The sequence below is a fragment of the Gemmobacter aquaticus genome (assembly GCF_007859075.1).
Classification (GTDB): Bacteria; Pseudomonadota; Alphaproteobacteria; order Rhodobacterales; family Rhodobacteraceae; genus Gemmobacter; species Gemmobacter aquaticus.
This window is the reverse complement of sequence record NZ_VOAK01000020.1, coordinates 280216-337087: the sequence shown is the minus strand read 5'-3', so window position 1 is coordinate 337087 and position 56872 is coordinate 280216. Positions and strand designations below refer to the sequence as shown.

At 64.4% G+C, this 56872-nt stretch carries 53 protein-coding genes (2 of these 53 running past the window's edge); 18 read left to right on the top strand and 35 right to left on the bottom strand.

What is annotated here, in order from left to right; all coding sequences use genetic code 11:
- The 3 genes from gor to FQU74_RS11300 form a co-directional block, all read right to left on the bottom strand.
- Positions 1-871 carry the 5' portion of a glutathione-disulfide reductase gene (gor, locus tag FQU74_RS11310; protein ID WP_146286566.1) on the bottom strand. Its footprint begins 488 nt before the window's first position, so only the first 871 of its 1359 coding nucleotides appear in the window; its start codon is at positions 869-871; the stop codon falls past the left edge of the window.
- Positions 872-906: 35 nt separating this feature from the next.
- On the bottom strand, positions 907-1695 hold the full coding sequence (gene rpiA, locus FQU74_RS11305; protein ID WP_146286565.1) for a ribose-5-phosphate isomerase RpiA: 789 nt from the start codon (positions 1693-1695) through the stop codon (positions 907-909).
- 76 nt (positions 1696-1771) lie between these two features.
- On the bottom strand, positions 1772-2320 hold the full coding sequence (locus FQU74_RS11300; RefSeq protein ID WP_158635579.1) for a CREC-EF hand family protein: 549 nt from the start codon (positions 2318-2320) through the stop codon (positions 1772-1774).
- Positions 2321-2459: 139 nt separating this feature from the next.
- Here FQU74_RS11300 and FQU74_RS11295 point away from each other — a divergent pair, with 139 nt between their 5' ends.
- Both FQU74_RS11295 and FQU74_RS11290 read left to right on the top strand, forming a co-directional pair.
- Positions 2460-3833, top strand: coding sequence for an L-serine ammonia-lyase (locus tag FQU74_RS11295; RefSeq protein WP_146286563.1), 1374 nt, complete (start codon positions 2460-2462; stop codon positions 3831-3833).
- Positions 3834-3908: 75 nt separating this feature from the next.
- Positions 3909-4856: a DMT family transporter gene (locus FQU74_RS11290; RefSeq protein WP_229704363.1), complete on the top strand. Its 948-nt coding sequence runs from the start codon at positions 3909-3911 to the stop codon at positions 4854-4856.
- On the opposite strand, the gene FQU74_RS11285 is transcribed toward FQU74_RS11290, so the two are convergent.
- Positions 4853-5521, bottom strand: coding sequence for a thiamine diphosphokinase (locus FQU74_RS11285; protein ID WP_146286562.1), 669 nt, complete (start codon positions 5519-5521; stop codon positions 4853-4855). The genes FQU74_RS11290 and FQU74_RS11285 overlap by 4 nt on opposite strands.
- 218 nt (positions 5522-5739) lie before the next feature.
- Here FQU74_RS11285 and FQU74_RS11280 point away from each other — a divergent pair, with 218 nt between their 5' ends.
- On the top strand, positions 5740-7665 hold the full coding sequence (locus FQU74_RS11280) for a hypothetical protein (RefSeq protein ID WP_158635578.1): 1926 nt from the start codon (positions 5740-5742) through the stop codon (positions 7663-7665).
- A 52-nt stretch (positions 7666-7717) separates the two neighbouring features.
- Here FQU74_RS11280 and FQU74_RS11275 read toward each other — a convergent pair whose 3' ends face one another.
- From FQU74_RS11275 to pdxR, 3 genes are all read right to left on the bottom strand, one after another.
- Positions 7718-7951: a DUF2842 domain-containing protein gene (locus tag FQU74_RS11275; protein ID WP_146286560.1), complete on the bottom strand. Its 234-nt coding sequence runs from the start codon at positions 7949-7951 to the stop codon at positions 7718-7720.
- A gap of 3 nt (positions 7952-7954) precedes the next feature.
- Entirely contained in the window at positions 7955-9247 is a 1293-nt protein-coding gene (locus FQU74_RS11270; protein ID WP_146286559.1) for an adenylosuccinate synthase, read from the bottom strand.
- A gap of 96 nt (positions 9248-9343) precedes the next feature.
- Positions 9344-10747: a MocR-like pyridoxine biosynthesis transcription factor PdxR gene (pdxR, locus tag FQU74_RS11265; RefSeq protein WP_206665018.1), complete on the bottom strand. Its 1404-nt coding sequence runs from the start codon at positions 10745-10747 to the stop codon at positions 9344-9346.
- Positions 10748-10810: 63 nt separating this feature from the next.
- Between pdxR and FQU74_RS11260 the strand changes: the two genes are divergently transcribed.
- From FQU74_RS11260 to FQU74_RS11250, 3 genes are all read left to right on the top strand, one after another.
- Complete coding sequence (locus FQU74_RS11260) at positions 10811-11521, top strand: pyridoxamine 5'-phosphate oxidase family protein (RefSeq protein WP_146286558.1); 711 nt, start codon at positions 10811-10813, stop codon at positions 11519-11521.
- A gap of 191 nt (positions 11522-11712) precedes the next feature.
- Positions 11713-12150 (top strand): preprotein translocase subunit SecG, encoded by a 438-nt coding sequence (secG, locus tag FQU74_RS11255; RefSeq protein WP_146286557.1) that lies wholly within the window; start codon positions 11713-11715, stop codon positions 12148-12150.
- Positions 12151-12312: 162 nt separating this feature from the next.
- A complete protein-coding gene (locus FQU74_RS11250) occupies positions 12313-13956 on the top strand; it encodes a CTP synthase (protein WP_146286556.1) in 1644 nt (547 codons plus the stop codon).
- Between the two features lie 39 nt (positions 13957-13995).
- Here the strand turns inward: FQU74_RS11250 and chrA are convergent, their stop codons facing one another.
- Complete coding sequence (chrA, locus tag FQU74_RS11245; protein WP_146286555.1) at positions 13996-15363, bottom strand: chromate efflux transporter; 1368 nt, start codon at positions 15361-15363, stop codon at positions 13996-13998.
- Positions 15360-16196 carry a chromate resistance protein ChrB domain-containing protein gene (locus FQU74_RS11240; protein WP_146286554.1) on the bottom strand — a complete coding sequence of 279 codons (837 nt, stop codon included), beginning with the start codon at positions 16194-16196 and terminating at the stop codon, positions 15360-15362. Before FQU74_RS11240 ends, chrA begins: the two co-directional genes overlap by 4 nt.
- 332 nt (positions 16197-16528) lie before the next feature.
- Between FQU74_RS11240 and FQU74_RS11235 the strand changes: the two genes are divergently transcribed.
- The 6 genes from FQU74_RS11235 to phoB are packed head-to-tail and all read left to right on the top strand — an operon-like array spanning position 16529 to position 22700.
- Entirely contained in the window at positions 16529-17584 is a 1056-nt protein-coding gene (locus FQU74_RS11235) for a PstS family phosphate ABC transporter substrate-binding protein (protein ID WP_146286553.1), read from the top strand.
- Positions 17585-17644: 60 nt separating this feature from the next.
- The gene (pstC, locus tag FQU74_RS11230) at positions 17645-19105 is read left to right on the top strand and encodes a phosphate ABC transporter permease subunit PstC (protein WP_146286552.1); all 1461 of its coding nucleotides are present in this window, start codon (positions 17645-17647) and stop codon (positions 19103-19105) included.
- Positions 19102-20454, top strand: a complete 1353-nt coding sequence (gene pstA / locus FQU74_RS11225) for a phosphate ABC transporter permease PstA (protein WP_146286551.1) — start codon at positions 19102-19104, stop codon at positions 20452-20454. Before pstC ends, pstA begins: the two co-directional genes overlap by 4 nt.
- A 19-nt stretch (positions 20455-20473) precedes the next feature.
- A complete protein-coding gene (pstB, locus tag FQU74_RS11220; RefSeq protein WP_373289016.1) occupies positions 20474-21262 on the top strand; it encodes a phosphate ABC transporter ATP-binding protein PstB in 789 nt (262 codons plus the stop codon).
- Positions 21263-21274: 12 nt separating this feature from the next.
- Entirely contained in the window at positions 21275-22000 is a 726-nt protein-coding gene (gene phoU / locus FQU74_RS11215; RefSeq protein WP_146286549.1) for a phosphate signaling complex protein PhoU, read from the top strand.
- A gap of 4 nt (positions 22001-22004) precedes the next feature.
- Complete coding sequence (gene phoB, locus FQU74_RS11210; RefSeq protein WP_146286548.1) at positions 22005-22700, top strand: phosphate regulon transcriptional regulator PhoB; 696 nt, start codon at positions 22005-22007, stop codon at positions 22698-22700.
- Between the two features lie 174 nt (positions 22701-22874).
- Here the strand turns inward: phoB and FQU74_RS11205 are convergent, their stop codons facing one another.
- From FQU74_RS11205 to FQU74_RS11195, 3 genes are read right to left on the bottom strand one after another with little or no spacing between them, the layout of a single operon-like run.
- On the bottom strand, positions 22875-24077 hold the full coding sequence (locus tag FQU74_RS11205; RefSeq protein ID WP_146286547.1) for an ABC transporter permease: 1203 nt from the start codon (positions 24075-24077) through the stop codon (positions 22875-22877).
- On the bottom strand, positions 24077-24781 hold the full coding sequence (locus tag FQU74_RS11200; protein ID WP_146286656.1) for an ABC transporter ATP-binding protein: 705 nt from the start codon (positions 24779-24781) through the stop codon (positions 24077-24079). The genes FQU74_RS11205 and FQU74_RS11200 overlap by 1 nt, the downstream gene beginning before the upstream one ends.
- Positions 24782-24802: 21 nt before the next feature.
- Positions 24803-26059, bottom strand: a complete 1257-nt coding sequence (locus FQU74_RS11195) for an efflux RND transporter periplasmic adaptor subunit (RefSeq protein ID WP_146286546.1) — start codon at positions 26057-26059, stop codon at positions 24803-24805.
- Between the two features lie 96 nt (positions 26060-26155).
- Between FQU74_RS11195 and FQU74_RS11190 the strand changes: the two genes are divergently transcribed.
- On the top strand, positions 26156-26941 hold the full coding sequence (locus FQU74_RS11190) for an alpha/beta hydrolase (protein ID WP_146286545.1): 786 nt from the start codon (positions 26156-26158) through the stop codon (positions 26939-26941).
- Positions 26942-27033: 92 nt separating this feature from the next.
- A complete protein-coding gene (locus FQU74_RS11185; protein ID WP_146286544.1) occupies positions 27034-28803 on the top strand; it encodes a M10 family metallopeptidase C-terminal domain-containing protein in 1770 nt (589 codons plus the stop codon).
- A gap of 8 nt (positions 28804-28811) precedes the next feature.
- Here the strand turns inward: FQU74_RS11185 and FQU74_RS11180 are convergent, their stop codons facing one another.
- The 3 genes from FQU74_RS11180 to FQU74_RS11170 all read right to left on the bottom strand — a co-directional run bounded on the left by FQU74_RS11180 (position 28812) and on the right by FQU74_RS11170 (position 33391).
- Positions 28812-32234, bottom strand: coding sequence for a calcium-binding protein (locus FQU74_RS11180; protein WP_146286543.1), 3423 nt, complete (start codon positions 32232-32234; stop codon positions 28812-28814).
- A gap of 142 nt (positions 32235-32376) precedes the next feature.
- Positions 32377-32988 (bottom strand): LysE/ArgO family amino acid transporter, encoded by a 612-nt coding sequence (locus FQU74_RS11175; RefSeq protein WP_146286542.1) that lies wholly within the window; start codon positions 32986-32988, stop codon positions 32377-32379.
- Complete coding sequence (locus FQU74_RS11170) at positions 32981-33391, bottom strand: ACT domain-containing protein (RefSeq protein WP_229704364.1); 411 nt, start codon at positions 33389-33391, stop codon at positions 32981-32983. Before FQU74_RS11170 ends, FQU74_RS11175 begins: the two co-directional genes overlap by 8 nt.
- 78 nt (positions 33392-33469) lie before the next feature.
- On the opposite strand from FQU74_RS11170, the gene FQU74_RS11165 reads away from it, so the two are divergent.
- The gene (locus tag FQU74_RS11165; RefSeq protein WP_146286541.1) at positions 33470-34369 is read left to right on the top strand and encodes a LysR family transcriptional regulator ArgP; all 900 of its coding nucleotides are present in this window, start codon (positions 33470-33472) and stop codon (positions 34367-34369) included.
- Between the two features lie 21 nt (positions 34370-34390).
- Here the strand turns inward: FQU74_RS11165 and FQU74_RS11160 are convergent, their stop codons facing one another.
- The 4 genes from FQU74_RS11160 to FQU74_RS11145 all read right to left on the bottom strand — a co-directional run bounded on the left by FQU74_RS11160 (position 34391) and on the right by FQU74_RS11145 (position 38370).
- Positions 34391-35134, bottom strand: coding sequence for a YebC/PmpR family DNA-binding transcriptional regulator (locus FQU74_RS11160; RefSeq protein WP_146286540.1), 744 nt, complete (start codon positions 35132-35134; stop codon positions 34391-34393).
- A gap of 93 nt (positions 35135-35227) precedes the next feature.
- Positions 35228-35602 carry a hypothetical protein gene (locus FQU74_RS11155; protein WP_146286539.1) on the bottom strand — a complete coding sequence of 125 codons (375 nt, stop codon included), beginning with the start codon at positions 35600-35602 and terminating at the stop codon, positions 35228-35230.
- Positions 35603-35619: 17 nt separating this feature from the next.
- Positions 35620-37404 carry an SLC13 family permease gene (locus tag FQU74_RS11150; RefSeq protein ID WP_146286538.1) on the bottom strand — a complete coding sequence of 595 codons (1785 nt, stop codon included), beginning with the start codon at positions 37402-37404 and terminating at the stop codon, positions 35620-35622.
- Positions 37405-37557: 153 nt separating this feature from the next.
- On the bottom strand, positions 37558-38370 hold the full coding sequence (locus tag FQU74_RS11145) for a TIGR00282 family metallophosphoesterase (protein WP_146286537.1): 813 nt from the start codon (positions 38368-38370) through the stop codon (positions 37558-37560).
- Positions 38371-38571: 201 nt separating this feature from the next.
- Between FQU74_RS11145 and FQU74_RS11140 the strand changes: the two genes are divergently transcribed.
- Complete coding sequence (locus FQU74_RS11140) at positions 38572-40989, top strand: ligase-associated DNA damage response DEXH box helicase (RefSeq protein ID WP_146286654.1); 2418 nt, start codon at positions 38572-38574, stop codon at positions 40987-40989.
- A 44-nt stretch (positions 40990-41033) separates the two neighbouring features.
- Positions 41034-41714, top strand: a complete 681-nt coding sequence (pdeM, locus tag FQU74_RS11135) for a ligase-associated DNA damage response endonuclease PdeM (protein ID WP_146286536.1) — start codon at positions 41034-41036, stop codon at positions 41712-41714.
- On the opposite strand, the gene folD is transcribed toward pdeM, so the two are convergent.
- The 14 genes from folD to FQU74_RS11065 all read right to left on the bottom strand — a co-directional run bounded on the left by folD (position 41715) and on the right by FQU74_RS11065 (position 55402).
- The gene (gene folD, locus FQU74_RS11130; protein WP_146286535.1) at positions 41715-42605 is read right to left on the bottom strand and encodes a bifunctional methylenetetrahydrofolate dehydrogenase/methenyltetrahydrofolate cyclohydrolase FolD; all 891 of its coding nucleotides are present in this window, start codon (positions 42603-42605) and stop codon (positions 41715-41717) included.
- A 66-nt stretch (positions 42606-42671) separates the two neighbouring features.
- On the bottom strand, positions 42672-42965 hold the full coding sequence (locus tag FQU74_RS11125; RefSeq protein WP_146286534.1) for a chorismate mutase: 294 nt from the start codon (positions 42963-42965) through the stop codon (positions 42672-42674).
- Between the two features lie 60 nt (positions 42966-43025).
- Positions 43026-44702 (bottom strand): formate--tetrahydrofolate ligase, encoded by a 1677-nt coding sequence (locus FQU74_RS11120; RefSeq protein WP_146286533.1) that lies wholly within the window; start codon positions 44700-44702, stop codon positions 43026-43028.
- Between the two features lie 187 nt (positions 44703-44889).
- On the bottom strand, positions 44890-45669 hold the full coding sequence (locus tag FQU74_RS11115) for a methyltransferase domain-containing protein (protein WP_146286532.1): 780 nt from the start codon (positions 45667-45669) through the stop codon (positions 44890-44892).
- The gene (gene ftsH / locus FQU74_RS11110) at positions 45666-47573 is read right to left on the bottom strand and encodes an ATP-dependent zinc metalloprotease FtsH (protein ID WP_146286531.1); all 1908 of its coding nucleotides are present in this window, start codon (positions 47571-47573) and stop codon (positions 45666-45668) included. The genes FQU74_RS11115 and ftsH overlap by 4 nt, the downstream gene beginning before the upstream one ends.
- A 78-nt stretch (positions 47574-47651) precedes the next feature.
- Positions 47652-48920, bottom strand: coding sequence for a tRNA lysidine(34) synthetase TilS (tilS, locus tag FQU74_RS11105; protein WP_146286530.1), 1269 nt, complete (start codon positions 48918-48920; stop codon positions 47652-47654).
- Positions 48917-49744 carry a tol-pal system protein YbgF gene (gene ybgF, locus FQU74_RS11100; RefSeq protein WP_146286529.1) on the bottom strand — a complete coding sequence of 276 codons (828 nt, stop codon included), beginning with the start codon at positions 49742-49744 and terminating at the stop codon, positions 48917-48919. Before ybgF ends, tilS begins: the two co-directional genes overlap by 4 nt.
- 4 nt (positions 49745-49748) lie before the next feature.
- The gene (gene pal / locus FQU74_RS11095; RefSeq protein ID WP_146286528.1) at positions 49749-50273 is read right to left on the bottom strand and encodes a peptidoglycan-associated lipoprotein Pal; all 525 of its coding nucleotides are present in this window, start codon (positions 50271-50273) and stop codon (positions 49749-49751) included.
- Positions 50274-50378: 105 nt separating this feature from the next.
- Positions 50379-51707: a Tol-Pal system beta propeller repeat protein TolB gene (gene tolB, locus FQU74_RS11090; protein WP_146286527.1), complete on the bottom strand. Its 1329-nt coding sequence runs from the start codon at positions 51705-51707 to the stop codon at positions 50379-50381.
- A 127-nt stretch (positions 51708-51834) separates the two neighbouring features.
- Entirely contained in the window at positions 51835-53025 is a 1191-nt protein-coding gene (locus tag FQU74_RS11085; RefSeq protein ID WP_308423075.1) for a cell envelope biogenesis protein TolA, read from the bottom strand.
- A gap of 9 nt (positions 53026-53034) precedes the next feature.
- Positions 53035-53535, bottom strand: coding sequence for a protein TolR (tolR, locus tag FQU74_RS11080; RefSeq protein ID WP_146286526.1), 501 nt, complete (start codon positions 53533-53535; stop codon positions 53035-53037).
- A gap of 3 nt (positions 53536-53538) precedes the next feature.
- Entirely contained in the window at positions 53539-54234 is a 696-nt protein-coding gene (gene tolQ, locus FQU74_RS11075; protein WP_146286525.1) for a protein TolQ, read from the bottom strand.
- A gap of 149 nt (positions 54235-54383) precedes the next feature.
- Positions 54384-54773: a tol-pal system-associated acyl-CoA thioesterase gene (gene ybgC / locus FQU74_RS11070; protein ID WP_146286524.1), complete on the bottom strand. Its 390-nt coding sequence runs from the start codon at positions 54771-54773 to the stop codon at positions 54384-54386.
- 2 nt (positions 54774-54775) lie between these two features.
- A complete protein-coding gene (locus FQU74_RS11065; protein ID WP_146286523.1) occupies positions 54776-55402 on the bottom strand; it encodes a hypothetical protein in 627 nt (208 codons plus the stop codon).
- 77 nt (positions 55403-55479) lie between these two features.
- Here FQU74_RS11065 and FQU74_RS11060 point away from each other — a divergent pair, with 77 nt between their 5' ends.
- Entirely contained in the window at positions 55480-55917 is a 438-nt protein-coding gene (locus tag FQU74_RS11060) for an RbsD/FucU family protein (protein ID WP_146286522.1), read from the top strand.
- Between the two features lie 46 nt (positions 55918-55963).
- Here the strand turns inward: FQU74_RS11060 and FQU74_RS11055 are convergent, their stop codons facing one another.
- A complete protein-coding gene (locus FQU74_RS11055) occupies positions 55964-56665 on the bottom strand; it encodes a CDP-alcohol phosphatidyltransferase family protein (protein WP_146286521.1) in 702 nt (233 codons plus the stop codon).
- A 59-nt stretch (positions 56666-56724) separates the two neighbouring features.
- On the bottom strand, positions 56725-56872 hold the 3' end of the coding sequence (locus FQU74_RS11050; protein ID WP_146286520.1) for a tyrosine recombinase XerC. Its footprint extends 785 nt past the window's final position; 148 of the gene's 933 nt are visible here — the last part of the coding sequence; its start codon lies beyond the right edge, outside the window — the gene reads right to left on this strand; the stop codon is at positions 56725-56727.

Genomic DNA, 56872 nt, shown 5'->3' with positions numbered 1-56872 from the left:
TCCAGCCATCGACGCGGATCTCGCCCCGCCCGCCGATGACCACGCCCACCCGATCAAGCCCCAACCCTTCGGTGTTCGGGCGGCGGCCGGTTGCGTACATCACCAGATCATAGTCCTCAGACGATCCGTCGATCATGCTGGCGCGGATACCGCCTGCGGTGCGGTCAAGCCGCGCGACATCGGCATTGCAGCGGATCGAGATACCCGATGCGGCCATGGCATTTGCCACATGGGTGCGCGCCTCGTCGTCAAAGCCGCGCAGGATCTGGGTGCCGCGGTAGACCTGCGTCACCTTCACCCCCAACCCGTTGAGGATGCAGGCAAACTCTGACGCGATATAGCCGCCGCCCACCACCAGCGCGCGGGCGGGCAGCGTTTCAAGGTGGAACATCTCGTTCGAGGTGACGGCGAGCCCGGCCCCCGGAATCGCCGGGACAAACGGGCGCCCGCCGGTCGCGACCAGAATGTGCTTGGTGGTAAAGCGCCGCCCGTCGGCAAGCTCCACCGTGTGCGGATCAACGATCGTCGCGCGCTGGTCATGCACCTCGACCCCCGCATTCAGCAGGGTCGATCGATAGGCGCCCTCAAGACGCGTCAGCTCTGCCTCTAGCTGGCGGCGGAACTGCGACCAGTCGAAGGCGCCCGGCGTGACCTGCCAGCCATAGGCGCGGGCATCATCGATAATCCCCGGATACTCGCTGGCATAGACCATCAGTTTCTTGGGAACGCAGCCGCGGATCACGCAGGTACCGCCCATGCGGTACTCCTCGGCGAGGCCCACGCGCGCCTTGCCCTCGGCACTGGCGATGCGCGCGGCGCGCACCCCGCCCGAACCGCCGCCGATCACGAACAGGTCATAGTCGAAGCTCATGCGTCGCCCCCTTTGTCGCCGATGAATAGCGCGCCTTATTCGTCGAGATCGGCGAAGATGTTGTCGGTCGGCTTGAACTCAACATACTCTTCCTCGATCTCTGACGAGTTGACGTCACGCACCTGCACGCGCCCGTCGCCGTGGCCGATGACGACCTTGTCACAGATGTCGATGAAAAGCCCGTTTTCAACCACGCCCGGGATCTGGTTCAGCACCAGCGACAGCTGGCGCGGATTGCCGATCCGGCGCAGATGCAGATCGAGAATGTAGTTCGACTGATCGGTCAGCACCGGATCGTCCCCCGCCCGGCGCAGGCGCACATCGCGGGCCAGAACATCCATGCTGACAAGCATTTCCTCGATCTGGGCCTGCGTGGCCTTCCAGCCAAACGGGATCACCTCCACCGGCAACGGGAAGGCGCCAAGTTGCGCCACCTGTTTGGCGGCATCGGCGATCACGATCATCTGGTCGGACGCGGTCGCCACGATCTTTTCGCGCAGAAGCGCCGCACCACCGCCCTTGATCAGGTTCAACTCCGGGTCAAACTCATCGGCGCCGTCGATCGTCAGATCCAGCCAGCCCGCCTCATCCAGCGTGGTGATCGGCACCCCAAGGCTTTGCGCGAGTTCCGCCGTGCGAATCGAGGTGGGCACGCCCACGACGCGCAGCCCCTCGTCCCGGATCCGTTCGGCAAGGCAGCGCACCATCCACGCGGCGGTGGAGCCGGTTCCCAGCCCCAGCTTCATGCCGGATTCCACATGGTCAACAGCGCGCAGCGCGGCCACGAACTTGGCCTTGTCGATGGCGGAAAGGTCGGCGGGCATGATCTGTCTCCTTCGCAAGCTCTGGCCGCTTATAGGTCGAAGGCGGCGCTTGTGCGAGAGGGGATTGCCGCACCCGTTACTTGGCGATCAGCCGCTGTAGCCCGCGATGCAGTTCATCCACCGTGACGCCGCCCTTGCCATCAGCATTCATCGCCAGGATTGCACGCAGGCGCGCAAGCTGATCGGCGTCAGGCTCTGCATCGGCCACGCGCCGGGCTGCGGCCGTGACCTCGGCGGATGTCACCGTTCCGTCGCCATTCGCGTCAGCAGCCAACAGGCGCTGCACCAGACGGGCGCGGTGGTTTTCCGACAGCGGTCGCAGCGCGAGGTCGCGCTCTTCGATGCTGACTGCCCCATCATCGTTCAGGTCCGCAACCAGCAGATCCGCCCGCGCCCGCGCCCGTACCCCGGCGCGCTGCACCTCTATGGCCTGATCAAGCCCCTGGGCCGTCAGCCCGTTCGGGCCGCCAAAGCCAAGAATCAGGCCGATCGCCGTCCTCTCCCATGTAGAGGGGCTGCGCTGAATGGATTTGAGCACATCCTCGGGCATGTCGGGTGCAGCCTGAGCCCAAGCACCGCCCGCAGTTGCCGCCAGCGCGACGGCCAGCACCAGAATCCTACGCATCGCATCCTCCATGACACCGCCGCAGTTCACCCGACGAAAGTTAAGACAGCGTTACCGCGTTTTCCACGCCTGCCCTGTCGTTTTTTTCCGCCCGTCGCGGCCCCGTCTCTGCATAGTGGGGCGAAACAGGGAGACGCGCATGTTTTTGTCGGTGTTCGACATGTTCAAGGTGGGCATTGGCCCGTCGTCCAGCCACACCATGGGCCCGATGGTGGCCGCCGCCCGGTTCCTGGCCACGCTTCGGTCCAGCCCGTTCCATGCCCATGGCCTGCGTGCAAGCCTCCATGGCTCGCTGGCCTTCACCGGTGTTGGCCACGCCACTGACCGCGCGACGATTCTGGGCCTCGCGGGGTTTGAGCCTGCAACCTATGACAACGACAAGGCCGAGGCCGCGCTGGCCGAGATCCACCGCACGCGCACCATTACCCCGCCGGGTCTGGGCACGCTGGTCTTTGATCCCAAGACCGACATGATCTTTGACTTTGGCCCCTCGCTGCCGGGACATGCCAATGGGATGATCCTGCGCGCGCTTGACGCGCAGGGCGACGTGATCCTTGAAGAGACCTACTATTCCATCGGGGGTGGGTTTGTCCTGACGGCCACAGAGCTGGCACAGGGCGAGGCTGCAAAATCCGGGCCTGCGGTGCCCTATCCCTTCGAGACCGCCGAGCAGATGCTGGAGATGGCGCGGAAGTCTGGCCTGTCCATCGCGGAAATGAAGCGCGCGAACGAATTGGTCTTCCGCTCAAAGGCAGAACTCGATCAGGGGATTGCCCGCCTCTGGGACGTGATGGACGCCTGTATCGAGCGCGGCATGAAGGGCGAAGGCATCCTGCCCGGCGGCCTCAAGGTGCGTCGTCGCGCCAAGGGAATTCATGACGCGCTGCTGGCCGAACGCGGGCTGAACATGACCGCACCGCATACCATCAACGACTGGATGAGCCTTTACGCCATGGCGGTGAACGAGGAAAACGCCGCAGGCGGGCAGGTCGTGACCGCGCCCACCAATGGTGCTGCGGGCGTTCTGCCGGCGGTCATCCGCTATTGGCTCGATCACGTCCCCGGTGCCAGCCGCGCGCGTATCGGAGAGTTCTTGCTGACCGCCGCCGCAATTGGCGGGCTGTGCAAGCACAACGCCTCGATCTCTGGCGCGGAATGTGGCTGTCAGGCCGAGGTCGGATCGGCCGCCGCGATGTCGGCCGCAGGCCTCTGCGCGGTTCTGGGTGGCACGCCCATGCAGGTTGAAAACGCGGCCGAGATCGCGCTGGAACATCACCTCGGGATGACCTGCGACCCGGTGAAGGGGCTGGTTCAGGTTCCCTGCATCGAACGGAACGGGCTTGGCGCCATCAAGGCGGTGTCGGCTGCAAGCCTTGCGATGCGCGGCGATGGTGTGCATCTCGTCAGCCTCGACGCCTGTATCGAAACGATGCGCCAGACCGGCCATGACATGCATGAAAAGTACAAGGAAACCTCGCTGGGTGGCCTTGCGGTGAACGTCCCCAACTGCTGAGCCGGCAAGGATTGCGACGCAATCGCGTCGCATCCGGCACGCCGCAGGTGGCGATAAAGGGGTATTCACGGGGCCATGACCACTGCTGCAGCCCCCTCCCGCCCCGACCGTGTGGTGTTCGGCGCGATCCTGATGATCGCGTTCTGCATCCTTGCGCCCTTGCTGGACGTCTCGTCCAAACTGGCGGCACAGACGCTGCCGGTTGGGCAGATCACGCTGGCGCGCTTTGTGGTGCAGGCGGCGCTAATGCTGCCGGTTGCGGCCCTTCTTGGCACCTGGGGTCACCTGACTCCGCGCGTTGCAGCCCTGATCTTCCTGCGGGCAGCGTTCCTTGTCGCCTCGACCTATTGCTTCATCGCAGGCATCGCCATCATGCCAATCGCCGATGCGCTGGCGCTGGTCTTCGTCGAGCCCTTCATCCTTCTGTTCCTCGGCAAACTGCTGTTTGGGGATGAGGTGGGCAGGCGCCGCATCATCGCCTCTATCGTGGGATTTGCGGGGGCGCTTTTCGTGATCCAGCCCGCGTTCGCGACCTTTGGTCTTGTCACGCTTTATCCGCTGGGCACGGCCTTCCTCTTTGCCTTCTACATGCTGATCACCCGCGCCATTGCCCCCTCGATGGAGCCGGTGCCGATGCAGCTGCACACCGCCATCGCGGGCACGCTGATCTGCGCACCCATCCTGTGGTGGGGAGATGCGGCGGCGATCCCGGCACTGATGATGGCACAGCCAGAAGGCATCGTCTGGCTCTGGCTCTTTGGCGTGGGCTTCTGGGCGGCGGTCAGCCACATGTGCATGACCTATGCGCTGAAATTTGCCCCCTCGGCCACGCTCGCGCCGCTGCACTATCTTGAAATCGTCGTGGCAGTGATCCTTGGCTATCTGGTCTTCGGTGACTTCCCGAACGTGATGACCTGGATCGGCATTTCGATCATCATCGGCTCTGGCCTCTATGTCCTGTGGCGGGAGCGCGCCGCCGCGCGCCAGCGCAGCGCGGATGCGATGGCCGACCCAAGCTTCTAGGCCAGCGCCGCGATCACCATGCGCAAACTGCGCCGGGGCAGGATCACAAGCATCCCGTCGCCGTCGAAATCGAGTGTCACACGCCTGTCCTGCACCTCATTCGAGGTGCCGATGCGGCCATCGGGCGCAAGCGTCAGCCCGTCGATCGGCCAGCGCAGGCCGGTGCTGCGCCCTGTGATCGCCGCCATGGGAAAGAGCGAGATCCGTTCGCCCACCGGCAGACGCAAGGCAAGGCTGCGCGGGGCGGCAAAAATGACATCGCGGCCAGCAATCACGATGCAGGGCGCCCCACCCGCCTTCTGATACCGCAGCAGCGAAGAGAGCGCCGCCAAGGCATGATCCAGCCGCCCGCCCGTCACACCGATGGCCAGAATGAAGCGCGCCTTGATCGAACGCAGACACTTGTCCAGATCGGTCGTTTCCTGTTCGGCCACGTGATGAAGCCTGCCCGCGCCAAGGCGGGTGCGGGCGGCGTCGCTGATCGAGTCGAGATCACCGATGACGGCGATGGGCTCGGCCCCGTGGCGCAGTGCGCGGTCAGCCCCGCCGTCTGCTGCCACCAGCATCGGTGCATGTTTCAGCGCCATCCGCAGCGTCGTGCGGTCAACAGGGCCGCCCGCGACGAGCGTAATCCCCGCGTCTGAGACAACAAAATGCCCGTTCATCCGTTGATTGTTCTCGAATTGTGGCGGGAAGCTGACGCTGCGGCCATAATCAATCCTTCAAATTACCCACATCTGTCCATGGAATCGAACCGACCGAAGGTAAAGTCGACTCAACGACAGCAGAGGGCGAATACCCCATGAATGGTGCCAACAAAATACTGACGGTGTCCTATGGCACCTTCTCCTGCACCCTCGAAGGTTTCGAAGATCCCTTCAGCATGATGAAGGCCATCGCGGAATACTTCCGCGAGCTTGCTGCCGAGGACCGCTATTTCGGCGCCGAGCCGCCCACCCCGGATGCCGCAATGCTGCACCGTCTGGCCGAGCGCGAGATCCAGCGCCGGGTCGAGGCGAAGATCAAGGAAAACGGTGTAATCCTGCGGGCCCGCAATGATGATGAGCCGGATGCGGCCGCGGACGAGATGCCGGCCGCCGCGATGGCGGCGGTCTCGATGCCCATGTCGCAGCCCTCGCCCATTGCAGAACAGCCCACCCCGGCAGACTCCGTTGCCGCCCGGCTGAGCCGTATCCGCAGCCGTGAGACCCCCATCGATGCCCGGACGGTGCCGGCCTACGATGAGGACGAGGACACCCCCGTCGCCCGCATGGCGCCGATGCCCGAGCCCGAGGCAGATTTTGGGGCGGAGGTCGATCTGGTTGCCCTGACCGCAAGCGTCGCCGAAGCCGCTTTGGCAGAACCCGAAGTCGAGACTGCAGCCGAAGCGCAGACCGAGATCGAGGCCACCGGGATCGAGGCCTTTACTGAGGACGACGAAGCGCAGTTCGACGCCGCCGAGGCCGCGCCCGAAGTGGCCGACCTTGCCGCCGCGATCGACCTTTCTGGCGATGATACGGTCTCGGCCATCCTCGCCCGGCTGTCGTCGGATGACGAAGGTCAGACGCAGGACGATGATTTTGCCGAAACCTCAGCCGATGTGGCCGAGGCGGCGCAACTCGACGTTGATGACAGCGATGAGCCCTATGCAGAGGACCTTGCCGGGCCTGAAGTCGCAGCAGATGACGAGGACGAGGACGACTTCGAAGACGAGACAATTGAGCTTGCCGCATCCGGGGAGGAGGGAACCACGGACGAGGCTGCCGAGGACGATGCGGGCGCAGTGCTGCCCGGGCGCATTCAACGCGCCCGCGCCCGCATCGTCCGTCTGCGCCCCGCTGACGTGGCCGATGCCGAAGTCGTCGATGAGGCCCCTGAGACCGCAGCGCTGGAGGACAAACCCGTGGCCGAAGAGCCCGGCCGCGTCATCCGCCCCGCCCGCCCTGCCCGTCCGCAACAAGACCCTGACCGTTCTTTCAGTGCTCCGCCCCCCCAGCATCCGCGCTTTGACGCGCTGGCCGATGAGAGTGACCCGGCTGTGTCGCGGCTGCTTGCGGAAACCAACTCGCAGATGGAAGGCATCGAGAATCGTCGCAGACTGTCGGCGATCCAGCACCTGAAAGCAGCCGTCGCAGCCACCGTCGCCGAGCGTCGCGCGGGTGCCGCAAAGCCCGTGAACGAAGAAGACCGGATCGATCCCTATCGCTCGGTCCTGTCTCGGATCATGCGCCCCAACCAGGCCGCTGGCTCGGACGAGCCCGCCGAGATCGTCAAGGATGAAGCCCCGTCCGAGGCGCCCGCCAAGGCTCCGGCAATGGCGCCGCTCGTTCTGGTCAGCGCTCAACGGATTGACCTGCCCAAGACCGACAACGTGACCGCGCTGCGGACAATGCAGCTGACGAACCCGGCCCGCCCCCCGGTCCTGTTGACCGAGCTTGTGACGCGCGAAGAGGATGAGGTTCAGCCCGAAACCACCGACTATGTCGATGTCGGGGATGAGGCTGCACTTTTCTCGGACGTGAAAGGTTTCGCCGAATTCGCCGAACGCCTTGGCGCAGAGAACCTGCCCGCGCTTCTGGAGGCCGCTGCCGCCTATGCCGCCTGCATCGAAGGGCGCACATATTTCTCGCGCCCGCAGATCATGCGTCAGGTCGATGCGATGACGGGTGAATCGGCGACACGGGAAGACGCGCTGCGCAGCTTTGGCGCGCTTCTGCGGACCGGCCGGATCATCAAGGTCAAGCGTGGCCAGTATGCGCTGTCGGACGAGAACGACCTTCTGGCCGAGGCACGCAAGCTGGTTGGCTGACCAGACCATATAAAAAAAAATAAGGGCGGAAGGATCACCTTCCGCCCTTTTCTTATTTTCCGGCGTCGTCCTTGCGATCCGGGTCTTCCCGACCGACACCGCGAAAGATGAACTTGAACGGAAGCGCCCAGAGGAACCCGAGCCCGATATAGACCAGCAGTTCAACCCAGATCGGCGGACGTTCCATCGCGCCCATGATCCCCCAGACCGCCCCGATGTAGAGGGGCAGCCCGACCACGAGGATCAGAAGCGACAGCCATTTCCGGGTGCGGTAACCAAGGGCCATGGATCAATCCGCGAAGGGATCGGTGACGAGGATGGTATCGTCCCGTTCCGGGCTGGTGGAGAGCATGGCGACCGGGCACTGGATCAACTCTTCCACGCGGCGCACATATTTGATGGCGGCGGCGGGCAGTTCTGCCCAGCTCCGGGCGCCTGCGGTCGACTCGCTCCAGCCTTCCAACTCTTCGTAGATCGGCTTGCAACGGGCCTGCTGGTCGGCAGCCGTGGGCAGATAGTCGATGCGCTGACCATCGAGATCATAGGCCACGCAGATCTTCAGCGTCTCGAAACCGTCGAGCACATCCAGCTTGGTCAGCGCGATGCCCGAAACGCCAGAGGTTGCGCAGGTCTGGCGCACCAGCACCGCATCAAACCAGCCGCAACGGCGCTTGCGCCCGGTGACGGTGCCGAACTCATGCCCGCGTTCGCCCAGACGTTCGCCATCAGCGTCGTGCAGTTCGGCCGGGAACGGGCCCTCGCCCACGCGCGTCGTATAGGCCTTGACGATGCCAAGGACGAAATCGATCGCGGTCGGGCCGAGGCCCACGCCGGTCGCAGCCTGACCCGCCAGCGTGTTCGAGGAGGTCACATAGGGATAGGTGCCGAAGTCCACATCCAGCAGCGCGCCTTGCGCGCCTTCGAACAGGATGCGCTTGCCCGCGCGACGGGCCTCGTTCAGAACCTTCCAGACCGGCGCGGCAAAGGGAAGGACCTGCGTCGCGATTTCCGTGAGCTGCGCGATCAGACCTGCACGGTCAACCGGCTCCATCCCCAGGCCCTTGCGCAGCGCGTCATGGTGCGCAAGCAGACGGTCCACGCGGGTCTCAAGCGTTGCCGCATCGGCCAGATCAGCCACGCGGATCGCCCGGCGGCCCACCTTGTCTTCATAGGCCGGGCCGATGCCGCGCCCTGTGGTGCCGATCTTGGCGACGCCCACGGCACCTTCACGCGCGCGATCCAGTTCGCCATGCAGCGGCAGGATCAGCGAGGTATTCTCGGCAATCAGCAGGTTCTCGGCGTCGATGGTGACACCCTGCCCGCGCAGCTTGGCGATCTCGGTGACCAGATGCCAGGGATCAAGCACCACACCATTGCCGATGACAGACAGCTTGCCACCGCGCACGATACCCGAAGGCAGCAGCGACAGCTTGTAGACGTTGCCGCCGATAACGAGCGTATGGCCCGCGTTGTGTCCGCCCTGAAAGCGCGCGATCACGTCGGCCCGCTCGCTGAGCCAGTCAACGATCTTGCCCTTCCCCTCGTCACCCCACTGGGCGCCCACGACGACGACATTGGCCATGCCCGCTATCCTTCGGCAAAGTGAAACCCGCGACCGTATATCGAGAGAGGCCCGGCGATGACAGAGGAAAATCGCAAAGCATGGGTGTTGTCGGGATCAGGTCGCATCGCCCGGTTTGGCCGCATCAAGCCAGCGCCGCGCCGCGCGTGACAGCACCTCAGGGGTGTGGCCGGAATACCCGATGACAAGGCCGGGCCGCTTTGGCCCCAGATACATCGAGGATAGTGCACGGGCGCCAAAGCCGTGTGTGCGGGCGCGGGCCGCGACCTCCAGATCATTGCTCCCATCTGGCAGACGCAAGGTCAGATGCAGCCCCTGTTCGGGTGGCGTGACCGGAAGGCCAGCCTGCGTCAGTTCAGCCACCAGCGCATCACGCGCCAGCCGCACTCTGCGCCTTGCGCGACGCAGATGCGCGGCAAAGCCACCCGAGGCGAGGAACTCGGCCAGTGCGGGCTCGATCACGCCCGGGGGCGCGCGGTCGATGCGGCGACGCAACGACAGGACTGGGTCAACCAGCGGCATCGGCAGCACCATGTAGCCGACGCGCAGGCCGGGCATCAGCGCCTTGGAGAATGTGCCGATGTAGATGACGCGGCCCGCCCCATCCATCCCCTGCAAGGCGGCGAGCGGCGCGCCTTCAAAGCGGAACTCGGAATCGTAGTCGTCCTCGATGATCCACGCGCCCTGCCGCTCGGCCCAGGCCAGCAGATCAAGCCGGCGGCGCATCGACATGACCACCCCCAGCGGAAACTGGTGAGAGGGCGTGACATAGGCCGCGCGGGCATCAGGAGCGCGGGCGATCCCTTCCGCCACATCCACCCCTTCCGCATCCACCGGAACCGGGATCAGGGTCTGGTCCGACAGGGCGGCCTTGCCGCTCGGGTAGCCCGGATCCTCCATCCATACACGATCGCCCGGAGCAAGCACTGCACGCGCGATCAGATCGAGCGCGCCTTGCGTACCAGATGTCAGGATCACCTGCGCCTCATGCAGCCTGAGGCCGCGTGCCGTGCGCAGGTATTCGGCCACCTCGGTCCGCAGACGCAGGCCGCCACGCGGATCGGCATAGTGAAAGAGGCTCTCTGGAGGGCGGGCAAGTGTGCGGTTGATCAGCCGTCGCAGCACGGCAAGGCTGACCGGATCGGGACAGGCGAGCCCGAGATCCCCTGGAAGATCCAACGCTTCAAAGCGCGCACCCACTGGCGCAGGCTGTTCCCCGACCCGCGGCACGGCATCGGCGACAAAGGTTCCCGCGCCCACACGCGCCACCGCAAAGCCATCGGCGATCAGCGTCTCATAGCCGGTCACCACCGCACCGCGCGCAATCTGAAGCTGCGCGGCCAGCTCGCGCGTCGGCGGCAGTTTCGTACCGGGACGCAGCTGCCCCCCCTCTATCATCCGGCGCAGCGCGGAATAGAGCGCGCGTGGCCTTGGCCCGTGATCGGGAAGCACGGGAACCATACCAGAGAGATCCGGCAGATTGGTCTGAATTCTTTTCACTGAATTGGACCTCTTTCAGACCAATCTACTGCGATAGACCGGTCCGTATCAAGTGAGGATGCCATGAAAGACTACGCGAAAACCCCGATCAGCCGGATCAGGCGCAACCCGAAGCGCGCGGTGTATGACCGTAAAGCCGTCCACGCCATTCTGGACAGCGCGCTGCTTTGCCATGTGGCCTATGTCATTGACGGACAGCCCTATTGCACGCCGACAATTCACTGGCGCGAGGGCGAGACGATGTTCTGGCACGGCTCCTCGGCCAGCCGAATGCTGCGCGCGCAGGGAAAGGGGGCGCCGGTCTGCCTGACGGTCACCCATCTGGATGGTCTGGTCATGGCCCGTTCAGCCTTCAACCATTCCTGCAACTTCCGTTCCGCCATGGTCTTTGGAACCGCCCGGTTGATTGACGATCCTTCGGAGAAGCGCCGGGCACTTCTGGCCATTACCGACCGGCTGTACCCCGGCCGAAATGCCGAATTGCGCAGCATGACGGATCAGGAGATCAAGGCGACCTCGGTTGTGGCGATGGAGATTGAGGCCGCCTCGGCCAAGGTTCGCGCCGAGAATGTGGGGGATGACGAGATCGACGGCAGCCACCCGGTCTGGGCCGGGGTTATCCCCGTGCAGACCGTGATCGGGGCGCCATTGGCATCACCCATCTTGCCAGAGGATCAGGCCTATCCCGCCCATCTGGCCCCATATACGACAGGGAAGCGTCTGGACGAGGCACTGGCAGAGACGCAGGCACTATATGAGAAGGGGGTTCTCTGACCCTGACGTCGCGCGGGGGGCTGTCTGCCCCCCAACGGCCCGTTCCGGGCCTCCCCCCGAGGATATTTGGGAAAAGAAGAAAAGATTAGGCCGGGTCATCGCGCCCGCGTGGCGTCGAGGGCAGAGCAGGGCTTGCGCGGGCTGTCCCTTCCGCCTAGATAGGCGCGTCAGCACGGAAGAACGGCCGCCCCATGGAAAATGTCATCCTTACGATCCACCTGATCCTTGCGCTTCTGCTTATCGGCGTCGTGCTGTTGCAGCGGTCGGAGGGTGGCGGGCTTGGCATGGGCGGCGGCGGCGGCGCGATCTCTGCGCGTGGTGCCGCAAATGCGCTGACCAAGCTGACCTGGATCTTTGCCATCGGCTTTATCATCACCTCGCTGACGCTGACCATTCTGGCAGCGCGTTCGGCCGACAGCAGCTCGGTCGTGGAACAGATCGGAGGCTCGGCCCCGGTCGCCCCGGCGACGCCGACGGCACCGCTTGGTGGGGGCAGCCTGCTTCCGCCGCCCACCGCCGACGCACCTGTGCCGCCGCCACGCGCCGATGCGCCAGCCGAGGGCACGCCCGCAGCGCCCGAGCAGCCCGCCACGCAGACCGCTCCGGCCACGCCTGCGCCGAACAACTGATCGCCACCACAATTTCTAGGCCCCGCGCCGCGGGGCCGAACAGCATCTTGCGGTATCTGTTGCGCTTTGGCGGAAATCCGGCTAAGGCTCAACTCCCGTGGTGCTGCGATTCTGCTTTGACGAATCGCCTGATCCGAAACGATTGACACGGGAGTCCCGACCTTGGCGCGTTACATCTTCATTACCGGCGGCGTCGTCTCCTCGCTTGGCAAGGGGCTCGCATCGGCCGCACTTGGCGCGCTGTTGCAGGCCCGCGGCTATTCGGTGCGGTTGCGCAAGCTGGACCCCTATCTGAACGTCGATCCGGGCACCATGTCACCCTTTGAGCATGGCGAGGTTTTTGTGACCGACGACGGCGCGGAAACCGATCTCGACCTTGGGCACTATGAGCGGTTCACGGGTGTTTCGGCGCGCAAGACCGACTCGATCTCCTCAGGCCGCATCTATTCCAACGTGCTGGAGAAAGAGCGCCGTGGCGACTATCTGGGCAAGACGATCCAGGTCGTTCCGCACGTGACGAATGAAATCAAGGACTTCCTGCGCATCGGCGAGGCCGAGTGCGACTTCATGCTGTGCGAGATCGGCGGCACGGTGGGCGACATCGAGGGCCTGCCCTTCTTCGAGGCGATCCGCCAGTTCATCCACGAACGCCCGCGTGGAGAATGCATCCTGATGCACCTGACGCTGCTGCCTTACCTGTCGGCCAGCGGCGAGTTGAAGACGAAGCCTACGCAGCACAGCGTCAAGGAATTGCAAAGCATCGGCTTGGCACCTGACGTGCTGGTCTGCCGCAGCGAGCACCCGATCCCGGAACGGGAGCGCGAGAAGATCGCCCTCTTCTGCAACGTCCACAAGGACGCGGTGATCCCCGCCTATGACCTCAAGACCATCTATGAGGCTCCGCTGGCCTATCACCGCGCGGGGCTGGATCAGGCGGTGTTGAACGCCTTTGGCATCGAGCCCGCGCCCAAGCCCAATCTGACCCGCTGGGAAGACGTGATGGACCGCCTGACCAACGCCGAGGGCGAGGTTCGCGTGGCGATCGTGGGCAAGTACACCCAGCTGGAAGATGCCTACAAATCCATTGCCGAGGCGCTGACCCATGGCGGCATGGCCAACCGCGTCAAGGTGAAGGCCGAGTGGATCGACAGCGAAATCTTCGAGCGCGAGGACCCGGCGCCCTATCTTGAGCGTTTTCAGGCCATCCTCGTTCCCGGCGGCTTTGGTGAGCGCGGGACCGAAGGCAAGATCAAGGCCGCCCGCTATGCCCGTGAAAAGCAGATCCCCTATCTGGGCATCTGCCTTGGCATGCAGATGGCGGTCATCGAATCGGCCCGCAATCTGGCCGGGTTGACCGATGCCGGATCGGAAGAATTTGACCACGAGGCAGGCGCCAAGCGCTTTACTCCGGTCGTCTATCACCTGAAGGAATGGGTGCAGGGCAACCACAAGGTGGAGCGCAAGGTCGGCGACGACAAGGGCGGCACCATGCGGCTTGGCGCCTATAACGCGACGCTGATGCCCGGATCAAAGGTGGCCGAGGTCTACGGCACCACCCAGATAGAAGAGCGGCACCGCCATCGCTATGAGGTGGACATCCGCTACAAGGACAAGCTGGAAAGCTGCGGGCTGATCTTCTCGGGCATGTCGCCCGACGGAAAGCTGCCCGAGATCGTCGAGGTCAAAGGCCATCCGTGGTTCATTGGCGTGCAGTTCCACCCGGAGCTGAAGTCGAAGCCCTTTGCCCCGCATCCGCTGTTTGCCGATTTCGTGCGCGCGGCAGTGGGCGTCAGCCGTCTGGTCTGACGCCCTTCGGCGGTGTCATTCCCACGCGATGCGGGCGGGCTAGATCAGCCCGGCCAGATGCAGCAGCACCCCAAGTGCCGCTGCACCGCCCAGAACGGTCGCCATGCCTAGCTTCAGCCTGAACACCGCGATCAGGGCCAGAACCGATAGCACCGCTGCCAGCCAGTTGACCGATCCGGGGACAGGCAATTCCATCGACACCGGGCCCGCGTCAAACCGCCAGACCTGCTGCCAGACCACATGGATGGCAAACCAGATCGACAGGTTCAGGATCACGCCCACAACGGCGGCTGTCACTGCCGTAAGCGCTGCGGCGAGTGCCGCATTGGCACGCAGACGCTCCATGTAGGGCGCGCCGAGAAAGATCCAGGCAAAGCAGGGCGCGAAAGTGACCCACGTGGTCAAAAGCCCGCCAAGAGTGCCAGCGACCAAGGGCATCGCCCAGCCCGCCTCGCGGAAAGCGCCCATGAAGCCCACGAACTGCAGTACCATGATCAGCGGACCGGGGGTGGTTTCCGCCATGCCAAGACCGTCGAGCATCTCGCCCGGTTCCAGCCAGCCATAGGTGCCGACCGCCGCCTGCGCGACCCATGCGAGCACGGCGTAGGCGCCGCCAAAAGTCAGCACGGCGAGCTTCGAGAAATAGGTGGCGATGTCAGCAAACACGCTGTCGGGCGCCAGAACCACAAGTGCCACGACCGGCACCAACCACAGCACCAGCGCGACAAGCCCCGCGCGAAACGCCCCCGCATGGGTTGCGCCGGTCAGATTGACATGCTCTTCGCCCAGCAGGGTCGCCGCGTCATCCACATGGGTCTTGCCAACCGAGCCATGACCGCCGCCGCCATGAAACCCCGCAAGCCCCGCCTTCGCCCCCGCCCAGCCAATCAGGGCAGCCACCGCCACGATCAGTGGAAAGGGCACCCCAAAGGCAAAGATCGCGACGAAGGATGCCGCAGCGATTGCCTTCATCGCAGTATTCTTCAACGCACGCTTGCCGACCCGGACCACCGCCTGCAACACGATGGCCAGAACTGCCGCCTTCAATCCGAAGAACAGCGCCGAGACGAACCCGACATCGCCCCAGACGGCATAGACCCAGCTCAGCGCCATGATCGCGATGACGCCCGGCGCGATGAACAGCAGGCCCGCCACCAGCGCGCCCCGTACCCCATGCATCAGCCAGCCGATATAGGTGGCAAGTTGCTGTGCCTCCGGCCCCGGCAGAAGCATGCAGAAGTTGAGCGCATGCAGAAACCGCCCGTCCCCCAGCCAGCGCCGCTCTTCGACCAGAATTCGGTGCATGACCGCGATCTGCCCCGCAGGACCACCAAAAGACAGCGCCGCGATCCGCGCCCAGACCTTCGCGGCTTCGGCCAGTGTCGGATACTGAGGCGTATCTTTCATTTCTGCTTTCCGCTGTTCACAGGCCAGTTATGAGTCTCGTCCGTCGCATCCCGCGCCCAGCGATAAAAGGCATCATAAAGTGACATGCCTGCGTCGAGCTGGGCCAGATCGTCGGAATACATCCGCGACAGACCCAGCGATGCCGCCAGAAGGCCCGCGCATTCCGGCGCCAGATCGGGGCGCGCGGTGTCGGCGCCCCTTACGATGGCGGCCAGCCGCATCAGCGCCGGGGACGACAGACCAAACTCGGTCAGGATCGTGTCAAAGGTGCATCCCTCATCGCGGTGGCTCCAGAATGTGCCCTCGATGTCAAATGGCGCCGCACCGAATAGCTCGGCCACCGCCAGCACTTCGGACGGAGCGACAAAGAGAAAGACCGCACGCGGATCGATGAAGCGGCGGATCAGCCAGGGGCAGGCGATCCGGTCGATCTTGGGGCGTGACCGCGTCACCCACAGACTGCGGCCCTGCCCGTCGCGCGCGGTAATCGCGGTCGGATCATGTGTGATATGGCCTGACGCGATCCACGCCTCATGCCCGCCCTCGAGGTATTCGGCCTGCACGCCCTGCTGGCGTAACCAGGCCGCAACGCCCTGGCTTCGGGCGTGACCGGCAGCACATGCAACGACGACCGACTGCCCCGTCAGACCCTGCGACAAAGACGCAAGTGCATCGGGCGCAATATCTGCCTCATCAAGCGCGCGGGCCGATGCAATCCGCCGCGGGTCGGCACTGCGCAGCGCCGCGCGCCGCACATCCAGCACGATCGGGGCACGGGGCGTGCCGATCAGTTTCGCGAGTCTGTCACATGTCATGGAATCAGGCGCAGGCATCTGCGTTCCTCCCCTCTGGGTTCGATGGAATCAGGGCGTGAACGCGATCTTCGGCTGGCGCCTCGTGGGGTGCTCGCGGGACCCCATACGATCAATTGTCCCGCTTTTGGTCGACAAGTCAATGTGATGCATGCTCCTACGGGGAATGGCACCTCTGGCGGGCAAGTTGCAAGGCTTCTGGCGAACGCTGACAGAGGATGAAAATGGTGCATCCAAGGGGCAATTTTACAAACCTGTTACACAAATCTTACAGAAGGGTCACAGCCGACAGATAGCACCCGGCCCAAGGGCGCAAGGTCGCGCCCCGTTGACGGACAAAATCGGAGCAACCCATGTCTGCCATGAAACTCAGCGCCTCTGCGATCGCTGTAATCGCTGCCTCGGCCACCGTCGCGATGGCGCGCGACAACGTTCAGGTCGCCGGTTCCTCGACCGTTCTGCCCTATGCCACCATCGTGGCCGAAGCCTTCGGCGAGAACTTCGACTTCCCGACCCCGGTCGTGGAAGGCGGCGGTTCGGGCGCTGGCCGCAAGAAGCTGTGCGAAGGCGTGGGCGAAAACACCATCGACATCGCCAACTCGTCGTCGCGCATCAAGCAGTCGGACATCGACCTCTGCAAGCAGAACGGCGTCGAAGAAATCATGGAAGTCCGCATCGGCTATGACGGGATCGTCTTCGCTTCGGATATCGCTGGCCCCGATTTCGCGCTGACCCCGGCCGACGTGTACAATGCGCTCGGCGCAAATGTCGCCAAGGACGGCGCCTTGGTTGCCAACGCCGCCAAGAACTGGGCCGACGTGAACGCCGCCCTGCCCGCCCAGGCGATCCTTGCCTTCATCCCCGGCACCAAGCACGGCACGCGCGAAGTGTTCGACGTGAAGCTGCTGGAAGAGGGCTGCAAGGCCACCGGCGCCTATGACCTGTTCATGGCCGCTTCGACCGGTGCCGACGAAGACGCCAAGAAGAAAGAAAGCGTTGAAAAGTGCCTCGAGCTGCGCACGGATGGCGCATCGGTCGACATCGACGGCGACTACACCGAGACGCTGGCCCGCATTGCCGCCAACAAGACCGCTGTCGGCGTCTTCGGCCTGTCGTTCTACCAGAACAACACCGACAAGCTGAAAGTGGCAACCATCGACGGCGTCGTGCCTTCGGTCGAGTCGATCTCGAAGGGTGAATACCCGGTGTCGCGTCCGCTCTACTTCTACGTCAAGAAGGCGCATCTCGGCGTGATCCCGGGCCTGCAGGAATACATCGACTTCTTCGTGTCGGATGACATGGCTGGCCCCGATGGCCCGCTGGCTGCCTATGGTCTGGTGTCCGACCCGGAACTGGCCGCCACGCAGGCCGCTGTGGCCGCGGGCACCCCGATGGGGCCGCTGGAATAAGGCAACAGACCTTGGGGGCGCGGTATCCGCGCCCCCTTCCCTCTCAAGCGGACGCAAGACATGAGCGTTGGACTAATCACATTGATCGTTCTGGGCCTTGCGGTCCTCGGCTTTATTTATGGGCGCCATCGGGCGCTTTCTGCCGTTGAGGGTGATGCCCGGCACCTGCACTCGCTGCCTTCATACTATGGCTGGTCGGTTTTTCTGTTCACCGCAGTGCCGTCGCTGCTGCTGATGTGCGCGTGGCTGATCCTGCAGCCCTCGATCATTGAAAACCGCGTTGCGGCCCTTGTCCCCGAGGCGGATATCGCCGCCGCAGGCAGCCTCAATCTGGTCATGGCCGATGTGCGCCGGATCGCCGGCGGGATTGACGCGATGGCGAAAGAGGCGGGCCTTGACGAGGCCGGGATTGACGCCCTGCGCGCAGACCTGAGCGACATCCGCGGTCGTCTGGCCGAGGTCGGCGTCGCGCTCGGCTCGAACGTCGGCGAGCCCATCCTGAATGCCGCGCGCGAATTCCGCAGCCTGAATGCGTCAATGCGCATGGCGATGGCGGTTGCGGTCATTGTGGCCGCAGTTGCGGGTCTTGTCTTTGCCGCCCTCCGCATCAACCCGGCACTGCGCGCGCGCAATCTCGTTGAACAATTCGTGCTGGTACTGCTCGTGTCCTGCTCGATGATCGCGGTTGCGACGACCGTCGGCATCATTGTCTCGCTGGTCTTTGAAAGCTGGCACTTCTTCCAGCTTTACCCGGCCAAGGACTTCCTTTTCTCGACCACCTGGAACCCGAAGTTCGGCGGTGGGTCGTCACTGGGCATCTGGCCGCTTCTCTGGGGCACGCTTTACGTCTCGTTCATCTCGCTGATCGTCGCGGCGCCGATCGGGCTGCTCGCCGCGATTTACCTGTCGGAATATGCCACGCCCAAGGTGCGCGCCACCGTGAAGCCGCTGCTCGAGGTGCTGGCCGGTATCCCCTCGATCGTCTACGGCCTTTTCGCCCTGATTACCGTAGGCCCCTTGCTGCGCGACTGGATTGCCGTGCCTGCCGGCCTGGGCGACTCGTCCTCGTCAGTGATGACGGCAGGTCTGGTCATGGGCATTATGCTGATCCCCTATGTCTCGTCGCTGTCTGATGACATTATCAACGCCGTGCCGCAGGCGATGCGGGATGGCTCGTTCGGCCTTGGCGCCACGCATTCCGAAACCATCAAGCGCGTCGTCCTTCCCGCCGCCCTGCCGGGCATCGTCGGCGCCATCCTTCTGGCCGCCAGCCGCGCCATCGGCGAGACGATGATCGTGGTGATGGGCGCCGGTGCGGCCGCGAAGCTCAGCCTTAACCCGTTCGAGGCGATGACCACGGTGACCGTGAAAATCGTAAGCCAGTTGACCGGCGATACCGAGTTTGCCAGCCCCGAGACGCTGGTCGCCTTTGCGCTCGGCCTCACGCTCTTCTGCTTTACCCTCGCCCTCAACGTCCTCGCGCTCGTGATCGTGCGCAAGTATCGGGAGCAATACGAATGACCGACGCGAGCATGCATGACGCCGCGCCGCAGAACCGGCCCGCCTCGCTTCTGACCGCCGATGCCCGCACCCGCCGCCGCAAGGCTGCCGAGACGCGCTTTCGCCTGATGGGCGTGGCCGCGATCAGCGTGGGCCTTCTGGCGCTGGTCTTCCTCCTCACCTCGGTTCTTGGCAACGGCTTTGGTGCCTTCCGCCAGACGGTTGTGGAAATCCCGATCACCCTGGACGAGGCCGTGCTCGACAAGTCGGGCACCCGCGACCTTGAGGTGATGAAGAAGGTTACGACCATTGGCTATGGCAAGGTGATCCAGAAGGCGCTGGAGGCTGAACTGGCCAACCGCGGGATCGACACCTCGGCCGTCAAGGCAAAGGACGTGATGGGACTGATGTCGAAAGAGGCTGCGGCCGATCTGCGCAACATGGTGCTGGCCGACCCGTCGCTTCTCGGGCAAACCATCACTTTCAACGCCTTTGCCACCTCGCGCGTCGACGGCTTTTTCAAGGGTCGCGTCACGATGGAGAGCGCGAAGCTCGACAGCAACATCAGCCCCGAGCAGCTTCAGATCGCGCAGGCCATGCATGACGCGGGCATCATCGAGACGAAGTGGAACTGGGGCTTCCTGACCATGTCGGACTCGTCGGAACTGCGGCCCGAAACCGCAGGCCTGGGCGTGGCGATCCTGGGTTCGGCCTATATGATGATCATCGTGCTGGTCCTGTCGCTGCCCATCGGTGTCGCGACCTCGATCTACCTTGAAGAAATGGCCCCAAAGAACAAATGGACCGACCTGATCGAGGTGAACATCGCCAATCTGGCCGCCGTGCCCTCGATCGTCTATGGTATCCTCGCGCTTGCGTTGTTCATCAACTTCATGGGTCTGCCGCAGTCGGCGCCCATCGTCGGGGGGCTTGTGCTGACGCTGATGACACTGCCCACCATCATCATTGCCACCCGCGCGGCGCTGAAGGCGGTTCCGCCGTCGATCCGCGATGCGGCACTGGGCGTGGGCGCATCGAAGATGCAGTCGATCTTCCACCATGTGCTGCCGCTGGCCATGCCCGGCATCCTGACGGGCACGATCCTTGGCCTTGCGCGTGCGCTTGGCGAAAGCGCCCCCCTGCTTCTGATCGGCATGGTGGCCTTTGTGAAGGACTTCCCTGCCGCGCCGCCGCAGGGCTTGATGCAGCCCGCCACCGCCCTGCCCGTGCAGGTCTACCAATGGACGCAGCGTTCCGATCCGGCCTTCGTGGAACGGGCTTCGGGCGCGATCATCGTCCTTCTCGTCTTCCTTCTTCTGATGAATGCGGTTGCGATCGTGCTGCGCCGCCGATTTGAACGCCGCTGGTAAGAGGCCGCCCATGAACGACATGCGAATTGCGGATAGAAAAGTGTCCACTGAAACCGCCAAGATGACCGCCCGTGGGGTGCAGGTCTATTACGGTGAAAACCACGCCCTGAAGGATGTCGACGTCGATATCCTGTCTGGCACCGTGACCGCCTTCATTGGCCCCTCGGGCTGTGGGAAATCGACTTTCCTGCGCTGCCTGAACCGGATGAACGACACCGTCGCATCGGCCCGGGTTCTGGGCGAGATCAAACTTGATGGCGAAAACATCTACGACAAGCGCGTCGACCCCGTGACCCTGCGCGCGCGGGTGGGGATGGTGTTCCAGAAACCCAACCCCTTCCCCAAGTCGATCTACGAGAACGTGGCCTACGGCCCGCGCATCCACGGTCTGACCCGCAACAAGGCGGAACTCGACGAAGTGGTGGAGATGTCGCTGAAACGCGCCGCGCTGTGGAACGAGGTGAAAGACCGCCTCGACGCCCCCGGCACCGGCCTTTCGGGCGGCCAGCAGCAGCGCCTGTGCATTGCGCGCGCGGTTGCAACCTCGCCCGAAGTGCTTCTGATGGACGAGCCCTGCTCGGCGCTTGACCCCATCGCCACCGCCCAGGTCGAGGAACTGATCGACGAGTTGCGCTCGCAATTCTCGGTCGTGATCGTGACCCACTCGATGCAGCAGGCCGCGCGCGTCAGCCAGCGGACCGCCTTCTTCCACCTTGGCCATCTCGTCGAATACGGCGAGACGGGGCAGATCTTTACCAATCCGAAAGATCCGCGCACGGAATCCTACATCACCGGCCGGATCGGCTGATCGGAGCACGCCATGATCAACGAAAAACACATCGTCTCGTCCTTCGACCGTGATCTGGAAAGCGTCCAGGCCATGGTGATGAAGATGGGGGGGCTTGTTGAGGCCGCCATGCTCGACGCAGCACAGGCGCTGGACACACGCGATGAGGAGCTGGCCGCCAAGGTGCGCGCGAATGACAGCGCGATCGACAGCATGGAAGACCAGATCCAGCACGAATGCGCGCGCCTGATTGCTGTGCGCACCCCTGCGGCCACCGATCTGCGCACCGTTCTGTCGGTGATGCGGATCGCGGGCCAGCTGGAACGCTGCGGCGACTATGCCAAGAACCTGGCCAAACGCAGCCTCGTTCTGTCGCAACTGCCGCAGATTGACGGTGCCACGGGCTCGATCCGTCGGATGTCGCGCACCGTCGTGATGCAGCTGAAGGACGCGCTTGATGCCTACATCGCGCGCGACCTCAAGCTCGCGCATGAGGTGCGCCAGCGGGATCAGGAAATCGACCAGATGTACAACGGTCTCTTCCGCGAGTTCCTGACCCACATGCTGGAAGACCCGCGCAACATCACGACCTGCATGCACCTGCACTTCATCGCCAAGAACATCGAGCGCGTGGGCGACCATGCGACCGGCATCGCCGAACAGGTGATCTATCTGGTCGAAGGCCAGTTGCCGACCGATGAGCGCCCCAAGGACTCCGGCGTCTCGGCGCTGGCCGCCGCATCGCGGATGGAAGGCTGAGGCAATGGCGTCAGCACAGGCACAACCGACCGTCCTTCTGGTTGAGGACGAGCCCGCGCAGCGCGAGGTTCTTGCCTATAACCTTGAGGCCGAGGGCTTTGCCGTAAGCCAGGCATCCGATGGCGAAGAGGCGATGATGATGGTGGACGAGGCCGCGCCCGACATCATCATCCTTGACTGGATGATGCCCAACCTTTCGGGCATCGAGGTCTGCCGACGCCTGAAGATGCGGCCCGAGACGCGCTCCATCCCGATCATCCTTCTCTCGGCCCGCGCCGAAGAGGTTGACCGCGTGCGGGGGCTGGAAACTGGCGCGGATGACTATGTCATCAAGCCCTATTCGGTGCTGGAACTGATGGCGCGGGCACGGGCGCAGCTTCGGCGCGTCCGCCCGTCGACAGCCGGCGTCGTGCTGGAGTTCGACGACATCCGCCTCGATCCGGAAACTCATCGCGTCTACCGGGCTGACAAGGTCTTGAAGCTGGGGCCGACCGAGTTCCGCCTTCTGACAACCTTCATGGAAAAGCCTGGCCGGGTCTGGAGCCGCGAAGCGCTGCTGGATCGGGTCTGGGGTCGCGACATCTATGTCGACACACGCACGGTCGATGTCCATATCGGGCGGCTGCGCAAGGCGCTGTGCCAGCACGGCGGTGACGATCCCCTGCGCACGGTGCGGGGCGCAGGTTACGCGCTCGGCTGATCGGACCCAGTGCCATCTGTATCAAGAAGGGGGGCGCTCGCGCCCCCCTCTGCTCATCCGACGGTTCCACAATAGAGAAGCGCCCCGACTGGCCTTCTTCTTTTCCCAAATATCCTCGGGGGTGAATTGGGCCGCAGGCCCAAGAGGGGGCAGACAGCCCCCTGCTCCCCGCCGTCACTGATACCGCAACGCCTCGATCGGATCGAGCCGGGCCGCGCGGCGCGCAGGGAAAAAGCCGAATACCACGCCCACGATGGCCGAGAAGGCAAAGGCCAGCGCGATGACCCATCCCTGCGGCGTGAAGGGTATCCCCATGGCCGATGTCGCCCCCGCTGCCAGACCGAGCCCTACCGCAATGCCAAGAACACCCCCTGCGATGGACAGAACCACGGCCTCGACAAGGAACTGCATCAGCACCTGACCAGATGTAGCCCCCACACTGAGCCGGATGCCGATCTCGCGCGTGCGCTCGGTCACCGAGACGAGCATGATGTTCATGATGCCGATCCCGCCCACCAGCAGGCTGACGGCGGCAACGGCGCTCAGCATGCCCGTCAGCACCGAGTTGACGCCCGAGAGGGTGCTCGCGACCTCTTTCATGTCGATGATGTTGAAGTTGTTGTCCGCACCATCCCCGATCTTGCGGCGTTCGCGCATCAATGCGCCGATATCGCGCAATCCCCGGCTGGTCGATATCCCGTCTTTCAGCCCTATGGAAATGCTGTTGACGTCGGCATTACCAATGATCCGCCGTTGCAGGGTGCGGATCGGCATGATGATGACGTCATCCTGATCCGAACCCATGGCCGAGGCCCCCTTGGACCCAAGCGCGCCAACCACGTCGCATGACAACTGTTTGATGCGGATGGTCTGCCCCACCGGATCGACCGAACCGAAGAGCTCTTCCCGGACAGAGGTTCCCACAAGGCACAAGGCCGCTCCGCCGCGTTCCTCGGCATCGGTAAAGGCGCGACCGGAAGTGACTTGCCAGCCGCCAAGCGGCAGATAGGCCGCGCTCGTTCCGGTGATCTGGGTCGATGTATTGGCATTGCCGTAGACCACAGTCTGGGTGCTATTGACCACTGGGGCGGCATAGGCGACCGATGACAACTGCTGTATCGCGGCAACATCGGCCAGATCGAACTTGGGCGCATCGCTTCCGGGCGGCCCGAACCCTTGCCGTCCAGGACGCATGATCAACAGGTTCGACCCCATGGACGACACCTGCGCCGCCACTGCGCGCGAAGACCCCTCGCCCACCGTGAGCATGGCAATCACCGAAGCGACGCCGATCACCACCCCAAGAACCGTCAGAAGTGAGCGCAGCACGTTGCGGCGGATCGCCTGAACGGCCAGTCGGATCGTCTCCCACAGCATCACGCCACCTTGCCTTGCCGCGCATGGTCGCGCGTCAGATGGCCGTCGGTGAACTCCATGAATCGCGAGGCATATTCGGCCATGTCATCCTCATGCGTGACCATGACAATGGTAATGCCCTCGCGGTTCAACTCGGTCAGCAACCCCATGATCTCATGCGAGCGGTGCGAGTCGAGGTTGCCGGTCGGCTCGTCCGCAAGGATCACCGCAGGGTTCCCCGCCAGCGCGCGCGCAATGGCAACGCGCTGCTGCTGGCCGCCTGAAAGCTGCGAGGGGTGGTGATCCTCGCGCCCCTTCAGCCCCACGCGATCCAGCGCGGCACGGGCGCGCTCGATACGCTCTGCATGCGGCAGCCCCCGATAGATCATCGGCAGTTCCACATTCTCCAGCGCCGTGGTGCGCGGAAGCAGGTTGAACCCCTGAAAAACGAAGCCAAGGTAGTGGCGCCTAAACAGCGCACGCTGGTCCTGACCAAGCTGGCCGAGTTCAACCCCCCGGAACAGATGCTCTCCGGTGGTCGGGCGGTCAAGGCAGCCGATGATGTTCATCGCCGTTGACTTGCCCGATCCCGAAGGTCCCATGATCGCCACAAACTCACCCTTGCGAATGGTCAAGCTGACGCCGTCCAGCGCGCGCACCTCGGCCTCGCCAGTGCCATAGACGCGACGCACGTTGCGAAATTCGATCAGCGGGGCGCCGGGCATCTCGACAAGGTCGGCCATCGGTCAGCCCCCGGTCTGATCGACGATCACCAGATCGCCCTCGGCCAGTCCTTCGGCCTTCACCTCGGTATGCTGGCCATCCGTCAGGCCGGGGGTCACCGGAATCTCGACCGGTACGCCCTGGCGCAGGACCCAGACCGACCGACCCGGCGCACCGGCGGTGGCGCTTGATGGCGGCGGGCGGCGCGGCATGACAAAGGACAGAAGGCTGCCACCACTTGACCGCGAGGCGCGCGGCTCGGCTGAAACGGTGGGCGCAAAGCGCAAGGCCGCGTTGGGCACGGTCAGCGCGTCGTCCACCGTTCTGACGGTGATGTCGGCAGTGGCCGTCATGCCCGGTCGCAGCAGGCCTTCCGAGTTGTCGACCGACAGCACCGCCTTGTAGGTGACCACGCCTTCGGTGTCCTCGGGGGCAAAGCGCAACTGGGTGATCTCTGCCGGGAAGGGCCGATCACGCCAGGCCTCGACCGTGAACTGCGCGGTATTCCCGACCGAGACCTGGCCGATATCCGCCTCGTCCACATCGACCTGCAACTCCATCTGCGACAGATCTTCGGCCAGCGTGAACAGCACCGGCGCATTCAGCGAGGAGGCTACGATCTGCCCCACCTCGGCGGTGCGGTTCAGCACGATACCCCGGATCGGCGACCGGATGGTCGCCTTGTCGAGATCGGCCTGTTCCAGCCGCAGGTTCGCCTCGGCCAGCGTCAGATCGGCGCGGGCGCTGTCGAGCTCGGCCTTTGCGCGCAGATCCTCGGCCTCGGCTGTCTCCAGCGCGGCATGGGCGCTGATCCCGCGCTGACCAAGCTCTTTCGCGCGGGCCAGTTCGGTGCCGGCAAGGCGGGCGGCTGCCTCGGCCTGCGCAACCTGCGCCTTCGCCCGGGCCAGCGACGCCTCGGCATTTGCGACCAGTGCCTCCATCTTCCGGCTGTCGAGCCGGGCCAGCACCTGCCCCACCTCGATCGCGTCGTTGTAATCAACGTCCACAGTCGCAAGCGTGCCGGAAAGCTCTGACGAGACCTCGACCTGGGTTGTGGGCTGGACGGTGCCGGTGGCGGTGACGCGCACGGTCAGGGGCTGGGCCACGGCGGGCTCGGTTACATAGCTGACCTGTGCGCCGGCCATAGACCGCGCATACCAGCCATAACCCGCGCCGCCCGCCAGCAGGGCAAGCAGCACCAGCACCGCAAGCGTCCGTCCCCGACGCTTCCGCCCACCACCTGCCAGCACCTTCTGCACGTCCTCGGCCTGTTCCGTCATCACTTGCTCCAGCAACCATCACGGGTGATACGTTCATGGACCGTATTTCCGGCGACGAAAACCCACGTTCATGTCATCACAAAATCCGGAGCCGCCATGCAGGACGCCGACACCGCCTATGCCAATGCCGCCTTCATTCCCGGCGCCGAGGCGTATCCGTCACGCTGGCGCGCAGCGGCTGCCGACTTCCGCGCAAGCCTTGGGCCGCGCGCCGAAACAGGGCTGCGCTATGGTCCGGCAGAGAGGCAGATCATGGACCTGTTTCTGCCGGATGAAAAGCCGCGCGGCCTGATGGTCTTTGTCCATGGCGGCTACTGGCTGGCCTTCGGGCCCGAGGACTGGTCGCATCTTGCGGGGGGCGCACTTGCACGGGGCTGGGCCTGCGCCATGCCCGCCTACACGCTGGCGCCCGCAGCACGGATCACCGAGATGGCCCAACAGATCGCGCAGGCCTTGCGCAGCCTTGCGGCGCGGCTTCCCGATCTGCAGATCACTGTCACCGGCCATTCGGCGGGCGGGCATCTGGCAGCGCGCATGGGCAATACCGATCAACCCGTACCGCCCATCCGCCGGGTGGTGCCGATTTCCCCGCTCTCTGAACTGGCGCCCCTGATGCAGACCGCGATGAACGATCAACTGCGCCTCGATCCTGCAGAATGTGCCGCTGAAAGCCCGGCCCGCCTGACCCTGCGGCCGGGCACCGAGGCGCATGTATGGGTCGGCGGGCAGGAACGCCCCACTTTCCTCTGGCAAGCGCGGACCCTGTCAGAGGCATGGGCCTGCCCCTGGACTGTTGCGCAAGGACGACACCATTTTGATGTCATCGACGATCTGGCTGATCCCAATTCGGAACTGGTCGCGGTGGTTTGTCCACAAATCTGAAACACCAGTCTGTCTTTCCGGCTTGATCGCCGCCTGCTACAACCGCAGGATGCGCGGTGATGGATTTCGCGCGATTGTTATAAGAGGTTTCCATGTGCCTGCTTTGTGTCTCCGGCACCTCGTCATCGATCGATGAAACGGCTGGAGAGATGAATACCGTCGCCCAAGGCCCCGGTTTGCCGAATTACTCGCTGAACCAGATCGCCGATCAACTGATCAATGGATATTGGGAGTGGGCCGGTTCCGAATGGCGTGCCTTCAAATTGGGTGCCGACCGAGAGCTGACGATTGATCTGCATGACCTGTCCGCGGATGAACGGTTCATCGCCAAGACCGCGCTGGCCGCGTGGTCGGATGTGACGGGGATCGAGTTCACCGAGATCAAGATCACCGAGGAAGGCCACTTCGACGCTGCCGCCAATCGTGGCACCGCGCACAAGATAGCATTGGGCGGGGCGTTCTACGGCAAGCACGAAACTGGCGATTCCGACTGGGTCGAGGTCAAGCTGGTCGAAGGACGGACCTACACCTTCACGCTTGAGCCGTCCGGTGACGACAGGTTGTACGACCCGCGCCTCGTTCTTAGGAACCCCGCTGGCAACATCGTTGCAACAAATAATGACGCCTATGCGGGCACCAATAACAGCCAGATCACCTTTACCGCCGGAGCAACCGGTTCCTTCTATCTGCAGGCCGGATCGAAGTATTACCACGATGTTGGCGAGTACAAGCTCTCGGCCAGTCGTGGGGGGCAAGATCATGCTGGGGCGCAGATCAGTTTCATCAATGATGACGCGGATAGCGCTTGGGCTGGCGCGACACATAGGGACGGGCACCGGATCCTGAATTCGCTGGTAAATGTAGGACGTGATTTCCACTCGGCGGACATGGCGCTCGATTCCTACTGGTTCACGGCCTACATCCATGAAATCGGCCATGCGCTTGGCCTTGGCCATGCCGGTAACTACAACGGCACCGCGAATTGGGCCAATGACGCGCACTATCGGCAGGACAGCAACCTGTTCAGCGTCATGTCCTATTTCATGGCAGGCAGCGGCAACCCTGACATGCGAAATCCCTACTACAAGGGCTCATGGGGGACGGTCGGCACTGCGATGGCCGCCGATATCGTCGCCATCCAGCAACTCTATGGCGGTGGTGGCAAGGTGCGGGCAGGCGATACGACCTATGGCGCCAACAGCAATGTTGGCGGCTATCTGGGCCTGCTGTCCGGCGCGATGTTCGATGGCGACAGGGTCGATGAACGGGTCTGGTCGGGCGGGAACATGATCCTGACGATCTATGACACCGGCGGCACTGACAGGCTGGACCTGTCGACCGTCCCTGTGGGTCAGAAGATCAATCTTGGACAGAACACGCTCTCCTCGGTCGGCGGGTTCACCAACAACATGCACATCGCCCGGGGCACGATCATCGAAGAGTTGATCACCGGGGCAGGATCTGACCGGCTGACCGGCAATTCCGTCGACAACATGATGGATGGGCGGGATGGCAATGACAAACTCTTGGGTCTTGACGGAGACGACAAGCTTATCGGAGGGGCGGGTCGCGATGTTCTGCGCGGTGGCGCGGGCGATGACACCCTGATTGGCGGGCTTGGCGCCGACCGTTTTCAGTTCACGGGTGGTGCTGACCGCGCCGCAGCTTTCGAAGACGATATCGACACGCTGGTTCTGGATCGCGATCTCTGGGGTGGCGGGGCGCGCAGCATCGACGATATTCTGGCCTCTGCAGTAGATTTGGGCAGTTCGGTCAGGCTGTATTTCGGGGCAGGCAACAATATCGTCTTGAAGGGCGTCAGCCGGATTGAGGATCTGCGCGACGATATCGCCTTTATCTGAGCCCGCGCTCAGATCACCTCGATTGCGGCGCGCAGCGTGTCCAGCGAAGCGATGTCCGAGAACTCTATCCAGGTGTGTCCGAACTCCAGCCGGACGTGATCGCCCAGATCACGTCCGAAGCGCTGCACAACCTGTTGCGACGACAGCCCCCAGACGTTGCGAAATTGGCCGTCGTCGATCACAAGCCGGTCGCCTGCGCGGGCCGAGAAGTCGATCACGCGATCCCGGCCTGTGCTCAGGACAAAGCGGTCGGCGCCCAGTCCGCCGATCAGGGTGTCATTCCCCGCGCCGCCGGACAGGATGTCGGCCCCCGCTCCTCCCTCCAGCCGGTCGTGACCGGCGCCCCCTTTCAGACGGTCCGCGCCACCAAGGCCCCGCAGCACATCGCGGCCATCACCCCCTGCAAGACCGTTCGCAGCAGCACTTCCGGTAAACCGGTCATTTCCTGCCGCCCCAATGATGCACTCAACCGATTGAAGCGTCACACCCCCATCGGTCAGCTGCTGCTTGGTCGTGGTGCCAAGCACGATCCGTCGCCCGCCCTCGCCCGTCACTGCCAGGGTGTCCTGCCCCGGACCGCCAAGAACCGTGTCCTGTCCAGTTGCAAGGACAAAGCGATCATTGCCCAGCCCCCCTAGCAAGAGATCATCGCCCGCTCCGCCAAGGACTACGTCGTCGCCTTCGCCGCCCTCCAGCGTGTCATTGCCGCCAAAGCCCGACAGTCGATCTGCGCCCTGATTTCCCTGCAACTGGTTGGCCAGATCATTCCCGGTCAGGCTGTCAGCGCCACTGCCACCGGCGAGCGCCTCAATCCCATTCAGAAGGTCCAACCCCTCACCCGTATTCTGCGCGATGAGGATGCGCAGATCGACCTGCACGGCGGCCGGGCCCGCGAAGGCCGCCCAATCCAGCCCATCGCCGCCCAAGAGCGTGTCATTGCCCGCACCGCCCAGCAAGCAGTCATCGCCCCCGCGACCCGAGAGGCTGTCATCGCCCGCCCCGGCATCCAGCGTGTTCGCGCCCTCATCGCCGTAGACGGTATCGTTCCGCGCCCCGGTCATGACATTCTCGATGCCGGACAAGCTGTCGATGCCACCGCCACCGGTGCTCTGCGGCCCTTGCAGCGCCAGATCGATCTCTACGCCCGACTTGTGGATCATAACGACCCAGTCGATCCCGGCGTCCCCCTGCAGAACGTCGTTGCCGGTATCCCCGAACAGCCAGTCATCCCCCGCCCCACCCGAAAGCGTGGCATGGCCACTTTCCCCAAAAAGGCTGTCGTTGCCGTCGCCACCCGAAAGCGTGTCGTTGCCCTTGCCGCCACGGATCTGATCACGTCCCCCGCCGCCAGAAATTGCATTGCCAAGGGCGTCGCCCTGCAGAGTGTCGTCAAAATCGCTGCCCAGCAGATGCTCGACCCCGATCAGCACATCACCGCCCTCGGCATGGCCCAATGTCAGATCGACCTGAACGCCTGTGTCCGAGGCCGCCCAGCTTGCCGTATCGGCCCCGTCGCCGCCATCCAGCGTATCGGCCCCCGCCCCACCCGCCAGCAGATCGTCCCCCGTCCCACCCACCAGTCGATCCGCACCGCCACCGCCCAGCAAGGTGTCGGCACCGGCGCGCCCGCCCAGCCGGTTGCCGCTGTCATCCCCCGCGAGCCAATCGTCAAAGCCGCTGCCCAGCAGATCCTCGACCGAGTCGTATTGGTCAGCCTGCCCGGCACTCATCGCCTGCGGCCCGCCGGCAAGCGAGGCACGGACACCCGCCGTCATCTCCGCGTAATCGGCCACGTCACGCCCGGATCCCCCGATCAGCAGATCGGGTCCCGCCGATCCGACCAAGGTGTCGGCCCCGCCAAATCCGGTCAGCGTCTCGGCGGCGGCGGTGCCCTCAATCCGGCGCCCGGCAATCACGCTGGGTGTGGTCAGGTGCCAAAGCCCGAAGAGCCCCGCCGACGAGAAGTCCGAGGGGCGCAGCGTCACACCCTCGGCCGGGTGCAGCACCAGAATCTCATCCCGCCACCGGATCGTGATAACCCCGGCCGATTCCGAGATATCCAGCGACTGAACCGAATAGATGCGCCCCCAGTCCGAGAGGTCGATGTGGTCCTTGGTCGGGTCAAACCCCTTGATCGTGTCGCCCTGTCCGTCGCCCGAGAGAACGAAATGGTCAGCGCCCTCGCCACCGATCAGAATATCCGCACCTGCCCCATCGACCAGAACATCATCGCCAGCGCCCCCCGAAAGCGTATCATCGCCCGCCCCACCCCACAGCAGATCATCGCGCGCATCGCCCGAGATTGCGTCATCCCCGTTGCCCCCCATCGTCATTGGCGCCAGATCGCCGGGATCAAAGCGCAAGCGCACGATCCCCGCACCCTCGCGCCCGATGACGAGTTCGATCCGCCCGTTGATCACGATGGCCTCGATCGCGACGATCCGCTGCAGGCCCACCTCGGCCGAGGTGATGACCTGCCCCGCCGTGATCAGCCGCCCGTCAGGCAGCATCCGAAACGCCTGCACCCCGCCATCCGCCCCACCCGCAAAAAGAAAGACCTGCGCAGCAACCTGCGCCGCTGCCACGGCCTGAACCGACTGGAAGCGCGTCTCGCGCGTATCGATCACATGGTCGGCCAGCTGCATCTGGCCATCATCGTCCAGCGCCACGATGGAGATCGACGATGACCCTGCGGCCGCGACCACCGCATAGCTGCGCCCAAAGGCTTGGACGACCTGCAGATCGGTGGGCGCCGCAATCCCAAGGCCCGCGCCTGCCCCCACCTGCGAGACGGCGGTGATCATGCCTGCATCCGAGATGCGCCAAACACGCAGCGCTTCTTCGGCATTCGACAGGCTCAGCAGATAGAGGTTCCCACCGACGCGCACATCGGCAAGGGCCACGACACCCTGTGCATCCGACCGGTCATGGAACAGCTCGGCCTGCCCGATCCTGGCCAGCCTGCTCTTGGCCCCCAACTGCCAAAGCTCGATCGTCTCGCCCCCGGCACGCACAACCGCGATCACATCCGTGCTGCCCAGCCGGAACTGATCATGCGCCGAGAACACCCCCACAGGCCCCCGCGCCAGCGAAAAGCCCGCCCCCATGCTGCCATCGCCGCCGAGGTTCCAGCCTCCTAGCGCTCTGGAGTATCCGCCCGTCACCAGAAGGCGGGTCGTGCCGTCATAGGTCAGGAACGAAAGCGCAGGCCCTGCCGAAAGGCGCGTTCCGGCATCGGTGACTTGATGATCCACAAGCGCAAGCCCGTCCCCTGTGCTGGTAAGGGTGAAGGATAGTAGCCCGCCCCCCGCCCGTGTCGCGGTGAACACCTGCACGGCGCCATCCACCACCCGAACCGCGATCTCGGCCACACCCGCAATCAATTGCGATGCGGCCGCACGGAACGTGCCCACATAACCGAAGCGGCCCACACCAGCCCCCCGAACCCGATTTCACACCCGGGTTCAGGGTCCGGTAACAAACTTTGCCAGTTCTTAACACTTCACGGCAAGGGCCGCGCATGCTGTGGCAAAACCGGGGCCTTCGCCCCCAGTTTTCGGCAAATTGCGCGCATCAGGTCTGCATTCCAAAAGCCAGCCCCGCCGCAATCGCCCACATGACGCAGCCCACCGCAACCTCCAGCGCCACCCAAGAGGACGGCCGGGCGAAGACCGGCGCAAGCGCCCGTGCGCCAAAGCCAAGCGCTGTGAAGAACGTCAGGCTCGCGATGGCCGCACCAGTGCCGAACGCCAGACCGAAGGGCGCATACTGGGCCGAGACCGAGCCGATCAGCACCACGGTATCCAGATAGACATGCGGGTTGGCCCAGGTCAGCAACAGGCAGGTCATCACCACCTGCGAGAGCGCGGCCGCGCTGCCTTCGCGCGGCATCAGCGCCTCACCCCCCTGCCAGGCCGCGCGGAACCGCTGCGCGCCATAGACAGCAAGAAAGGCAACACCTAGCCAGCGCATGACCGTGGCGAACATCGGCATGGCCTGCGCGATATGTCCAAAGCCGCCGACCCCGACCGAGATCAGCAGCGCGTCCGAGATCGCGCAGATCGCGACCACAATGCCCACATGTTCGCGCCGCAGCCCCTGACGCAGGACAAAGGCGTTCTGCGCCCCGATGGCTGCAATCAGGCTCAATGCGACCAGATACCCTGCAACGGCTGCCTCAAGCATCGGTCAGCCTCCGTAAGGCGGCCATGGCGCGGTGGGCATCGCTTGCAGGCAGAAAAATATGGTCATGGTAAAACCCCGCCACCACATTGGCGCTGATCCCCTCGGCCGCCAGTGCCCCGGCGACGGCCGCCGTCAGGCCCACGGCCTGAAGCGCCGAATGGATGGTCAGGGTGATCCGCGCAAAGGGCCCTTGGGCTGCAAGCCCGGCCTTGGCAAGATCGGCCATCGGCGCAATCAGGGTCATCCCCTCATCCTCGGCCACCGTCGCAAAGGGCATGACGCCAAAAGGCACCGCCGGGGCCGTGGCATAGCCCCAGTCCAGCCCGCACAGCTGCGGCGACATCTCGGCCAGCAGCCGTTTCAGATCCATCTCGCCCGTCATGGCGCCATCATCCTTGGTCAAGGGTTACTGATGCTTGACTTATGGCGGCCCAGCCTGTGAAATCCAGTTAATGTTTCTTTGCACGATTAAGTTCTACTAATGCTTGACTATCCCCAGCTACAGGCGCTTGTCGCGGTGCATCGACGCGGGTCGTTTGATCTGGCGGCGGCAGAGCTTGCGCTGACACCCTCGGCCGTGTCGCAACGCATCAAAGCGCTGGAGGATCGCGTCGGCGCCCTGCTGATCCGCCGCGCGCAGCCCTGCACCGCCACGGAAACAGGGCTCCGCCTCATCCAGCATTTCGATCAGGTGATGCTGCTGGAGGCTGCCCTGCCCTTGCCCGACCCTGCACCCACAACCGTGCGCATTGCGGTCAACGCCGATAGCCTGGCAACCTGGGTCATCGCGGCGCTGGCGGCGGTTCCGGAGCTGCTCTTTGATATCGTGATCGACGATCAGGACGTCAGCCACGACTGGCTGCGCCGGGGCGAGGTCGCTGGCGCAATCACGGCGCATCCGGGTCCCCTGCAGGGGTGCGACACGATCCCCCTCGGGCGGCTGCGCTATCTTGCGACCGCAAGCCCCGACTATGTCGCACGCTGGCTGCCGGACGGGGTCAGCCGCGACGCCATGTCCCGTGCACCGGCCCTGACGTTCTCTGACAAGGACCGTCTTCAGGAAGATTGGATGCGCCAGAATGTCGGGACGGGGATCGCCTTTCCCACACATCGCCTGGCCTCAAGCCAGGCCTTTGTCGATGGTGCGTTGGCCGGCCTTGGCTGGGGCATGAACCCGCTGCCGCTGGTCGCAAGCCATATGCAGGCCGGAGCACTGGTCGAGTTGGTGCCCGGCACGCCGCTGGATGTGCCGCTGCACTGGCAGTTCGCCCGTCGAACCGCCCCGGCGCTTGCCGGGCTGACGCGGGCACTGCAAGCAGCAGCGGTGGGCACGCTGCTTGCACCAGAAAAGAAAAAGCCCCCGCCAAAGCGAGGGCCTTGATCCGTTCAGTGCGCGCGCTGATTACTCCAGCAGCGCGGCCACGTCCTCGGGGACGTCGAAGTTGTGGGTGACGGTCTGCACGTCGTCATCCTCTTCCAGCAGGTCGATCAGCCGCATCAGCTTTTGTGCGGTGTCCAGATCAACCTCGGTACGGGTCTGCGGCCGCCAGATCAGCTTGGATTCTGTCGATTCCCCCAAGGCCTTTTCCAGCGCGTCCGATACCTCGGACAGGTTTTCGACCGCGCAGTAAACCCAGTGGCCATCCTCATCGGATTCGACGTCATCGGCGCCTGCGTCCAGCGCGGCCATCATGACGGTGTCGGCATCGCCGGCCGAGACGGGGTAGCTGATCTCGCCCACGCGATCAAAGCTGTGGCTGACCGAGCCGGTCTGGCCCAGGTTACCGCCCGCCTTGGTGAAATAGCTGCGCACGTTCGATGCGGTACGGTTCAGGTTGTCGGTCATCGCTTCGACGATGATGGCAATGCCGCCCGCGCCGTAACCTTCGTACCGGATCTCGGTATAGTCGGCTGCATCGCCGCCCTGCGATTTCTTGATCGCGCGCTCGATCACGTCCTTGGGCATCGACACGGCCTTGGCGGCCTTCACCGCCAGACGCAGCCGCGGGTTCTTGTCGGGATCGGGGTCACCCATCTTGGCGGCGACGGTGATTTCCTTCGCCAGCTTCGAGAACATCTTGGAGCGCAGCTTGTCCTGCTTGCCCTTGCGATGCTGAATGTTCGCCCATTTCGAATGGCCTGCCATGACCCTCTCCGATCCTTCGGTTTTCGGCTTATTGGGGGCCTATAGCGCAGGGATCGGGGTGGCCGCAAGGGCAGCCCGATTCGTCGGGCCATTTCACCAGTCGAGGTCGGACAGGTCAGGCAGCTCAAAGACGTTGCGCGTGCCATCAGCGGCCGTGATGGTGATCGTGGCCATCGGCGACAGGATACCTTGCCCCCCCACCAGCGTCAGCCCGCTTTCAAGCGCGCGGCGCAGGACATTCGGTTCGTGCTCTTCCACCGTCCAGTCCATGCCACCGCCGCAGCGTTCAAACCGACCTGCATCGCCCTTGCGCGGAACCGAGCAGCGCGAGCCATCATCCATCCGCACATAGAGCCGCTCGGCGTCCAGACGCACACTGATCGGTTGCGCACTGCGATCCAATGCCCCGCAGGCCGCCAGAAGGGTCAGGCTCAGGGCGACGGTCGCAGTCCGGGTCAGCCTTCGCATCGCGCGTGTTCTCCGCGTCAAGGGTAGAGCGGCCAGATCAGCGGGATCAGCGCCGAACAGACCAGCCAGGTGATGATGTTCAGAGGCAGGCCGACTTTGGTAAAGTCGAGGAACTTGTAGCCACCCGGCCCATAGACCATCATGTTGGTCTGATAACCCACGGGCGTCGCGAAGGCGAGGGTGGACGAGAACATCACCGCCACCACGAAGGGCCGCGGGTCGACGCCCAATTGGCGGGCAAGCTCTATCGCGATGGGGGTGTAGATCACGGCAACCGCGTTGTTCGACAGAAACTCCGTCAGGATGACACCAAGCAGGTAGACCGCAAGGATCATGCCAAAGGGTGGCAGCCCCTCCATCAGCGGGCGCACATTGGTCACGATCAACTCGACCGCGCCCGAGCGGTCCAGCCCCTCGCCCACGGCCAGCATGGCAAAGATCATCGCCATCAGACGCCCGTCGACAAAGCCAAGCGCCTCATCGCTGTCGATGCAGCGCGTCAGAAGGATGACTGCGACGGCGAAAAAGCCCAGCGTGTAGATCGGCGCCACCTCAAGCGACGACAGGACAACGACGAACAGCAGCGCCCCGATCGCAATGGGGGCCTTGCCCCGGCGATAGGCCTGTTGCTTGGGATGGCTGACATCCACCATCTCCATGTCATCAGCCAGTCGCTTGATATCTTCCAGCGCACCTTCCAGAAGCAGCGTGTCGCCGACCTGCACGACCAATTCGTCCAGCTGTCTGCCAATGTTCTGGCTACGCCGGTGCGCCGCAAGAACATACACGCCATAACGGCGGCGCAGGCGCATCTCGCCCAGGGACCGCCCGACCATCCGGCAACCCGGTGTGATCAGAACCTCGACCGTCTCTGTTGCAACCGACGACAGCTTGTCGGCCAGACGCATCTCCTTGCGGTTCTGCATGTCCAGAAGCTCGGTCATCTCGGTGCGCAACACCACGCGGTCACCCGGTTCCAGCACGGCCGATTGCAGGTCGCGCCGCAGCGACAGGTCACCGCGCAGCACGTCGATCACCCGAACGCCCGAGCGTTTGAACTGCTGCACCTCAAGCACCGGCTTGCCCACCAGCACCGAATCCTCGGGGATCGCCACCTCGGTGAAGTATTTCATCCGCTTGCGATCACCCAGAAGCGAGGCCATCGACTGGCGTTCGGGCAGAAGATGACGCCCGATTGTCGCAAGATAGATTCCGCCGACGATCACCACCGCAAAGCCGAGGGGAGCAATCTCGAAGAGGCCAAAGTGATCAAGACCCGCCTTGTGCGCGGCGCCATCGACCAGAAGGTTCGTCGATGTCCCAATCAACGAGATCATGCCGCCCAGCACGGTCATATGGCTTAGCGGGATCAGAAGCTTGGAGGGCACGCTTCCGATGCGGGCTGCGATCTGGATGACGACGGGGATCATCACCGCCACAAGTGGGGTGTTGTTCATGATCGATGAGGCAAGTGCCACAAAGATGAACAGGGCCGCGATGGTGACCTTGGGCCGGTTGCCGACATGCGCCTCGACCATGCCGATCAGCATTTCCACAGCGCCGGTGCGCACCAGGCCGCCCATCACCATGAACATAAGGGCGATCGTCCAGGGTGCATTGTTCGACAGAACGCCGAGCGCTTCCTTTTCGGGCAGGATGCCCAGAAAGATCATGGCCGCCGCGCCAAGGATTGCCGTTACCTCGACCGGAAAGGTCTCGCGCACGAACAAGGCGAACATCGAGAGCATGATCCCGATGGCGACGTAGGTCTGGGTTTCCTGCGCCAATTCGATGCCGAGCATACGTCCCCCGTCCTTAAACTCGACAAACCTAGTAGATAATTCTTGCCAATCTGGCAAAGGATTCGTGCCGGATCTTCTGCGCAGGCGCCGGAAAAGGGAAGAAACTCCTTAGATAGTGGCACGGGCGGAAGACTGTGCCTGTCCTTTGCGCAATCAAGGGCGGGCTTCCTGCAAGCGACCGCCGATGCGGATCATCTTCACAGCCAGCGCCTTGCCGGTGCGGTCATCGGTCTCCACATAGACGCCCGACAGCGTGGCAGGTCCGTTGGCGGGGGTAAACCGCTCTTTCGGCATGCCGGTCACAAACCGCCGCATGGGCTCCAGCTTTTCCATGCCAATGATGGAGTTGTAATCCCCGCACATCCCGGCATCAGTCAGGTAGGCTGTGCCACCCTGCAGGATCTGTGCATCACCCGTAGGCACATGGGTATGGGTGCCCACAACAAGGCTCGCACGTCCATCGCACCAATGGCCCATCGCCATCTTCTCGCTCGTGGCCTCACAGTGCATATCGACGATTGTCGCCTGCGCCACCCCACCCAGTGGATGGGTCTTGAGCGCGGTGTCGATGGCCGAGAACGGGTCATCGAACGGCCGCTTCATGAAGACCTGCCCCAGCACCTGCGCGACAAGCACCTTGCGCCCGCGCGCGTCCGAGTAGAGCCGGTGCCCCTTGCCCGGTGCCAGCTTGGCAAAGTTCAAGGGGCGGATGATGCGGGGCTCCTGCTCTATGATAGAGAGCATGTCCTTCTGATCGAAGGCATGATCGCCCAAGGTCAGGCAATCGGCCCCCGCGGCCAGCAGTGCCTTGGCATGTTCAGCCGTCAGCCCTGCCCCGGACGAGGCATTCTCGCCATTGACCACCACGAAATCGAGACCCCACTCAGCCCGCAGGCCAGGGAGCCGCTCGATGATGGCGGCGCGACCGGCGCGCCCCATCACATCGCCAAGAAATAGAAGTTTCATGTCTCGGGATTAGCCGTGCACTGCCTGTCATGCAAGCCTGAGGGTTTGACCCGCCTGCCGAGATATCCGGAACCGGGGGATCTGGACCGAAGGATCGGCGCCCGGCGAAGGGCAGACCGGGGGTCTGCCTCGAACCCCCTAGGTAGTTGGGCCAGAATGAATTGGGCTTTCCGGGCGTGGGAAAAACCCTATCCTTCCAGCATGATCGCGCTTCCCGATGCACTGCCCGATGTACTGCCCGATGCACTGGCTGACTGGCTGGATGCCCAGGGCTGGGACCTGCACCCGCATCAGCGCGCAATGCTGGATCAGGCGGATGCACCCTCGGCGCTGCTGATAGCACCCACGGGCGGCGGGAAGACGCTTGCGGGTTTCCTGCCCTCGCTGGCCGAGATTGCGCGCGACCCGCGTCCGGGCTTGCACACGATCTACATCTCTCCGCTGAAGGCGCTTGCTACGGATATCCGGCGCAATCTTCTGCGGCCGATCGAGGGCGCGGGGCTTGCGATCCGGGTGGAGGACCGTACCGGCGATACCGGCGCCACGCAGCGGCGCAGGCAGCGGGTTGATCCGCCGCATATCCTGCTGACCACGCCCGAAAGCCTTGCGCTGCTCTTGAGTTATGAGGAGGCGCCGCGGATCTTTGCCGGGGTGCGGCGGGTTATCGTGGATGAGTTGCACGCGATTGCCGAAAGCAAACGGGGCGATCAGTTGATGCTGGGGCTGTCGCGGCTGTCGGCGCTTGCGCCGGGCGTGCGACGTGTCGGGCTTTCGGCCACGGTCGAGGACCCGCCTGCGCTCGGGCGTTTTCTGGGGCAGGACACACGGGTCCTTCTGGCTGATCCCGGCCCCGCGCCGGACATTGCCATGCTCGAGACCGGCCATCCCCCTCCCTGGGCGGGTGGCGGCGGGCGCCATGCGATCCCGGCGGTGCTGGATCAGGTCCGGCAGCACCGGACGACGTTGATCTTTCACAACACGCGGGCGCAGGCCGAGATCTTCTTCCACCACCTGTGGCTTGCGAACGATGACGGCTTGCCCATTGCCATCCACCACGGTTCGCTCTCGCGCGAGGCGCGCGCAAAGGTCGAGGCGGCAATGACGGCCGGGCAATTGCGTGCCGTGGTCTGCACGGGAACGCTGGATCTGGGGATCGACTGGGGGGACGTGGATCTGGTGATCCAGGTTGGCGCGCCGCGCAACGTCAAGCGTCTGGTGCAGCGGATCGGGCGGGCCAATCACCGCTACAACGCGCCGTCAAAGGCGCTGCTGGTGCCTGCAAACCGCTGGGAAGTGATCGAATGCCACGCCGCAATCGACGCCGTCCGCGCCCGTGCGCTGGATGGAGAGCCGCGTGGGCCGGGTGGGCTTGACGTCTTGTGCCAGCACATTCTGGCCACGGCCTGCGCCGGCCCGTTCGATGCCGATGCGCTTTATGCCGAGGTCACCACCGCGGGCCCCTATGCCGGGCTGACCCGCGCCGATTTTGACGCCTGTCTGGAGTTCTGCGCAACCGGCGGCTACGCGCTGCGCGCCTATGATCGCTGGCAGCGCCTGATCCTGCGGAACGGGCATTGGCAGTTGCGCGACCCGCGCACGGCGGCTGTGATCCGGCAGAACCTTGGCACGATCATTGACATCGAAACCCTGAAGGTGCGGCTGAGGGGCCGGATGGGCGGAACCCCATTGGGCGAGGTTGAAGAAAGCTTCGCCGCCACCCTGACCGCAGGGGACACCTTCCTGATCGGCGGCGAGGTCGTGCGGTACGAAGGCTTGCGCGAAATGACGGTCGAAGTCAGCAGGCAACCCGGCCGCGATCCGCGCGTGGCGGTGTTCAGCGGGACGAAATTCGCCACCTCAACCCAGCTGTCAGACCGCATCCTTGACCTTTTGCAGCACGAAAGCTGGTCTGATCTGCCCGCCCACACCGCCCGCTGGCTTGCCCTGCAGCGCGAGGTCTCGGGCCTGCCGCAGCCCAACCGCCTGCTGTGCGAGAGCTTTCCGCACGAGGGACGCGAGCACCTTTGCGTCTACGGTTTTGCCGGGCGCAACGCGCAGCAAACGCTGGGCCTTTTGATGACCAAGCGGATGGAAGACCGGGCGCTGGCCCCGCTTGGCTTTGTGGCGACAGACCACGCCACGCTGATCTGGGGGCTGGAGCCGGTGCTGAATGCTGCGCCCCTGCTGGAGGCCGCCGGGCTGCGCGATGGTCTGGAAAGCTGGCTTGCCGGAAACGCGGTGATGAAACGCACCTTCCGCGCCACGGCTATCATTGCCGGGTTGATCGAGCGTCAGCATCAGGGTCGCCGCAAGAGCGGGCGTCAGGCGACGTTTTCGTCGGACATCCTTTACGACACGCTGCGTCGGTTCGACCCCGATCACCTGCTGCTAAAGGTCACGCGGCAGGAAGCGATGCGGGGCCTTGTCGATTTCGGACGGATCGAGGCCTTGCTGGCGCGGGTTCAGGGTCGGATCGACCTGCACCGGCTGGACCGGGTGACGCCCTTTGCGGCCCCCCTGATGCTTGAGCCAGGTCGCGTTCCGGTTGCAGGTGAAGGGCGCCAGCGTCTGGCCGAGGCCGAGGCCGCGCGGCTGATGGCGGCGGCGGGGCTGACCTGAGGCACCATCTTGCGCTTGGGCCTGCGCTGCGGCACAGCTTGGCAATGTCGTGCCACGCCTTCACCTTTGCCGGATGCGCGCTGCTGGCCTTGCCCTCGGGCGGGTTGTTCTGGCCGGATGCGGGGCTGCTGGTCGTCTCGGACCTGCATCTTGGCAAATCCGCGCGCCTCGCGCGCCGGGGCGGCGGATTGCTGCCACCCTATGAGACGTCAGAGACACTCGCCCGGCTTGATGCGGATATCGAAACCCATGCTCCGCGGAGCGTGATCTGTCTGGGCGACAGCTTTGACGACATGGAGGCGCAAGGTGAACTGGCCGAGGCAGACCGGCTGTGGATCACGCGGCTGATCGCCGGGCGTGAATGGATCTGGGCCGAGGGCAACCACGATCCCGGTCCAGGCCAGATTGGTGGCATACACCGTGCCGAGGTAACGATCGGCGCGCTGACCTTCCGGCACGAGGCGGCGCCGGACGCGCGGGCCGAGGTCTCGGGGCATTTTCATCCCAAGGCGCGGCTTGCGGGACAGGCGGCCCCCTGCTTTCTGGTATCGGACCCGGACCGCCTGATCCTGCCGGCCTATGGACGCTACACCGGAGGGCTGTCCTGCGATGCGCCGGTACTTGCCGCACTGATGGGCGCCGGGGCGCTCGCGATCCTTACCGGACAGCGGGCGCTTGCAGTCCCCTATGCCGCAGCCCTTGGGCGGGGGCAGAGGGCGCGATGATCAGACCGTGAGGCCCTTCGGCTCGGGCAGTGCCAGCGCGCGGCAGCAGGCGGTCAGGGTATTGGCCAGCAGGCAGGCGATGGTCATCGGCCCCACGCCGCCCGGTACAGGCGTAATCGCCCCCGCGACAGTTGCTGCCGCCGCGAAATCCACGTCGCCCACCAGCCGCGTCTTGCCGTCTCGTTCAATCCGGTTGATGCCCACGTCGATCACCGTGGCGCCGGGCTTGACCCAGTCCCCCTTGATCATCTCGGGCCGGCCCACTGCCGCGACCAGAATGTCGGCGCCCCGGCAGACCGAAGGCAGATCGCGCGTGCGGCTATGCGCGATGGTGACCGTGCAACTGTCGCCCAGCAAAAGCTGCGCCATGGGCTTGCCCACGATGTTGGACCGGCCAACCACAACCGCGTTCATGCCTGCAAGACTGCCGTGGTGGTCGCGCAGCATCATCAGACAGCCAAGCGGCGTGCAGGGCACCATGCTTTTCTGCCCGGTGCCCAGAAGCCCCACGTTAGAGATATGGAAGCCGTCCACATCCTTGGCCGGGTCAATCGAATTGATCACCAGTTCCGAATTCAGATGCCCCGGAAGCGGCAGTTGCACCAGAATGCCGTGCACATTCGGGTCGGCGTTCAGCTGGCGGATCAGGTTCAGCAGCACCTCTTCAGAGGTGTCGGCAGGCAGCTTGTGCTCGAACGAGGCCATGCCGACCTCGACCGTCTGCTTGCCCTTGGAGGCGACATAAACCTGGCTCGCCGGATCTTCACCCACCAGAACCACCGCCAGACCAGGCTGGACGCCCTGCTCTTCGCGCAGCCGCGCGACATGTTCGGCGACCTGCGCCCGCACCTTTGCCGCGAAGGCCTTGCCGTCGATGATGGTCGCCGTCATTGCAGTCTCCTGAATGCGCCCACCGCCGGGGTGGACGGGATGCCAAACCTTGCCTGACTGCCCGGCCTAACGGCCAAGCGTCTGTTCCTCACGCGCGATGGACCAGTCGATCAACTGGCGCCAGATCCGTTCCGCCAGCACGGGGTCGAACCCCTCGGTCTCGGCCCGGCTGCGAACGCGTTGCACGACCTCTTCCACCCGCGAGTCGATCCGCGCGGGCAGGCCTTCGGCCGGCTTCAGCTCGGCGGCGCGGTCGATATAGGCCACACGCCGCGCGAGCAGTTCAATGATGCGGCCATCCAGCGCGTCGATCTCGGTGCGCAGTTCGGCCATGTTCCGGCAGTCTTGCGGGGCTCTCATCCCGGTCCTCCAGCGATGCTGAGCGCGAGGTAGCCCCTTGTCCGGCAGAGCGCAAGTGCGTCAGAACAACCCTTCGACAAACCCCTGATCGTTCAGCCGGATCATCTCGGCCGAGGGAACCTTGGGCAGGCCCGGCATCGTCATGATCTCGCCGCAGATCACCACGATGAAGCCCGCCCCCGCTGAAAGCCGCACCTCGCGCACCGGGACCGAGTGGCCAGTCGGCGCCCCGCGCAGGTTGGGGTCGGTCGAGAACGAGTACTGCGTCTTTGCCATGCAGATCGGCAGGTTCCCATAGCCCGCGGCCTCCCACACTCTCAACTGATCCCGGATCGCCTTGTCGGCGATCACGGCATCCGCGTGATAGATACGGCGCGCAATGGTTTCGATCTTCTGGAAAAGCGGCATGTCATCCGGGTAAAGCGGCGCGAAATGCGACGCACCGGCTTCGGCAAGTTGAACCACCTTGCGGGCCAGATCTTCGATGCCCTCGCCCCCCATCGCCCAATGTCTGCAGAGGATCGCCTCCGCCCCCTGCCCCGCGACGTAATCCTTGACCGCCTGAATCTCGGCCTCGGTGTCGGAATGGAAATGGTTGATCGCCACAACCACCGGCACCCCGAAGCCCTTCACGTTGGAGATGTGACGGCCAAGGTTCGGGCAACCCTTCTGCACAGCCGCCACGTTCTCGGCCCCCAGATCGGCCTTGGCGACGCCACCGTTCATCTTCATCGCACGCACCGTGGCCACGATCACCGCGACTGATGGTTTGAGCCCGGCCTTGCGGCACTTGATATCAAAGAACTTTTCAGCGCCGAGGTCGGCGCCGAACCCCGCCTCGGTCACCACATACTCACCCAGCTTCAGCGCCGTGCGCGTCGCGATGACCGAATTGCAGCCGTGGGCAATATTGGCGAACGGGCCGCCATGCACAAAGGCGGGGTTGTTCTCCAGCGTCTGCACGAGGTTTGGCTGCATCGCGTCTTTCAGCAGCACCGTCATCGCACCGTCTGCCTTGATATCGCGGCAGGTGATCGGTTGCTTGTCCCGCGTATAGGCCACGACGATCCGGCCCAACCGTTCCTGAAGATCCGCCAGATCGTTCGACAGACAGAGGATTGCCATGACCTCGGACGCCACTGTGATGTCAAACCCCGTCTGGCGCGGAAAGCCGTTCGACACGCCACCTAGGCTCACGACGATATCGCGGAGCGCGCGGTCGTTCATGTCCATCACCCGCCGCCAGGTCACACGGCGCTCATCGATGCCCAGCGTGTTGCCCCAGTAGATGTGGTTGTCGATCATCGCAGCCAGCAGGTTGTGGGCCGAGGTGATCGCATGGAAATCGCCGGTGAAATGCAGGTTCATCTCCTCCATCGGCACGACCTGGGACATGCCTCCGCCGGCGGCACCGCCCTTCATGCCAAAGTTCGGGCCAAGGCTGGCCTCACGGATGCAGATCACCGCCTTCTTGCCGATCCGGTTCAGGCCATCACCCAACCCGACGGTGGTTGTGGTCTTGCCCTCACCCGCCGGCGTCGGGTTGATCGCGGTGACCAGAACCAGCTTGCCCTCGGGCCTGTCTTTCAGGCTGGCGATGAACTCCTGACTGACCTTGGCCTTGTCGTGGCCATAGGGCAGCAGGTGTTCACTCGGGATGCCCAGGCGTTCGCCGATCTGCTGGATCGGTTTCTTCTTCGCATCCCGTGCGATCTCGATATCTGACCTGAAAGCCATCCGTAATCCTCCCGATTGCCATGTGCGCCGTCCCTGCGCCGCAGGCTACGGCCCGGAAGCGGCATTCACCGGGCCAATTGCGACACCAGTGCGCTGTTTTGCGCCGGGAATTGCGCCTTGCCCCCGATCGCTTGATGGCGCGGGCCTCTACGCGATGCGCGATCAGGGCGGCGGCGGTCCGCGGACGTCACCCCGTGACGTGCAGAACAAAGAACACGCGGCGGAAGGGCATCAGAACACCCCCGTCGGGCAGGCGCGGATAGGCAACTTCCAACGCCAGATCATAGGCTGACCGCAGGTGTTGGGCCTCAGACTCGGTCAGGCGCTGAAGAAAAGGCCGCATCGCCGTGCTTTCGGTAAAGGCGCGCACCGGATGCCCTTCGGCCTGCGCGGGAAGATGCTGCAGGTAGGTGGTCTCCCACGCGCTTACCTGCCCCAGATAGGACAGCATCCGCCAGTAGTCGTCCGGCGTTGCGACCGGCGGTTGATAGTCGGCAAAGTCGAAGTGATCTGGAAACAGCCGCGCGGCGGTTTCACGCAGCAGGGCGTGCGACGGTGCGAGGCTTTGACCCGGCATCTGCACGGCCAGAACGCCGTCCGCCACCAGCAGCCGCGCCAGATGCGGCATCAGCTGCGAATGGCGGCCCAGCCATTGCAGGGCCGCGTTGGAAAAGATCAGCGCAGGCCGCCCGGCCGGATGCCATGTCGCGATGTCGGTCTCGACCAGAGCGTCATAGCCGCGTGCCTGGGCGAGCATGGCAGGCGAGCTATCGACCCCGATCAGCCGCCGCCCCGGAAACGCCTGCCGAAGCGCAGGGCCAACGGCGCCATCGCCGCAGCCCAGATCCACGACCGGCCCGTCGGGCAGATCCCCGACCTGCGCCAGCAAATCCATTGCCGGGCGCAAACGCAAACCCCGGAACCTTGCGTAGGTTCCGGGGCTCCAGTCTTGCGGTCTGGCGGTCATGCCGTGGGTTCGGGCTCAAGCCCGCCTTCGGGCCGCGCCGTCTTGGGCTTGGTCTTGGGTACCGAGATCACCGACGAGCCACCATCACCGGATGAGCCGCTGTCGTCGCCGCCGAGTGCCTCACCCGCGACGACCTTGCGGATCTCGTCGCCTGTGAGGGTTTCGTACTCCAGAAGACCACGGGCGAGGCGTTCGAACTCTTCGGACTTTTCAAGCAGGATGCGGCGTGCCTCCTGATAGCCGTCGTCGATCAGGCTCTTCACCTCATCCTCGATCATCTCTTTGGTATGTGCCGAGACCGAGAAACCTGCGGTGTTGCCCTGATAGCCCTCATGCGCCTCGGCATAGTCGATATTGCCGATCTTGTCGGACATGCCCCACCGCATCACCATGGCGCGCGCAAGGCTCGATGCCTGCTGGATGTCACCGGCCGGGCCCGAGGATACCCCCTCTTCGCCATACTTGATAATTTCGGCGGCCTTGCCCGCCATGGTCATGGCGATCTTCTGCTTGGCTTCGTCCTTGTGCATGTTCAGCCGGTCCATCTCGGGCAGGCTGACGACCATGCCAAGCGCACCGCCACGCGGAATGATGGTGGCCTTGTAGACCGGATCGCACTTGGGCAGCGCCATGCCGACGATGGCGTGGCCAGCCTCGTGATAGGCGGTCTTTTCCTTCTGGTCCTGCGTCAGCACCATCGAACGGCGCTGCGCCCCCATCATCACCTTGTCCTTCGCATTCTCGAAGTCATCCATGGTGACGAAGCGACGACCGACGCGGGCAGCCATCAGCGCCGCCTCGTTCACAAGGTTCATGAGGTCCGCACCCGAGAAGCCCGGCGTTCCGCGCGCGATGGTACGCAGATCGACGTCGGGACCAAGCGGCACCTTGCGGGCATGAACGGTCAGGATCTTTTCACGGCCCTTGATATCGGGGTTCGGCACATGGATCTGGCGGTCAAAGCGGCCAGGGCGCAGCAGCGCGGGGTCCAGCACATCCTTGCGGTTGGTGGCCGCCACGATGATGACGCCTTCATTCGCCTCAAACCCGTCCATCTCGACCAGAAGCTGGTTCAGCGTCTGCTCGCGCTCGTCATTGCCGCCGCCAATGCCGACACCACGCGCGCGGCCCACGGCGTCGATCTCGTCGATGAAGACGATGCAGGGGGCGTTCTTCTTGGCCTGCTCGAACATGTCGCGCACGCGGCTTGCGCCGACGCCCACGAACATCTCGACAAAGTCAGAGCCCGAGATGGTGAAGAAAGGTACGCCCGCCTCACCCGCAATGGCGCGGGCAAGCAGCGTCTTGCCGGTGCCCGGCGGGCCCACCAGCAGCGCACCCTTGGGAATCTTGCCGCCGAGGCGCGAGAATTTCTGCGGGTTGCGCAGGAACTCGACGATCTCTTCAAGTTCTTCCTTGGCCTCATCGATGCCGGCAACATCGTCAAACGTCACGCGGCCATGCTTTTCGGTCAGCAACTTGGCGCGCGACTTGCCAAAGCCCATCGCCCCGCCTTTGCCGCCGCCCTGCATCCGGTTCATGAAGAAAATCCAGATGCCGATTAGCACGATGAAGGGCAACCAGACGCCCAGAAGCGACATGAAACCCGACTGTTCCTGCGGCTCGGCCCGAACTTCGACGTTCTTGGAGATCAGCCTTTCGGTGATCTGTTCGTCCTGCGGCTTGACGGTTGCATAGGTGCTTCCATCCTTTCCGCGCACGAGAATCCTCTCGCCATCAATGGTGACGCTGGTCACCTGCCCTTCATCGACGCGCTGCATGAACTCGGAATACGACAGATTGCGCGAGGTCTGGGTGGTGGTCGTGCCGTTGAACATGTTGAAAAGAAACAGAATCAACAGGAACAGCACAACCCAGAAGGCGATATTGCGTGCGTTGCCCACAGGGGAACTCCTTGAAGTGCAGGTGCGTCAGGCGGACCTGCGCGATATAGCCCTAAAATAGACATCTGGCGCGGGGGTTCAATGCGCCAATATGAACATTCCGAAATCAGGGCAGAGTTGCGCGCACCAATCGCCCGGCAAACCGGCCAAAGGTGCCGCGATCAGCGTGCCGGACTGCCAGACGGCGGGGCTGACGATCAGCGCTTCGCGCGACCCATGGTCGCGCCAGTCGGGGCATTGGCGCAGCCCCTCAGCCCCAAGCGCTGCGATGGTCAAGCCTGGCTCTGCCGGCCCGCTTACCTGCCACCGATGATCCCAGATCTGCCCAAGAGGCACCGGCCCCATGGCCGCACGCGGCTCGCGGCTGGCGGCAATCTGTCCCTTCGTCTGGCGGAACCGCACACCGCCCAGCGTGGCGTCCCTGCCGGACAGCAAGCCCGAGATCAGGCGCGCCAGATCGGCCTCACGCGGCGGGTAGCTGGTTCCGCCGATCCAGCGCTGGACCGAGATCAGCAGTCGGCGGCGCAGCTCGACCGGGGCCTCTGCAAAGGCGTCAGGCGAGAAGGAAAGCGCACCTGCACCTTGAGTGACATGCCCGACGGACCAGTCATGCACCGCCCCCACGATGACCTGACGTGCCATCGCCAGATGGCTTGCGGCCGCCGCGATGTCGTCAGCATGAAGCCCCAGTGGAGCAAGACAGCGCAGCGCCTTGCGCGCCCGAACGCGGGCAAAGCGGTCATTCTCGTTTGACGGATCATCCACCCAGGCCACACCCGCGCCGCGCAGATAGTCGCGCAAAGCCTCGCGCCCCTGCCCAAGCAATGGGCGGTGCCAGTGGATATCAACTTCGATCCATTCCGGGCGCAGCCCGGCAAGCCCGTCAATCCCGCTGCGGCGGGCAAGCATCATGAGGAATGTCTCGGCCTGATCGTCGGCGGTATGGCCCAGAAACACATGGCCGATCCCCTGCGCCTGCGCCCAGTGCGCGATCAGGTCCCGGCGCGCCTGCCGTGCCTGATCCATCAGGTTTCCGGTCGGGGCTGGTCCCTGCCATCGCCGCACGGCATGGGCAATGCCCAACCCTTCGCAGAATTGCGCCACCATCCGCGCCTCGTCGGCACTTTCGGGGCGCAGACCGTGATCGATCGTCACGGCATGAACCCGCGCGCCCGTCTCTGGCGCAAGCTGCGCTACAAGGTGCAGCAGCGCCATCGAGTCACCACCGCCTGAAACCGCAACCCCGATGTCAAAAGGCGCGGGACTAGTGCCCCGCGCCTTTTGCAAAGATTGCGCGACATCGAAAAGAAGGCGGGCGGTGCCCCCCTTCGCCGGCGTCCGCGTCATTGGCAGCCCAGCGTGGCGAGCCTTCCCTGCGCCTCGACCGAGGCGGCGCTGGCCGGGAAGCGCACGCCAACCTCTTGCAGCGTCACGCAGGCCTCTTGTGTCTGGCCCAGATCGGCCAGCGCGCCGCCAAGGCGCACAAGCGCGTCGCCCGCCATCGTCCCGTCAGGCCGGCCCGAGAACGCGTCCAGATAAGACCGCGCCGCATTGGCCGTCTCACCCATCTGCTTGAGCGCATCACCTCGAAGGATCTGCGCCTCCTGCATCAGGGGGCTGCCCGGGTAGGCTTGCGTAAAGGCTTCAAACTCTTGCGCGGCGGCTCGAAAGTCACCCTGACCGAGCACCCCCTTGGCCCGGTCAAAGCTCTCTTGTTCGCCGACGGCAAGCTCGGCACCCCCAGAGGTCGGGGCAGCAGGGGACGGGATCGGCGATGCCACGGCCGGGGCCGAGCTCTCTCCACCCAGCGGGGGCGTTGGCGGCAGGGCGCCGATATCTCCGCCTTCAAGTTCGGTCACGCGGAATTCGAGGTCCCCGATCCGGTTGGTGCCGTCGGTCACGACGCGGTTCACCTTCAGCTCGACCTGTTCGGTCTGTGCCGTCAGCCGGATCAGCGCCTGCTCGATGGAATCCAGACGCTCCAGCGCCGAGCCGCCAGCCGCACCGCTTTGCACGGCGCCACTGGTCATCAACTCGTTCTTCAGCGCGTTGAACTCACCGTTCAGCGAGGCAAGCTCGGTCTTGATATCGGCCAGCGTCTGCGCCCGGTCCTGCGCGAAGGCAAGTCCGGGTACCAGCACCAGCGTCAGCGCAAGAAGGCGCAAGCGCATCAGATCAGGCCCCCGCGCCCATCGACAGCACCGTCACGGCGCGACGGTTCTTGGCAAAGCAGGCTTCCTGCGCGCAAACCTCGATCGGGCGTTCCTTGCCGTAGGAGACCGTACGCATCCGGTTGGCCGACACGCCTTGCGAGATCAGGAAGTTCTGCACCGCAGATGCACGGCGCGCGCCAAGAGCAAGGTTGTACTCACGGGTGCCCTGTTCGTCGGCATGGCCTTCGATGATGATGGCATAGTCGGCGTTCTGCTGCAGCCACTGGGCCTGACGGGTCAGGATTCCACGGGCCTCGTCGCTCAGCGTCGACTGGTCGACGAGGAAGAATACCCGGTCACCCAGCGTTTGCTGGAAGTAGGCAACCGAGGTCGGGTCGCTTGCGCTGCCCAGACCCGTGCCGTTCACGCCACCGGCCCCAACACCGCCCGCACCGCCGGCGCCACCCGCGCCGTAACGATCAGGGTTCTTGCACGCCGCAAGGCCGAGCGCGGCCACGATCAGCAGGGCTTTGGTCATATACGCCATGTCTTGTTCCTTCCTTGTCCGGCTCGACAGCCCTGCAAACGGGCCATGTTCGGGATCATCATTATCAGCTTTGCGCCGCCGGGGGAATCGGCGGCGCGGCGATTGTCAGGGCAGCAGCGGCGACCATGCAGGGTCGGAGGCGGCGGTTTCGGTCTGCACCGGGCGCAACACCCGGCCCGAGGTATCCACGGTCCAGAGTTGCGGCGAACCCTCGCCCGGGGGCTGGCGGGTGAACATGATCACCCGGCCATTCGGCGCCCAGGTCGGGCCCTCGTCGAGGTAGGACGAGGTCAGAAGCTTTTCTTCGGTCCCATCCGTCAGCATGACGCCGATGTGGAACCGGCCCTGGTTCTGCTTGGTGAAGGCGATATAGTCGCCGCGCGGGCTCCAGACCGGGGTGCCGTAGCGCCCGGCCCCGCCAGAGATGCGGCGCGGCTCGCCGCCCGAGGCAGACATGATATAGATCTGCTGCCCACCGGAGCGGTCGCTTTCAAAGACAATCTCGGACCCATCGGGGCTGAACGAGGGCGCGGTCTCGATCGAGGGAGCATTCGTCAGCTGAGTCAGGCCGCCCGAGCCGATGTCGAGCAGATAGATGTCCGAGTTGCCGCCGCGTTCGAGGCTGAACACAACCTTGCGGCCATCGGGCGAGAAACGCGGCGCAAAGGTCATGGTGCCCGGTTGTTCGCCCAGCGAGCGGATCTGCAGGCTGTTCACATCCATCAGATAGATCTGCGGGAAGCCTGAGGAATACGAGGTAAACAGGATGCGGTCGCCCGTGGGCGAGAACCGCGGCGCCAGCACGATCGACGAGCTGTCGGTCAGGTAGTTCACATTGGCGCCATCATAATCCATCACGGCCAGACGCTTCTGCCGCTGGTTCTTGGGCCCGCTTTCGGCCACGAAGACCACGCGGCTGTCAAAATAGCCGCCCTCGCCGGTGATGCGGCTGTAGACGGCATCCGCCACCTTGTGCGCCACGCGGCGCCAGCTGCCCTGATCGCCCGCGAACTGCATGCATTCGCCCAGCGTGCCATTGGCAAACACGTCATGCAGGCAGAACTTCACGGCCACCTGACCGCCGCCCGCCTGAACCGCACCGGTGATCAGCGCCTGCGCGTTGATTGCCTGCCAATCCGGGTACGATACGGCCGCGTCGAAAGAGCTCACCTGCTGGATATAGGCGTTCTGCGGGATCTGCTCGAACAGCCCGGTACCGATCAGGTCACCGGCAACCACTGCACTGATCTCTGCCGCCAGACCGCCGGCGCCCCCCTCGTCAACAAAGGTCGGAAGTGCAAAGGGCATCGGCTCGATGACCGGGGTGCCCAGCGTGATCGTCAGCCGCGCCTCGGCGGGCGTGGACACCAGCGCCCCTGCGCCGATGGTCGCCGCGGCAACTGCGGCGGTGAAGATGTGACGGAGTCGGCTCATCAGACCCTCTTATCCTGTTCCTACGGCCAGACGACGCCAGCCCGTTTCTGTCTCTATGCCGCAGCCGACCGGAAGGGGCCAGCCCACGCGGGCGAATTCCACTGCACGGGCAAAATATGTGCCCGCATTACAACCCCACCCTGCCCTTGTCGAAGATAAGCTCCAGCTCGCGCCAGGTTTCATACTTGTCGTCAGGAAGCGGGAAGCCCTGTGCCCCGCAGCGCAGGATTGCGCGTCGGGCCGCCTCGAACGCCTGCCGGGTCGCCGCGTCAGAGCCGTTGGTGCCCGCGAGCGTGATCGAGGCGCTGACCGGTTTCTTGTCTTGCCCAACGGTCACGTTGACCGAAATCGTTGTCCGCTGCGCCTCGGTCGACAAGGCGCCCACGTTCCAGCAGCGTTCCACCGCGACACGCAGCGCGTCGGTTTCCCCCGCCGTCATCGGCGGGCCGTTGGCGGCAATCGAGCCTGCGGGCGCTGACGAGGTGCTCTCGGACGGGGCGGAGCTGGCCGCCTCGGCCGCGATTGCCGCCGCCACGGCATCATCCACGGCCTGCGTATCGGTCTCGGGCTCGGCCGGGGTCTCGGCGGACGCCTCTGCCGGGGCTTCCGCCACGGTCTCGGCCGGGGCTTCCTCGGCAGGTTCGGCGGTGCGGACCGGCTGACGCGGGCGCGACTTCGGGCGCTTGGAGCTGGTGGGGGCCAGCGTCGGCGCCTCCTCGACCTCTTCCGCCTCGGTCACGATCTCGGTCGCAGCCTCCGGCGGGGCGGTCGCCTCTTGCGTCTCGGTCTCGGTCGCCTGCTCGGGCGTCGGCGCATCGGTCACGCGCTCTTGTACCTCTTCGGCTTCAACCACGTCCTCGGGCGGGGCCTCGGTCGGGGTCTGGGCCACCCGCAGCGACGGGCGCGGACGCGGCGGACGCGACGAGGGCGGCGCGGGAACGGGCTGCTCGACCTCGGCCGGGGGGGCGATGGGTTCAGGCACGTCCTCGGGCTGGGGCACAACTTCTTCGGGTAGCGTCTCATCCACCGGGGCGGGCTCAGGCTCGGCCTCCGGCTGAGGGGGCTGCGGGCGCGGACGCGGCGGCGTGCTGACGGCGGGGGCCTCGGTCGCCGTCTCGCTGGGCGGCGGCTCTGCAGGCTCGCCCGCACCAGCCATCATCGCGTTGAATTCGGCCTCGGACACCATGGAGACTTCGGTGACCGCCATTTCCGGCGGAGCGGGTGGGCTGAACAGGAAATCTCCGAACAGAATCCAGAGGATCAGGACGAAATGCCCTGCCCCGGAAACCACGAAGCTTCTGTCCATGTCGCGGAACATGGGCGATCCTCAGCCCTCGTTCGGCGCCGCAGAGGCGCCGCCGGTCGCGCCGCCCATCAGCGGGCCATTGCTATCGGTCACAAGACCGATGTTGCGGAAGCCATTGCCGTTCAGGGCCCCCATGACCTGGGCAACCCGTTCATAAGGAACCGTGCCATCGGCGCGCAGGAACACCTTGTCCGAGGCACGCTCGGCCGCGATCGCCTGCAGCTTGGGGATCAGCTCTTCCTCGGCGACCTCAGTGTTCATGATGAACAGCTTGCCATCGGCAGCAATGGTGATCGCCAGAGGCTCTTCCTGTTCCGTCGGAAGGCTTGCGGCGGCGGTTTCCGGCAGCTCCACCGGCACGCCCACGGTCAGCATGGGCGCGGCGACCATGAAGATGATCAGCAACACAAGCATCACGTCCACGAAGGGCGTGATGTTGATGTCGGACATCGAGGCCGAAGAGCCGCGACGCCGCCCGCGACGCCCGCCTCCGCCCGATTTCTTGACGACCCCGGCACCCATCGCTCAGGCGTCCAGCTGGCGTGAAAGGATCGTGGCGAATTCGTCTGCGAAGGCTTCATAGCCGCCCAGAATGCGTTCGCTGTCGGCGTTCAGCTTGTTGTAGAAGACCACCGCCGGAATAGCGGCAACAAGGCCGATGCCCGTCGCCATCAGCGCCTCGGCGATCCCCGGCGCCACGGTGGCAAGGTCGGTGTTCTTGGTCGCGGCAATTTCGGTAAAGGCATGCATGATCCCGAACACCGTGCCGAAAAGCCCGATGAACGGCGCGGTTGAACCCACGGTTGCCAGGAACGACAGGCCGGAATTCAGCGACTCGCTTTCGCGCGCGATCGCCACATCCATGGCGCGATCGATCCGCGACTGCGCCCCGGCGATCAGCCCGCCGTCCGACCGGTGACTGCGCCGCCATTCGATCATGCCGGCGGCAAAGATCTTTTCGCTCTGCCCCTCGGGCGTCGGACCGATCTTTTCAAACAGCTCGTCCAGCGGCTCACCTGACCAGAAAGCGCGGTCGAAGGTATCCGCCTCGGCGCGTGCCTCGCGATACATCATGTGTTTGCGAATGATGATCGCCCACGACCAGAAGGACATGACCAGAAGCCCGATCATCACCAGTTTGACGGTAAAGGTCGCGCGAAGGAAAAGCGCGAGCATGGAGAAATCGATCTCCTGCGCCGCCGCAAGGGTTTCGGTGTTCATTACGCCTGCTCTTTATCATCAAGGCCGCTGTCGGGCCCGTTATTACCAGTGATTCTATCGCGATTTGAGGGGGAATGCCAACACATCCTCGTCAGATAGCCACATTCCGCCGAGATCGCCGATCGCGATGCCGCATTGCAGCAACAGGATCAGCCGCTCAGAAGGGTCCGCAGATCCTCGGGAAGACGCGCGGCGCGACCGTCGGTGCCAACGCAGACCAGCGTTACCACGGCCGCAAAGAGTTTTTCGTCACCACGCAGAACCGCCTGATCCAGCTCGATCCGGGCACCGCCGAGCCCGCGCAGGGTGGTGGTCACCTCCAGCAGGTCGTCGTACAGCGCCGGACGCAGGAAATCGACCTCCATCCGCCGCACAACGATGATCAGCCCGCGTTCTTCGCGCAGTCGCTTTTGGTCAAGACCCAATGCACGCACCCACTCCGACCGGGCCCGCTCGGCGAATTTCAGGTAGTTGGCGTGATAGACGATGCCCCCGGCATCGGTATCCTCGTAATAGACGCGAACGGGATGGCGGTGCATCGCTATTCCCCCATCTGGGCTATGCGAGCAGCGATGCGCAAGGCGTGGGTCGCATCACGCGCAACGTCAGGCATCACAGGATCATAGGCGGCGCGGATCACCGCCCCGATCTCGGGCCGCAGGATCACCGTATCCCCAGCCAAAGCCAGAGGCGAAGTTTCGGCAAAGGCGCGGTCCGACCACAGCAGGATCATCTGCGCCGCCTGATTGAGCGCGAGCGTCTCGGCCGGAACCTCTGAAAGGCTTTCATCCATGCAGATGAAGACGAAACAGGCCTTGATCGCGCCGTTGGCATCAAAGCGAAAGGCGCGATACTGGTTCGCGCCCTCGGCCTTCAGGCGTGCGCAGAGCGGACCAAGATCAGGCACCAGCCGGTCGAGGTTCGGAACCTCGGGCAGTTCTGCCCAGTCCCGGAAAAAGAAGAGCATCAGGTTGGCGCCCAGCTCAGGGTCGGTTTCGGCCATGCGGTGCCCGGCCAGCATGACCACCGCCTCTACCGCACCCTTGACCACCGCCAGCGTCGCGTCATCGACGCCGAAGACGACCGGCACAATGGGCCGCCCCCACCGCGCAACGAGATAATCTCCCGACGCACGTGTGAACAACGCCTCGACTGCGGTTGCGTCCATCATCCACTCCTGCAAACCTGCGCGGGGATTAGTGTGTTTTGCCGCGACGCTCAACATGCCGCGAGAGGAGGATTGCAATGCTGAAGGGAATTGATCCACGGGTCACGCCGGACCTTATGGATGTGCTGATGCGGCTAGGGCATGGCGACGAGATTCTGGTGGTCGACAGCAATTACCCTGCCTTCTCTGTCCCGACACGCACGGGGCGAGTCGTTGACCTGTCTGGCGTGAATGTGGTCGAGGCCCTTGACCTGATTACCCGGCTGATGCCGCTGGACGGCTTTACCGACTATGGCGCCCTGTGGATGGAGCGGGATGGCGCCGGCGACACGCCTGATCCGGTGCATGTCGAGGCACTGGCGGTGATCACCGCCGCCCTGCCCGAAGGCGCACAGGTCAGATCGATTGAACGGCAGGCCTTCTACGCCCATGCGGCAAAGACTTTCGCAGTGGTTCGCACCACCGAGAACCGGCCTTTCGGCTGCTTCATCCTGCGCATGGGAGTAGTGTTCTGACTGCACCATCCGGGGGCGGCCACCGCCCCCGGCACCCCAGCCACGCTCAGGCGTCGCTGGCCCGCTCAGGGATCCCTTCCTGGACGATGCCGGCGAAGGTCAGGTAGAGCGAGGTGACGACCAGCCCCCAATGCGCCCAGCTTGCCGGATGGAAATCAACCCAGGCCGCCCACCCCGCAAAGAATGTCCAGGCCAGCGACATGGGAAGCGTGATCGCCTTCCAGCGCTGTGTGCGGGTCGGGTGCACGAACTTGAGGTTGGTGAACATCGCGATGGTCAGCGCGATGACACAGACAAGGATTACGCCTTCTCCGGGTTTCAGCGCGAACATCACCAGGATGAACATGTTCCAGCAGGCCGGAAAGCCCGCAAAGGACCAGTCCTTAGTCTTCATCCGGGTGTCGCAGAAATAGATGACCGAGCCATAGGTGATCACGATGATCGCGGTCCAGCCAGTCCAGCCCGGCAGCAGCCCCGACTGAAACAGCGCGAACGCCGGGATGAATACATAGGTCAGATAGTCGATGATCAGATCGAGCAGCACACCGTCATAGGTGGGCCAGTTGTGCTTGACGTCATACTTGCGCGCCAGCGGACCATCGAGCCCATCCACGAAAAGCGCGACGACCAGCCACAGGAACATCATGTCCCATCGCTCCTGCACCGCCTCCAGCATGGCGAGCATGGCGAGCACAGCTCCGGTGGCCGTGAAAAGATGAACGAACAGGGCTTTGAGACGTATCGACATTTGGACCATTTCACCGATCAACGGCTGAAAAGCAACATCTACCCGCGCATCTCGGCGCTTCAGCCCGCCGCGCGCGGGTGGGCGCGGGCATAGACCTCCATCAGGCGGGCGGCGTCGACGGCTGTGTAGGCCTGGGTGGTCGAAAGCGAGGCATGGCCCAGCAACTCCTGAATCGACCGCAAGTCACCTCCGGCCCCCAGAAGATGC

Coding starts and splice junctions, on each gene's coding strand:
- phoB (WP_146286548.1), top strand. CDS start 22,005: ATGGCGTCAGCACAGGCACAACCGACCGTCCTTCTGGTTGAGGACGAG.
- FQU74_RS11285 (WP_146286562.1), bottom strand. CDS start 5,521: ATGAACGGGCATTTTGTTGTCTCAGACGCGGGGATTACGCTCGTCGCG.
- tilS (WP_146286530.1), bottom strand. CDS start 48,920: ATGACGCGGACGCCGGCGAAGGGGGGCACCGCCCGCCTTCTTTTCGAT.
- FQU74_RS11185 (WP_146286544.1), top strand. CDS start 27,034: ATGTGCCTGCTTTGTGTCTCCGGCACCTCGTCATCGATCGATGAAACG.
- FQU74_RS11055 (WP_146286521.1), bottom strand. CDS start 56,665: ATGTCGATACGTCTCAAAGCCCTGTTCGTTCATCTTTTCACGGCCACC.
- FQU74_RS11175 (WP_146286542.1), bottom strand. CDS start 32,988: ATGCTTGAGGCAGCCGTTGCAGGGTATCTGGTCGCATTGAGCCTGATT.
- FQU74_RS11205 (WP_146286547.1), bottom strand. CDS start 24,077: ATGCTGTGGGAGACGATCCGACTGGCCGTTCAGGCGATCCGCCGCAAC.
- FQU74_RS11295 (WP_146286563.1), top strand. CDS start 2,460: ATGTTTTTGTCGGTGTTCGACATGTTCAAGGTGGGCATTGGCCCGTCG.
- FQU74_RS11085 (WP_308423075.1), bottom strand. CDS start 53,025: ATGTTCCGCGACATGGACAGAAGCTTCGTGGTTTCCGGGGCAGGGCAT.
- pdeM (WP_146286536.1), top strand. CDS start 41,034: ATGTCGTGCCACGCCTTCACCTTTGCCGGATGCGCGCTGCTGGCCTTG.
- FQU74_RS11300 (WP_158635579.1), bottom strand. CDS start 2,320: ATGCGTAGGATTCTGGTGCTGGCCGTCGCGCTGGCGGCAACTGCGGGC.
- FQU74_RS11290 (WP_229704363.1), top strand. CDS start 3,909: ATGACCACTGCTGCAGCCCCCTCCCGCCCCGACCGTGTGGTGTTCGGC.
- pstB (WP_373289016.1), top strand. CDS start 20,474: ATGCGAATTGCGGATAGAAAAGTGTCCACTGAAACCGCCAAGATGACC.
- FQU74_RS11115 (WP_146286532.1), bottom strand. CDS start 45,669: ATGACCGCCAGACCGCAAGACTGGAGCCCCGGAACCTACGCAAGGTTC.
- tolQ (WP_146286525.1), bottom strand. CDS start 54,234: ATGAACACCGAAACCCTTGCGGCGGCGCAGGAGATCGATTTCTCCATG.
- FQU74_RS11165 (WP_146286541.1), top strand. CDS start 33,470: ATGCTTGACTATCCCCAGCTACAGGCGCTTGTCGCGGTGCATCGACGC.
- FQU74_RS11275 (WP_146286560.1), bottom strand. CDS start 7,951: ATGGCCCTTGGTTACCGCACCCGGAAATGGCTGTCGCTTCTGATCCTC.
- pstC (WP_146286552.1), top strand. CDS start 17,645: ATGAGCGTTGGACTAATCACATTGATCGTTCTGGGCCTTGCGGTCCTC.
- rpiA (WP_146286565.1), bottom strand. CDS start 1,695: ATGCCCGCCGACCTTTCCGCCATCGACAAGGCCAAGTTCGTGGCCGCG.
- chrA (WP_146286555.1), bottom strand. CDS start 15,363: ATGAAAGATACGCCTCAGTATCCGACACTGGCCGAAGCCGCGAAGGTC.
- folD (WP_146286535.1), bottom strand. CDS start 42,605: ATGACGGCGACCATCATCGACGGCAAGGCCTTCGCGGCAAAGGTGCGG.
- FQU74_RS11280 (WP_158635578.1), top strand. CDS start 5,740: ATGATGAAGGCCATCGCGGAATACTTCCGCGAGCTTGCTGCCGAGGAC.
- FQU74_RS11270 (WP_146286559.1), bottom strand. CDS start 9,247: ATGGCCAATGTCGTCGTCGTGGGCGCCCAGTGGGGTGACGAGGGGAAG.
- FQU74_RS11195 (WP_146286546.1), bottom strand. CDS start 26,059: ATGACGGAACAGGCCGAGGACGTGCAGAAGGTGCTGGCAGGTGGTGGG.
- FQU74_RS11160 (WP_146286540.1), bottom strand. CDS start 35,134: ATGGCAGGCCATTCGAAATGGGCGAACATTCAGCATCGCAAGGGCAAG.
- FQU74_RS11155 (WP_146286539.1), bottom strand. CDS start 35,602: ATGCGAAGGCTGACCCGGACTGCGACCGTCGCCCTGAGCCTGACCCTT.
- FQU74_RS11235 (WP_146286553.1), top strand. CDS start 16,529: ATGTCTGCCATGAAACTCAGCGCCTCTGCGATCGCTGTAATCGCTGCC.
- FQU74_RS11120 (WP_146286533.1), bottom strand. CDS start 44,702: ATGGCTTTCAGGTCAGATATCGAGATCGCACGGGATGCGAAGAAGAAA.
- FQU74_RS11150 (WP_146286538.1), bottom strand. CDS start 37,404: ATGCTCGGCATCGAATTGGCGCAGGAAACCCAGACCTACGTCGCCATC.
- FQU74_RS11065 (WP_146286523.1), bottom strand. CDS start 55,402: ATGGACGCAACCGCAGTCGAGGCGTTGTTCACACGTGCGTCGGGAGAT.
- tolB (WP_146286527.1), bottom strand. CDS start 51,707: ATGAGCCGACTCCGTCACATCTTCACCGCCGCAGTTGCCGCGGCGACC.
- FQU74_RS11140 (WP_146286654.1), top strand. CDS start 38,572: ATGATCGCGCTTCCCGATGCACTGCCCGATGTACTGCCCGATGCACTG.
- pstA (WP_146286551.1), top strand. CDS start 19,102: ATGACCGACGCGAGCATGCATGACGCCGCGCCGCAGAACCGGCCCGCC.
- phoU (WP_146286549.1), top strand. CDS start 21,275: ATGATCAACGAAAAACACATCGTCTCGTCCTTCGACCGTGATCTGGAA.
- ybgC (WP_146286524.1), bottom strand. CDS start 54,773: ATGCACCGCCATCCCGTTCGCGTCTATTACGAGGATACCGATGCCGGG.
- FQU74_RS11060 (WP_146286522.1), top strand. CDS start 55,480: ATGCTGAAGGGAATTGATCCACGGGTCACGCCGGACCTTATGGATGTG.
- FQU74_RS11145 (WP_146286537.1), bottom strand. CDS start 38,370: ATGAAACTTCTATTTCTTGGCGATGTGATGGGGCGCGCCGGTCGCGCC.
- FQU74_RS11125 (WP_146286534.1), bottom strand. CDS start 42,965: ATGAGAGCCCCGCAAGACTGCCGGAACATGGCCGAACTGCGCACCGAG.
- FQU74_RS11240 (WP_146286554.1), bottom strand. CDS start 16,196: ATGCCTGCGCCTGATTCCATGACATGTGACAGACTCGCGAAACTGATC.
- secG (WP_146286557.1), top strand. CDS start 11,713: ATGGAAAATGTCATCCTTACGATCCACCTGATCCTTGCGCTTCTGCTT.
- tolR (WP_146286526.1), bottom strand. CDS start 53,535: ATGGGTGCCGGGGTCGTCAAGAAATCGGGCGGAGGCGGGCGTCGCGGG.
- pal (WP_146286528.1), bottom strand. CDS start 50,273: ATGGCGTATATGACCAAAGCCCTGCTGATCGTGGCCGCGCTCGGCCTT.
- ybgF (WP_146286529.1), bottom strand. CDS start 49,744: ATGCGCTTGCGCCTTCTTGCGCTGACGCTGGTGCTGGTACCCGGACTT.
- FQU74_RS11260 (WP_146286558.1), top strand. CDS start 10,811: ATGAAAGACTACGCGAAAACCCCGATCAGCCGGATCAGGCGCAACCCG.
- FQU74_RS11190 (WP_146286545.1), top strand. CDS start 26,156: ATGCAGGACGCCGACACCGCCTATGCCAATGCCGCCTTCATTCCCGGC.
- FQU74_RS11200 (WP_146286656.1), bottom strand. CDS start 24,781: ATGCCCGGCGCCCCGCTGATCGAATTTCGCAACGTGCGTCGCGTCTAT.